This is a genomic window from Geothrix oryzisoli, from assembly GCF_022808865.1.
Lineage (GTDB): Bacteria > Acidobacteriota > Holophagae > Holophagales > Holophagaceae > Geothrix > Geothrix oryzisoli.
Window position 1 is genome coordinate 27,328 of sequence record NZ_JAKZLB010000003.1, and the last position, 40,537, is coordinate 67,864.

Below are 40,537 nucleotides of genomic sequence, written 5' to 3' on the forward strand. Positions count from 1 at the left end.
CCCCCCCCCCACGTCCGCGGTGCTTACTCAAACCCCCCCCCACCAACCACGGGGGGGCGGGGGGGGCCCCCCGCTTTCCGGAGGCTAGGACCGGGTCCTACTTCTTCACCACCTTGGCGTCCTCGACGAGAACCGCGTAGGAATAGCCGGAACCGAAGTCCTTGTCCGTGCGCACCACGCCCGTGACGGTGACAGTGTCGCCCTTGGCGGCCGCGTCATTGCTGGTGACGGTGATGTCGTTGCTGCCGGCCTTCGCATCGCCGCTGCCGTCCTGCAGGTGCAGCCAGTTCTTGCCCATGATGCCGGCGTTGTACTTCACCACCTTGCCCCGCACGGTGACGGTCTTGCCCTTGAGGGTGCCCTTCTGGGCCCAGACTTCCGCGACGGTGCGGGCATCGGCCCCGGTGGCCTTCTCGACCTTGCCCACTTCCACGGCCGCCGCCGGCTGGCCGGCGGAGGCATGGGGATCGCCCGTGGGAGCCGCGGCCGGGCCGCTGCCCGCCAGGGTGCCGAAATAGATCTGGGCGAAGGTCCGCTTCAGGGTCTTGGATTCGAAGTCCCGCATGATCATGGCGCCGGTCACCGTGACCTCGGCGCCCTTCTCGACCTTGGTCTCCGGCACGGCGGCCCAGACTTCGCCCTGGGCGGTCTGGATCCGCAGGTAGGAATAGGGGGAGGCGGCAATGCGCTCCAGGAGCTTCCCGGTGACGGACAGACCCGCGGAAGGTGCGGCGGCCGGTGCCGCGGCCTGGCCCTGGACGGGGGCGGCGACCACGGGAGCCTGGGACTTGTTGGAATTGCAGCCGATGATGGCCGCGGCAATGAGCAGGACGGGGAGGGCGCTGCGCATGGATGGGACTCCTTGTAGGGACCGTGAACAGGCCACGGAAGTCTGAAGCTTAAAGCCAAAGGGCTATGACCGTCGACAAAGGCCCCAAGGAGGTGGTTTTCCCTAGATCTGGCCGGCCCCGGGTCTCGCCGGGTCGTCCCAGAAGGGGTAGAAGCAGTACCACTGGCTGGGGTGGCGGCGGATCAGGGCCTCCAGGTCGGCCACGTAGGACCGCATCCCGGCCTCGATGGCCGCCATCCGTTCCCCGCGTTCCCCGTGGACCTGGAGGGGGGCCCCGAAGTGGGCATGGAAGCGGCGGTCCTCGTCCATGTAGAAGAAGCTGGTGACGATGGGGGCCCCGGTCATGGCGGCCAGTTCCCAGGGCCCCCGGGGGAAGGGCACCTTCCGGCCGAAGAAGGGCATGGACACGCCGTTCCGGCTGAAGTCCCGGTCCCCCTGCATGCCCACCAGCCGACCCTCGCGGAGCAGCTTCACCAGGGGGAGGGTGGAGAAGCCCACGCCATCCACGGGCAGGCCCACCACGCCGCCCTGGGCGCGCATGCGCTCCCGCAGGCGCTCCACGGCCTCGAAGCGGTCCGGCTTGTAGACCGCATGGACCTTCAGGTCCCGGGCCTTCAGCAGAAGCCCGCCCAGCTCGTAGTTGCCGGCATGGGCCGTGAGGAGGATGACGCCCCGGCCCCCGGCCAGGGCCCCATCCAGGTGCTCGATCCCCTCCAGGCTGGCGAACTGCGCCAGGGCCTCTTCTGCCGGCCGCTGCCCGTACCAGAAGAAGTCCACCCAGGCCCGGGCATGCTGCCGCACCATGTCGCGGGCGGTGCGCTCCACCTCGGGATGGGAGGGCCGCAGCCCCAGGACCTGCGCGGTGTTGCCGAGGATGGCCTCCAGGTACTTGGGCCGGAGCGCCAGGAAGGCGTTGGCGATCTGGTCCGCGATCTCGTGGCCGCGCTCACGCCGGGCAAAGGTGCGGGCCGCGAAGTGGAACAGGGGGAACAACGAGCCGAAGACCGCCCCATAGACGAGGCCCAGGAGGCGGGAGTCGGACTGCATGCGATCCTGCATCGTCGCCGCCTAGCGCCACACGTTCTGGTTCGGGTTGCGGTCTTCCATCTCCAGCCAGAGGCGCTGCAGGCTCTGGAGGCGCTCGGGGTAGGCCAGGTCGAGGCGGTCCAGGGTCGCCTCGTCCTCGGCGTCGAAGGCGGTGGGATCCTCCAGGACCTCGGCCGCGAACTCCGGGAAGACCGTGGCCAGCAGGGCGCGGTCGAAGCCGCGGACGCTGAGGGTGCGGATGCCCGGGGTATCCACCAGCGTCCCGCCGGAGCCGAGGGCCAGCCAGCGGGCGGCGGTGGTGGTCTGCTTGCCGGTGCCGAACCGGGTGAGCCCCCCGGTCTTCAGCGCCATCTCGGGCTGGAGGGCGTTCACCAGGGTGCTCTTGCCCACACCGCTGTGACCCAGCAGCACCACGACCTTGCCCTGCAGGAGGTCGCGCAGAGGTTCCAGCCCCTCGCCCTTCAGGGCCGAGGTCTCGTGGATGGGGACGCCCTGCTCGCGCAGGGGGTCCAGCTCAGGCAGGGTGTCCTTCTTCGAGGCGCGGTCCCGCTTGGTGATGAGGACGCGGAAGGTGAGGCCGGCATCGAGGGCGAGCACCTGGGCGCGCTCCAGCAGGCCGGGGCGCAGGGGGGGATCCACCACCGCTGCGCAGATCCAGAGCTCGTCGGCGTTGGCGCAGATGAACTGCCAGGGCTCGCGGTCGTCGATGCCGCCGCGCTTGAGCAGGCTCTTCCGCGGCATCACGGCGACCACCTGGGCCTCGGGGGAGCCGCCATCGCCCCGCACGGGCAGGTGGGCGGGGAACCTGGGATCATCCGGCTCGACGGGAACAGCCGAGTAGCGCACCCGGTCGCCGCAGACCAGGCGCACGCCCTTGAGCTTGCCGCCCAGGGTGGCCCGCATCACGGTCCGATCCGCCAGCTCCAGGTCCACCCACTGGCTGTGCCGCTGGATGAGGGTGGCTTCGGGCAGGTGCATCCAGGGCGCGGGGTCCGGCAGCCGCAGGAGCGAGTCGGCATCGTGGGATTCGATGCCGGTCTCCAGGCGCTCGGCGTGTCGCTGGCGCCGCTTGCTGTCCGCCGCCCGCTCCCGGGAATAGGCCTCCCGGTGGTCCAGATCCTGGGCCTCCCGGCTCTGGCCGAGGCGGAACTTGCGGCTCATGCCCTGCCTGCAAACTCGCCAGTCTCGGTGCTCACCTTCACCTTCTCGCCCTCCTTGATGAAGAGGGGCACCTTGATCTCGATGCCGGTCTCCAGCTTGGCGGGCTTGGTGACGTTGCCGCTGGCCGTGTCGCCCCGGGCGCCGGGCTCCGTGTAGGTGACCGCAAGCTCCACCTGGCTGGGCAGCTGCAGACCGATGGGGTTGCCGTTGTACTTCTGGATCTGCACGATGAGGCCCTCGGTCAGGTAGTCGAGGGCATCGCCCATGAGGCTCTCGCCCAGGGTGTGGGTCTCGTAGGTCTCCTGGTCCATGAAGTGGGAGCCGTCACCGTCGCTGTAGAGGTAGCTGGCGGGGGCCAGGGCGAGATCCGGTTCCTTGAACTTGTCCCCGGCCTTGAAGGTCTTGTCGAAGACGGCGCGGGTGAGGAGGTTCCGCATCTTGATGCGGACCAGGGTCTGGCCGCCCCGGGCCGTAGGCGTGGAGATCTCCACATCCAGGCAGTGAAAAGGCGTGTCTTCGTGCTCGAAGAACATCTTGCGCTTGATTTCGATGGCTTCGAGAAGGGCGGCCATGGGGACTCCAGAATGTCGAATCCTCCATTCTAGCCCGGCTTTGGAGGGGGGTCTCGTGGTTAGAATTTCAGTTCCATGGCTGAACCCAGAACCATCGGCAGGTACCAGATCTTGCGCCCCCTCGGCCAGGGCGGCATGGGCACGGTCTATCTGGCGGAAGATCCGCTGCTCAAGCGCCGGGTGGCCATCAAGGTCGTGCGGGTCACCGGGGCGGCGCGGCACCAGGCCACGCTGCGGTTCCGCCGCGAGGCCGAGATCAGCGCCCAGCTCAACCACCCGAACCTGGTGACGGTCTTCGACGTGGGCGTGGAGGAGGATCTGGGCCCCTTCCTGACCATGGAATACGTGGAAGGCAAGAGCCTCGGCCGGCACATCAAGGATCGCGACCTGGATACGGAGACCAGCGCCCGGGTGCTGATCCAGGCCATGCGGGCCCTGCGGGCCGCCCATCGCCGGGCCATCGTGCACCGCGACGTGAAGCCGGACAACATCCTGCTCAGCGAGGAGGGCCGGGCCAAGCTCATGGACTTCGGCATCGCCCGGACCCTGGGCCACCTGGGTGCGGGCTCCGAGCAGGCCCTCGATGCGCCCTTGATGGCCGAGGACGGGGTCGCCCTGGCGCAGACGCTGGCGCTCCGCCTGACCTCCTCCGGGGACTTCCTGGGCTCACCGGCCTATGCCCCGCCCGAGGTGCTCCGCGGCGGCGAGGGGACGCCGGCCTCGGACCGCTACAGCTTCGCGGCCACCGCCTTCGAACTGCTCACCGGGAAGCTCCCCCACCCCGGGGGCGGCCTCACGGAGATCATCCTCCACATCCTCCAGGAGCCCGTGGCCATTCCGGCGGACCTGCCGCCCGCCATGGGCACCGTGTTCAGGCGGGCCCTGGCAGCGGATCCCGACGACCGCTACACCACGCTCCCGGAGTTCATGGAGGAACTGGTCGACGCACTGCCCGGCCCCGTCAGCATGCGCGCCCGGCTCTTCACCTTCCTGGGCCAGGACGAGGATGGCACCGGCAGCGTCTCCACAGCCCGCTTCCGCCAGGTCGAACCGGCGCCGGCGATGGAGTCCGGATCCCACGAGGTCCGCGCCCGCGGCACTGCGCCCGTGAAGATCACCTTGGCCGAGGATCCCGTGGAGACCTACCTCACCACCCGGAAGCGCGTGCGGCATGAGCCCCGCCGTGGCGGTACGGACTGGCCCCAGGTCCTGAAGTGGATTGTCCTCGCCTTCCTGGTGCTCCAGCTGTTCTGGTGGCTGGCGCCCACCCTCTCGCACTTCCAGTTCTAGGCCGGACCGGTCAGGCGAAGGCCCGCATCAGCAGGAACAGGGAGCCGTTCCAGGTGGCATGCACCAGGATGGCGGGCCAGAGACTCCCCGTCTGCCGCACCGCGAGGGCGAGCACCAGGCCCAGGGTGCTGAGCACGGGCAGGCCATCGGGCTGCAGGTGGATGGCTCCGAAGAGCAGGGCGGAAGCGACCAGGGCGACCGGGACGCGGCCCTGGCGGGCCAGCACGGGGAACAGGAAGCCCCGGAACAGCAGCTCCTCGAAGCAGGGGGCCAGGCCAGCCACCACGGTGAACATGGCCAGGCTGGGACCCCAGCCCGACAACCCCCGCAGCAGGTCCTGCAGGTCGCGCTGGGGGCTCTGGTCGGGCTTCATCACCAGGCTCGTGGCCATGGCCACCGCGATCACCAGGAAGACCGCCAGGGAGAGGAAACCCGCACCCCAGGCCAGATTCCGCCGGACGGGCCCCGGCGCCACCCGCTGCCACAGCTGGGGAAAGGTGAGCCCCTCGGCCCAGCAGAGCAGCCGCACGCCGATGCCCGCGTGGAAGAGGGTGCCCAGGGGCACGATCGCCCAGCGCAGCGACGGCCAGGGGCCCAGCACCAGCCCCGCGAGGTGGCCCGCGGCGAAAAAGGCCATGAACCAGCCGAGGGAAACCAGGACCGCCGCCCGGCCCGACAGGCCCCAGGCCGGCAGGGGCCGGACCGGCGGCTGCCGCCGGGTGACCCAGAGGTAGATCCCGAAGGCGAGCCCCGCCGCGGCGAAGGCCATCACGAGCAGGCCCAGGCCGCCCAGGGTTGCCAGGCGGGTCATCAGGAGGGTGCGGGCCTGGGCGCGCAGGGCGTCGCCGGCGGTCGCGCCCGCCTCGCGGTCCCGGAGTCGGGCTTCGAGCAGCGCGGCCGTGTAGCCGTGGCCGAGCCGTCGCCGCACCTCCTCACGGGCGGCCCGGTCCGGGACGGGGTCGCTCCCGTAGGCCGCGGCAAAGGCCCGCCGGAAAAGCTCGCCGCCGGCTCCCGCCGGAGTGCCCTCGGCCACGAACCCGCGGGCCTCGGCCGGATCGCCCAGTTCCGCCATGAGCACGGCCAGCATGGCCCGGTCCCAGGGAGCCGTCAGCTGGGTCCGGACCCGGGCCCATTCCTTTGCAGCCACCCTGGGGCCGCCGAGGAGGCGGGGGCCTGCGAGGTACACCTCCAGCATCTGACCCTGGAGGCTGGTCTGTCCGGAAGGCCTCAGACTGCCTTCCTGGCGGACCCGGAGGGTGGCGCTGACGGCCAGCAGGGCGATCAGCGCCAGGAGGGTGATGAGCGGGTCCGCCCAGCGGCGGTCGGGGTGCCAGGGGCTCGGAGGCGTGGAATCCATGGACCCAGGCTACGCGAAGGGGGGGCGTCCGGTGCGCCGGAAGCGGCGGACCGCCACCCACAGGTAGATGCGGTTCAGCAGGCCGGGCAGCCCGGGGAGGGCCAGCACCGGAACCGCCCACCGCCAGGCCGGCAGGCGCCGGGCGATGGGCCGCAGGAGGTCGGCTCCGGCCCAGATCTCCCGGGTGGCCAGGTCGATGCCGTGGATCTCCTTTTCCAGGGGCTTCCCGGCCAATTCCGGGGCCAGGGCCAGCAGGTCGGGATCGCGGAGGGGGACCAGGTGCAGCAGCCCCTGCCGATCCTGCCGCGCCAGCCAGAGGGTGCTGCGGCAGCAGAGGGAACAGGCCGAATCGTAGGCGAGGAGGAGGGGCGCGGGCATCGGAGGCATGATCCCATGGGATGGCGGTAAGGTTGAGGGTCCGGAGGCCCCATGCCCTTTTCCCATCCCATCGAGGTGCGGTTCAGCGATCTGGACGCCATGGGCCACGTGAACAACGCGGTGGTGGTGAGTTTCATGGAGCAGGGGCGATTCCAGTGGTGGCGCAGCTTCCTGGGCGGCCGGAAATTCCAGGAGGAGGGCTTCCTCATCGCCCGCATCGAGGTGGACTACCGGATGCCGATCCTCCTGGGCGACGATGTGCGCGTGGAGTTGCATTGCACGAAGGTGGGCACCAGCTCCTTCGAGCTGACCTACCGCCTCACCAAGGGCCTCGGCGGCGAGCTCTTCGCCGAAGGGAAGAGCGTCCAGGTGATGCTCGATTTTGCCACCAACCGCCCCAAGCCGCTGGCTCCCGCCACCCGCGAGTGGCTTGAAGCGCAGGACTGAGCCTGTGCTGCTCGGCACCGCCGCCTGGACCGAGGGGCCCCTGGAACGCCGGACCCTGGTGGGCCGCCTGGCCTCGGGCCGGCTGGCGGATCTGAACCGCATCGAGGCCATCCGGCTGCGCAAGCTGGGGGAGGGCGATCCGGAGCGCTTGGCCGAGGCGCTCGTCCCCGCCAGCCTCCGCCTGCTGCTGGAAGGCGGCGCCCGGGCCCTGGGGCGGGCGAAGCAGACCCTCGCCTACGCCGAGAAGTGGGACCGCCGCGGCACCCTGCCGGAAGCCCTGGCGCCCCGCCCGGAGACCGTCGCCCTGCTGCCCTGCCTGACGCGGCCATCGGGCCTGCACCGGGCGGATGGGAGCGCCCTCGACCGCTTCAGGGTGAGGGGCCCGGGGGCCGAGTTGATGGAACCGCCTCGCCCCGGTCTGGCGGCCCTGGGCCTGGCCGGTGGCGGCGTCGCGGGATACTGCCTGGCCCTGGAGGAAGGGGGCAGCGCCCTGCTGGGCACCTGGATGGTGGATGCCTGGCCGGGAGGCAGCCTGGAGCTGCGGGCCGGAACCGCCCGCCGCAGCACGCCGCTCGGGGTCCTGGAGGGGCTGGAACTGCCGCACCTCCGCCCGGGGGAGGTCCTGCTGCTCCCGACGCCGAAACTCAAACCCCTCCAGGAGCTGCTCCCGGGCGCGGAAGTCCTCGTGGGAGCGGCCTTCGAGACCCTGGTGCTGCGGGCCGGTCCGGAGGGGATCCACCCCACGGTACACTGACCGATGGATGTCACGACAGCTCCGTCGGTGCTATCGTGCAGGCTCGCGGAATCCCCTCACTCCGAAAGGGGCCTGACCATGCCGACGAACACCATCCGCCTCCACCGCGTGCTGCGCGCAACGCCCGATCGGGTCTATCGGGCCTTCCTCGATCCCGACGCCCTGGCCAAGTGGCTGCCACCGCACGGCTTCACGGGCCGGGTCCACCACCTGGAGGCCCGGGTGGGCGGCACCTACCGGATGTCGTTCACGAACTTCAGCACGGGCCACAGCCAATCCTTCGGCGGCGAGTACCTCGAGCTGGTGCCGGGTTCCCGCATCCGGCACACGGACCGCTTTGACGATGCGAACCTGCCCGGGGAGATGCAGACGACCATCTCCCTCCAGCCGGTGTCCTGCGGCACCGAAGTGGACATCGTCCAGGAGGGGATCCCGGAGGTCATCCCGACCGAAGCCTGCTACCTCGGCTGGCAGGAATCGCTCACGCTGCTGGGGCAGCTCGTCGAGGCGGAGATTCCCGACTAGCGGAACTCAGCCCCGCATCATCTCGGCGATGAGGAAGGCCATCTCCAGGCTCTGGGTGCCGTTCAGGCGGGGGTCGCAGCCGGTCTCATAGGATTTGGCGAGGTCGGCCTCGGACAGGCCCTCGCTGCCCCCCGTGCATTCGGTGACAGCCTCGCCCGTGAGCTCGATGTGGACGCCCCCCAGGTGCGAACCATGAAGCCGGTGGAGCTCGAAGGCCTGGCGCAGCTCCGAGAGGATCGCCCCGAAGTCGCGGGTCTTGAGGCCCTGGGCGCTTTCCACACCGTTCCCGTGCATGGGGTCGCAGCTCCACAGCACCGGGCGCCCCGTGGCCTGGACCGCCTTCAGGAGCGGGGGGAGGGCGCTCCCGATCTTCGCGGCGCCGAAGCGCGAGATGAGCGTGATGCGGCCCGGCTCGCGGGTGGGATCGAGGCGGTCCAGCAGGGCCGTCAGGTGCTCGGGCGTGGCGCTGGGGCCCACCTTCACGCCCAGGGGATTGCGGAGGCCGCGGAGGTACTCGAGGTGGGCGCCGTCCAGCTGGCGGGTGCGCTCGCCGACCCAGAGGGTGTGGGCGCCCAGGTTGTAGTAGGCGGAGGCATCGCCCACCCAGCGGGTGAGGGCCTCTTCATAAGGGAGCAGCAGGGCCTCGTGGCTGGTGTAGAAGTCGATGCGCTCCAGCACGTCCCGCTGCACGCCGCCCAGGGCCTCGAGGAAATCCAGGGACTCCCGCACCTGGTCCAGGGTGCGCCGGTACTCGGGTACCTCGCCGGTCGCACCCGGCAACTCCCAGCGCTCGGGGTGATGCAGATCGGCAAAGCCACCGGCCGTCAGGGCCCGCAGGTGGTTCAGGGTGGCCGCAGCGTGGAAGTAGGCCTCCAGCATGCGGGCGGGGTCGGGCCGCCGGCCGGCGGCATCGGCGGTCAGGCTGTTGATGAGGTCGCCCCGGTAGCTGGGCAGCTCCTGGCCGCGCACCCGTTCCGTGGGCTTGCTGCGGGGCTTGGCGAACTGCCCGGCGATGCGGCCCACGCGCACGACGGGCTTCCGGCCGCCGTGGGTGAGGGCCACGGACATCTGGAGCAGCACGCGGAGCTTGCCCGCGATGGATTCCGGCGTGCAGTCCTTGAACTGCTCCGCGCAGTCGCCGCCCTGGAGGAGGAAGCGCCGTCCGGCGGCAGCCTCGGCCAGGAGGCCCCGGAGGCGGTCCACTTCCTCGGGCACGACCAGCGGAGGCATGCGCCGCAGGCGGGCCAGCACCGCCTCCAGTTCCGAAGGATCGGCGTAGTCGGGTTGCTGCATCGCAGGAAAGCGCTGCCAGCTGTGGGGATTCCAGGGCGACATCGGACCTCGGGGCGAGAGGTCAGTCTATCCGGTCGGCCGGCCCGCCAGGCCGCAGGCCGGGGTCCGGCTCCACCGCCGTGATCCAGCGGTAGCCCTCGCCGCCCACGGTGGTGATCCAGGAGGCCCCCGACTCCTCGCCCAGCTTGCGGCGCAGGTTGGCGATGTGGACGTCCACGGTGCGGGCGCTGGGCCGGGCGTCCGGCTCCCAGGCCAGCTGCAGCAGTTCCTTGCGGCTGTGGGTCCGGCCCGCGTGGGAGATGAGGATCTCCAGGAGCCGGAACTCGCGGGGGGTGAGCTCCAGGGGCCTCCCGTCCCGCCGGGCCTCCAGGCGGGGGAGGTTGAACTGGAAGGGACCAGAGCGCAGCAGGGTCGGCCGGTCCACGGGCCGGGTCCGGCGCAGGATGGCCTTCACCCGGGCCATGAGCTCGAGCACGGAGAACGGTTTCACCAGGTAGTCGTCCGCGCCCAGACTCAGGCCCTTCACCCGGTCGGTCTCCTCGCCCCGGGCGGTGAGGAGGAGCACGGGCACCTCGTCCTTCCGGTCCCGCAGGGTGCGGAGGACCTCGAAGCCGTCCAGGTGGGGCAGCATCAGGTCGAGCACGATGAGATCCGCCCGCCGGGCGGCATGGGCCGCCAGGGCGGGCACACCATCCCCTGCCGCCTCGACGGAATAGCCTTCATAGCCCAGGTTGTTGACGAGAAGCTGGCAGAGGGAGGACTCGTCCTCTACCACGAGGATGTGGATCACGGCATCTCACTCAAGGAACGGATGTTCCAAAGATGCACGGGTTGACTTGGAAGGGCAAGGGAGATCGGCTGCAATTTCCTAGCAGCGGGGGTTTCAGTACCGGCTGTCGGCCGGTTTCCCGCCCCGGGGCCAGTCCTTCGCCTTGTCCGGGAAGTCCGGGCGGGGCTGCCGGGTGAAGTAGACGGACACGTCGCAGGCGTCCTGGACCGACAGGGGGTCCGACCCGCCGAGGCCGCTCATGTTCGCCTTCACGAAGGCGGTGGCCTTGCTGGTCCGGGCCATGCCGGCACCGAGGTTGAAGGAGCGGGGACCCCAGAGCGGCGGCACCTCGGCGGAGCCCTGGCCGTCGGCCCCGTGGCAGGCCTCGCAGGCCCGGGCGTAGACAGCCTGGCCCCGGACCGGGTCGGGTGCGGCCGGAACTGTGACGGGCGGGTTGCCCCGGCCCTGGACTTCGGCGCCCACCGGCACGCCCCTGGACAGCCACCAGATGTAGGCCAGCATGCCCCGCATCTCCTCGCTGCCAGGGGGCAGGGGCTTGCCGTTCATGGAGCGCAAGAAGCAGCCGTTGATACGGTCCTCCAGGGTGCCCACCCGGCCAGCCCGGGGCAGGTAGGTGGGGAACGCGGCCCAGAGGCCCACCATGGGCGAGGCGTTCGGCGCCCGCCCGGCCTCCAGGTGGCAGCTGCTGCAGCTGAGGGCGTTGCCGGAATACTTGGGCGCATGCAGGGGGGTGTTGGTGAAGACCTTCCGGCCCAGGCGGATGGCATCCCCCACGGGGCCCTCGGGAATCTCGGCCTCTGCAGGCGGCTTCAGCGGCACGACCTTCGGTGGCTGGTCCGCCGCCAGGCCCAAACCCGCCACCACCGCGATCCATCCCAGACCCTTGTATCCGCTGACCATGGCCACTCCCCGCGACGGAACGCCGCAGGGGTGATGCTAGGGCCCCCCGGGAGGGACCCCCATGACGGGCATCACAGTTCAGGCTGTCAGGCCGCTGGAATCTCCAGGGTGGCGGCGAATCCTTCCTCCGGTCCCGAGGCGAAAGTGAGGCCCCAGCCCTCCTGCTGGGCCACCTGGACCAGGAGGCTCAGCCCCAGCCCCTGGCCCTCGCGCAGGAACCCCTCCTTGCCCTGGGTGCGGAGGCGCTGGAAGGGCTTGCCCAGGGCCTTGAGCTGGTGGGGTTCCAGCCCCCGCCCCTCGTTGGTCACCTGGAGGCACAGGCGCCGGCGGACGCGCCAGGTCTCGACGGTGACTTTGCCTTCGCCGTGGGTCAGGGCGTTCTCCACGAGGGTGAGCAGGGCGGAGCGGAGGGAGGGCAGGGGTGCGCGCCCCGAGGCCTCCCCCAGGCGCAGGTCCAGGGTCCGGCCTTCCAGTTCGAAGGCGGGCCGCAGGTCCTCCACCACTTCCGCGATCCAGGCCGGGGTCGCCAGGCCGCGGGGACCGGAGGCTCCGCCGCCCCGGATGACCCGGAGGCCCGTCTCGATGATGGTGGTGAGGTGATCCACCTCCTCGCCGATCTTGAGGAGCTCCTCGTCGGCCCGCTCCGGGCTGAGGCGGCCGAGCCGGATGGAGTCACAGCGGAACTTGAGGATGGCCAGCGGGGTCTTGAGGCTGTGCGTCATGGAGGCCATGCGGTCCGCGTCCAGCATGGCCTTGCGGCGGGCACGATGCCGGAGCCAGAGTCCCAGCGCGAGGGCGAGGCCCACGAACCCCGCCACGCCGGTGACGCCCCAGCGCTGGCGCCTGACATGGCTGCGGTAGGCGGCCTGTTCGTCGTCGAAGGCCACCCCGCAGATGCACCAGCCCTCTCCGAAGGCGTTGGTCTTGATGGCGGCGGAGAGGGCGTTGGCGGCCAGGCGCTGGGGATCGGCCTGGAGGTTGGGTTCGGCGCCCCAGGGCTGGGGGACCAGGTCCCTGCGTTCCAGGTCGGCTTCCCGGATCAGGCCCAGGCGCAAGGGCCGGCGTCCGCCGAAGGCGATGGCCAGGGCCCGCTCCACCTCCGGGGAACCGGGATGCCAGCGCTTGATGACGAGCCAGTGGTCGGAGAGGAGCACCACCGTGCCGACCTTCCCGAAATCGGGGTCCTGCTGCCGGGGCGGGTTCCATTCGAACCGCTGAGCCATCTCCGCATGGGCCATCCAGCCCAGGTACTGCTGGGTCAGGGCCGGGTCCGGGGACGGGACGAGGCGGTCGCCGTCCCGCACCCAGAGGTGCCGGCCCTCGAACCGGTCCAGCAGCGCCACCACCAGGGGCTGGCTGGCGAGGAACTGCCGCACATCCGGTTCGTCGCCCCGCCGGACGGTCTGGAGGATGGGCAGGCTCTTCCAGTGCCGCTCGACGGCCTCGAAGTCCGCCCAGTGGGCGTCCGAGTAGGCCTGCTGGGCCTTGCTGTACTGGTCGGACAGGTAATAGCGCGGAGCGAGGTAGAGCAGGGCCGCGGTGATCAGGCCCGCCATGACGAGCAGCACGATGCCGCTCCGCTGCTGGAGGCGCTGCCACCGGGAGGGGCCGAGGCCGGGGTGGAGGGCGCGGAAGCGGGAGGTGCGGTGGCGATGCATGGGGACTCGGCAGAAGGGGTCTGTCAGCCAGCTTACCGGCCGGCCGCCCCGCCGGCGATCATCCCAGGGCGAGCATCCGCTCCAGCGGCTTGAGGGCCTTCACCCGCACCGCCTCGTCCAGGCGGATCTCGGGCTGCAGGTCCCGCAGGCAGAGGTAGAGCTTCTCGAGGCTGTTGAGCTTCATGTAGGGGCAGAGGCTGCAGTTGCAGCCGCTGTCGGCGGGGGCCGGGATCAGCTCCGCCTCGGGCCGCCGATGGCGCATCTGGTGGAGGATGCCCGCCTCGGTGGCGACGATGAAGGTCTTCGCGCTGTCCTTGGCCACATAGTTCAGCAGGGCCGCCGTGGAGCCCACGAAGTCGGCCAGCTGGCTCACGGTGGCGTCGCACTCGGGGTGGGCGATGAGCTTGGCCTCGGGGTGCTGGGCCTTGAGGGCCGCCAGGCGCTTGGCGGTGAACTGCTCATGCACGATGCAGAAGCCCGGGAACAGCACCATGTCCCGGCCCGTCTGCTTCATGACCCACTTGCCCAGGTGCCGGTCCGGGGCGAAGACGATCTTGCGGTCCCTGGGCAGGCTCTCGACCACCCGCACGGCGTTGCTGCTGGTGCAGATGACCGTGCTGAGGGCCTTCACGCCGGCGGAGCAGTTGATGTAGCTCACCACGTCGTGATCGGGGTACTGCTTCAGCCACTCGGCGAAGAAGTCCGCGGGGCACCGGTCCGCCAGGCTGCAGCCGGCGTCCATGTCGGGGATGACCACCGTCTTGCCGGGGTTGAGGATCTTGGCGGTCTCGGCCATGAAGTGGACGCCGCAGAAGGCGATGACGTCGGCGTCGGTCTTGGCGGCCTGCTGGCTGAGCTGGAGGCTGTCGCCCACGAAGTCGGCCAGGTCCTGGATCTCGGGCTCCTGGTAGTAGTGGGCCAGGAGCACGGCGCGCCGCTCGGCCTTGAGACGCCGGATCTCGGCGGTGAGATCGATCCCCGCGGGGATGCTCTCGAGGTCGGGGGCGTAGGGGGCGGTCAGGTCCATGGACCCATTCTAAGTCTTCTCCAGGAACTGGCGGATGCGCTCGCCCGGCCCATCATGGTCGAACACCTCGGCAAAAGCCGCCCGTTCCCAGGCCAGGGCGGCGGGGCGAGGCACCCGCTCCTGATGCCGTTGAAGCTTTTCGAGGAGGGAAAGAGCGCGTTCGGATGCTGAAAACCCTGTTGCCACAAACGAGGTTCCTGTATCCTGTGGGTGGATCGCAGGATCCAAGTGGATGTGGGAATCCGATGGCTGCCCCCGAGGGGCGGACATCGGTTTATTTTTATTTACATTCATCGTTCAACGTCCAAGGGGGGACACATGACCAAGGCGCCGGCGCCAGACACTTCCAGCATCTCACGGCTGGATCAGATCAAGATCAGCCAGTACTTCGGCTGCAACACCTTCAGCGAGCGCACCATGCGCGACCGGCTGCAGAAGGACGTCTACAAGGCCTACCGGCAGGCCCTGAAGCGTGGCGAGGCCCTGTCGCCCGACGTGGCCAAGAGCGTCGCCCAGGCCATGAAGGACTGGGCCCTGGAGCAGGGCTGCACCCACTTCACCCACTGGTTCCTCCCCATGACCGGCGCCACGGCCGAGAAGCACGATGCCTTCATCGCCTGGGACGAGCCGGGCCAGGTCATCGAGCGCTTCAGCGGCGGCCAGCTCATCCAGGGCGAGCCGGATGCCAGCTCCTTCCCCAGCGGCGGCCTGCGCGCCACCTTCGAGGCCCGCGGCTACACCGCCTGGGACCCCGCCAGCCCGGCCTTCATCATGGAGGGCCCCCTGGGCAAGACGCTCTGCATCCCCACGGCCTTCGTGGGGTACCACGGCGAGGCCCTGGACCACAAGGTGCCCTTGCTGCGCTCCATGGACGTGGTGTCCCGGCGGGCCGTGGAGGGCCTGGCCCACTTCGGCGTGAAGGCCGATTCCGTCATCGCCCAGTGCGGTCCCGAGCAGGAGTACTTCGCCGTGGACCTGGAGCTGGCCCAGCAGCGGCCGGACCTCATGTTCGCCAATCGCACCCTCCAGGGCGCCAAGCCCCCGAAGGGCCAGGAGCTGGAAGACCACTACTTCGGCAGCATCAAGGAGCGGGTCCTCGGCTTCATGCAGGACGTGGAACTGGAGTGCTTCAAGCTCGGCATCCCCGCCAAGACCCGCCACAACGAGGTGGCCCCCAACCAGTTCGAGATCGCGCCCATCTACGAGGCCGCCAACATCGCCAGCGACCACAACCAGCTGCTCATGGAGATCCTCAAGTCCGTGGGCGAGCGGCATGGCCTGGCCATCCTCCTCCATGAGAAGCCCTTCGCCGGCGTCAACGGCAGTGGCAAGCATGTGAACTGGAGCCTGGCCACCGACGAGGGTCAGAACCTGCTGGAGCCCGGGCAGACCCCCGAGGAGAACCTGCAGTTCCTCTACTTCCTCAGTGCGACGCTGAAGGCCATCCACACCCACGGAGGCCTGCTCCGCGCGGCCATCGCCAGCGCCGGCAACGACCACCGCCTGGGGGCCAACGAGGCGCCTCCGGCCATCATGTCCGCCTTCCTCGGCGCCCAGCTGAACCACATCCTCGACGCCATCGAGAAGGGCGACGCGGCGGATGCCTCCACCCAGCGCATCCTCGACCTCGGCATCGGCAACCTGCCGCGCATCGAGAAGGACGCCACGGACCGCAACCGCACCAGCCCCTTCGCCTTCACGGGCAACAAGTTCGAGTTCCGCGCCGTGGGTTCCAGCCAGCCCATCGCCCTCCCGCTGACGGTGATCAACGCCGCCGTGGCCGAGGCTCTGGAGGGACTCAACGCCAAGCTCGACGCGGAGATCAAGGCCGGCAAGGAACACCGCGCCGCCGTTCTGGCCGTGGTACGCCAGGCCATCATCGAGACCAAGGTCATCCGGTTCGAGGGCAACGGCTACTCCGAGGAATGGAAGGTCGAGGCCGAGCGCCGTGGCCTCCCCCACGCCAAGGACACCGTGGCTGCCCTCCATATCTGGGAGAACCCCGCGGCCAAGGCCGTGTTCTCCAAGGCCGGCATCCTGTCCGAGGGCGAGCTGGAGTCCCGCATCCACATCCGCCACGAGCAGTACCAGAAGGCCATTGCCATCGAAACCCAGGTCCTGCGTGAGATGGCGGAAACCCAGATCCTTCCATCCATCACCGCCGACCTTGGCGCCCGGGCCAAGAGCCTCGGCCGGCTGGCTGCCGCCGGCATCGAGGTCCCCGAAACCCTCAAGGCCGCCCTTCAGGCCCAGGCCACCCTGGCCGGCGAGGCGCAGGCACGCCTCTCCACCATGAAGGCGGCCCTGGCCAAGGCCGACGCGATCGAGGATCTGCACGCCCGCACCGAGGCCTTCGGCAACCAGGTCAACGAGACCAAGCATGCCCTGCGGGAAGTGCTGGACCACCTGGAAGAGGCCTGCGACGCGGACCTCTGGCCCCTGCCCAAGTACTGGCAGCTGCTGTCGCCCCTGGTCTAGCCTTTTCCGGTTCTCACGAAAAACGGGCCGCGTCGCGGCCCGTTTTTCGTGAGGGTGAAGCGTGCCTACCGACCGAAGCGGAACACGGCGCTCACCTGGAGCCAGGTGGCGGTGTCGAAGCCGAGGCCGTCGCTGCCGTTCTTGTCCACGAAGACCTGGTTCAGCGTGCCCTCGAGGGAGAACATCTTGCTGAAGGTGTAGCCGCCGCCGCCGCGGAGGCCGAGCTTCCCGCTCTGGCTGGCGCTGCCGCTGAAGCCATTCCCGCTGTAATCATCCTTGACGCTGTTCAGGGAGGCCCCGGCGATGGTGTACCAGCCCTGGTTGGGACTCTGGAAGTTGTAGACCCAGTCGGCCCCGACCTGCAGGATCTTGAAGTCGTTGGTGAAGTCATTCGGGCCGCCCCAGCCGGAGCCCGGGAGGCTGTGGTAGGTCAGCTGGGCGCGGACCTGATGATGGGACGTGATGTTGAAGTCGAGGTGGCCACCGATGTGGGCGCCGAAGAACTGGTTGGTGCCGAAATCGGTCTTGTCCTTCAGGTCCCCGACCGGCAGGGAAAGCCCCGTCTGCAGGCCACCAGTGATGTCCTGGGCGGCGAGGGGCAAGCCCAGAAGAGCGAGGGCAAGGGCAACGCGATGACGCATGAGACCTCCGACGATGACGGGCTCCAAAGCGGAGCCGCCCTCAGCCTAGCGGGATGCGGTCCCCGCCGAATCATCCGAACGGTCTATTCGTGCGGCTCGAGCGTGACCCCGCGCCCGCTCCGGATCCGCTGCTCGATCCGCGAGGTGCTGTGGCCGGGCAGGAAGGAGAGGAGGACGAGCCGTCCGCCCCGCCTCTCGACGATCTCCCGCCCCACCACCGCGTCGGGGGTGTAGTCGCCGCCCTTCACCAGCACGTCGGGCTGGAGGGCGCGGATGAGCTCCAGGGGGGTGTCCTCGTCGAAGCGGATGACCGCGTCCACGCTCCGGAGGCCCAGCAGGATGGCGGCACGGGCGGCCTCGTCCTGGAGGGGGCGGCCCGGGCCCTTGAGGCGGGCCACCGAGGCGTCGCTGTTGAGACCCACCACGAGGAAGTCCCCCAGAGCGCGGGCCTCGGCCAGGTACTGCACGTGGCCGGGATGGATCAGGTCGAAGCAGCCGTTGGTGAAACAGAGGGTCTTGGGCCGGGGGACGGCCGCGAGAAAAGCTTCAGGGCTCTGGAAGAAACGGGTCAGTGACGGCATCGAAGAGACCGGAGTAAAATGATCGGTTCAGGGAGAAGTCCCGGGAGAAGTCTGCCATGCCCCTCTACGAATACCGATGTGAAGCTTGCGGCCGGGCCGAGGAGAAGCTCGAGAGCATGTCCGCGCCCGAAACCCATGCCTGTCCGGCCTGCGGTCGGGCGAATGGGATGCAGCGCCAGGTGTCCGTGGCGGGCTTCACCTTGGCCGGGGGAGGTTGGTACAAGAGTGCGGCCGCCGAACCCGCGATGTCGGCCCCGGAAGCCCCCAAGAGTGGCCATGGCTGCGCCGCCGGAGGCTGCGGCTGCCCCCTGGCCGGGTGACTCCCGTCTCTTGTTTTCGCTTGGCGCGTTGACTTTCCTGGCCATTCCGTTAGCCTAGATGGTTCCGGCCCTGTGGGCCGGCGCAGGATTTCATCCGTCCGACGTTCCCATCGCGGAACCTCTCGGGCCCAGGCCCGGAAAACCCGGCGCCTTCCTTGGAGGATGGTGTGCCTACCATCAATCAGTTGATCCGCATTGGGCGGAAGACGTTCCAGAACAAGACGAAGAGCCCCGCGCTCGACGCCTGCCCGCAGAAGCGTGGCGTGTGCACCCGCGTGTTCACCACCACCCCCAAGAAGCCGAACTCCGCGCTTCGCAAGGTGGCCCGTGTGCGCCTCACCAACGGCATCGAGTGCACGACCTACATCCCGGGCGTGGGCCACAACCTGCAGGAGCACAGCATCGTGCTCATCCGCGGTGGCCGCGTGAAGGATCTGCCGGGCGTGCGCTACCACGTCGTCCGCGGCACCCTGGACGCCACCGGCGTCGCGGGCCGCAACCAGTCCCGTTCCAAGTACGGCGCCAAGCGCCCCAAGGCTGGCGCCGCGCCGGCCAAGAAGAAGTAGGGGAGGTAGACCATGGCCCGTCGTTCCGCACCCGCCAAGCGTGAGATCCTCCCGGATCCCGTCTACAACAGCCTCACCGTCTCCAAGTTCGTGAACATCCTCATGGAGCGCGGCAAGAAGGCCACCGCCGAGCGCATCCTCTACGGTGCGCTGGAGATCGTCGCCAAGAAGTCCGGCGAGGAGGCCCTGGAGGCCTTCCAGAAGGCGCTCAACAACATCAAGCCCTCGGTGGAGGTCAAGTCCCGCCGCGTGGGCGGCGCCACCTACCAGGTGCCCGTGGAGGTTCCCCAGAACCGCCGCCAGTCCCTGGCCATGCGCTGGCTGAAGACCTACTCGGCCTCCCGCGGCGAGCGCACCATGCGCGACAAGCTGGCCGGCGAGATCCTGGACGCCATGAACTTCCGCGGCGCCGCCATCAAGAAGAAGGACGACGTCCACAAGATGGCCGAGGCCAACAAGGCCTTCGCGCACTTCCGCTGGTAGCAGCCCATCCGACCGGAAGGAGCCGCCGACCCGGCGGCTCCTTCTGCGAAGGTCTTTGAAGTACCCCCGATTCCGATTCTGTCTTTACCCTTTCAGGAGGCCGCCGTGGCCCGCCACACCCCCCTCGAGCGCTACCGGAACATCGGCATCATGGCGCACATCGATGCCGGCAAGACCACCACGACGGAGCGCATCCTCTACTACACCGGCAAGATCCACAAGATCGGCGAGGTGCATGAGGGTGCGGCGACCACCGACTGGATGGTGCAGGAGCAGGAGCGGGGCATCACCATCACCTCCGCCGCCATCACCGCCGCCTGGACCCCCCAGACGGGCCAGCTGAAGGACGTGGAGCACCGCATCAACATCATCGACACCCCCGGTCACGTGGACTTCACGGCCGAGGTGGAGCGCTCCCTGCGCGTGCTGGACGGCGCCTGCGCCGTGTTCTGCGCGGTGGGCGGCGTCGAGCCCCAGTCCGAGACCGTGTGGCGCCAGGCCGACAAGTACGGCGTGCCCCGCATGGCCTTCGTGAACAAGATGGACCGCCCCGGCGCGGACTTCTTCCGTGTGGTCGAGATGATGAAGACCCGCCTCAAGGCGCGTCCCATGCCCATCCAGATCCCCATCGGCGCCGAGGAGAACTTCAAGGGCGTGGTGGACCTCGTCCTCATGAAGGGCCTCACCTTCGACGAGGGCGACAAGGGCTTCAAGGTCATCTACGGCGAGATCCCCGCGGACCTGGTCGACACCGCCAAGGAGTGGCGCGAGAAGATGATCGAGATGGTCGCCGAGACCGACGATGCGCTCATGGACAAGTATCTCGGCGGCGAGGAGCTGACCGAGGACGAGATCCGCACGGGCATCCGCAAGGGCTGCATCGGCCTCCTCTTCACGCCGATGATGTGCGGCTCCGCCTTCAAGAACAAGGGCGTGCAGCCCATGCTCGACGCGGTGGTGAGCTACATGCCTTCGCCCCTGGACATCGCCGCCATCACCGGCGTCGACACCGACGGCAACGAGGTGGAGCGCCGGGCTGACGACAACGAGCCCTTCAGCGCCCTCATCTTCAAGATCATGGCCGACCCCTTCGTGGGCAGCCTCGCCTTCCTGCGCGTCTACTCGGGCGTGCTGGCCGCCGGCTCCGGCGTGTTCAACCCCGCGAAGGGCCGTCGCGAGCGCATCGGCCGCCTCCTCCAGATGCACGCCAACAAGCGTGAGGACATCGAGGAGGTCCGCACGGGCGACATCGGCGCCGCCGTGGGCCTGAAGGACGTGCTGACCGGCCAGACCATCTGCGACGAGAACCACCCCGTGATCCTCGAGTCCATGGACTTCCCGGATCCCGTGATCCAGGTGGCCATCGAGCCCAAGACCAAGGCCGACCAGGAGAAGATGGGCGTCGCCCTGAGCCGTCTGGCCCAGGAAGATCCCACCTTCAAGGTGAAGACCGATCCCGAGACCAACCAGACCATCATCGCCGGCATGGGCGAGCTGCACCTCGAGATCATCGTCGACCGCATGATGCGCGAGTTCAAGGTCGAGGCCAACGTGGGCAAGCCCATGGTGGCCTACCGCGAGACCATCCGGAAGCGGGTGGAGGCGGAAGGCAAGTTCGTGCGCCAGTCCGGCGGCCGCGGCCAGTACGGCCACGTCAAGCTCATCATCGAGCCCAACGAGTCCGGCAAGGGCTACGAGTTCATCAACGACATCAAGGGCGGCGTGGTGCCCAAGGAATACATCAAGCCCACGGACCAGGGCATCCAGGAGGCCATGCAGTCCGGCGTCCTCGCGGGCTACCCCTGCGTCGACATCAAGGTCACCATCTTCGACGGCAGCTACCACGACGTGGACTCCAACGAAATGGCGTTCAAGATCGCGGGCTCCATGGGCTTCAAGGCCGGCTGCGAGAAGGCCTCCCCCGTGATCCTCGAGCCCATCATGGCCGTCGAGGTCGTGGTCCCCGAGGACTACATGGGCGACGTCATCGGCAACCTGAACAGCCGCCGCGGCCGCATCGAGAACATGGAAGACCGGGCCGGCTCCAAGGTCGTCACCGCCAAGGTGCCCCTGGCCGAGATGTTCGCCTACTCCACCACCCTGCGCGGCATGACCCAGGGCCGCGGCAACTACACCATGCAGTTCTCGCACTACGAGGAGGCTCCCCGGAACGTGGCCGAAGAAATCGTCGCCAAAGTGAAGGGTGCCAAGTAGTTCCTCCAGTTCCGAAACGGGCCCCGCCCGTTTCGGAACCACGTAAAAGCTTCAACCTGTAGTCTTAGCCCCCTCCGGGGGTGAGGCCGTCCTTCGAACCTTCGGGTTGCCGGGCCTCCTGATCCACCCGCTTCCTCCTCCGGGAGGTCGTGCGTTCTCTCAAAAAGCCGTTGAATTTACAGCGGCTTTTGTTATGCTGATCAGCCCTGTCCCTGTCGTTGGGACGGATTTACATGGGCGGTCAGCGCCCCACGTCTATGGACGGTTCCCGTCCCAATGGAGTGAGCATGAAAGACAACATCCGCATCCGTTTGCGTGCCTTCGACCACCGTCTGCTCGATCAGAGCACCCGCGAGATCGTGGACACCGCCAAGCGCACCGGCGCCCAGGTGGCGGGACCGATTCCCCTCCCCACCCGGACGAACAAGTACACCGTCAACCGTTCCCCCCACGTGGACAAGAAGAGCCGGGACCAGTTCGAGATCCGCACGCACAAGCGGCTGCTCGACATCCTGAACCCGACCCAGAACACCGTGGATACCCTCATGCGCCTGGATCTGCCCGCTGGCGTCGACGTGGAGATCAAGGTCTTCAGCCGTCAGGGCAACCGGTAGAGGGGGGAGAAAACATGTCCAAAGGAATCATCGGCAAGAAGCTGGGGATGACCCAGATCTTCAATGAGCAGGGCCAGATCGTCCCCGTGACGGTCATCCAGGCCGGCCCCTGCGTGATCGTGCAGCGCAAGACCTCCGCCAAGGACGGCTACGAAGCGGTCCAGATCGGTTTCGTCGACCCCAACGGCGGCAAGCGCGCCTCCAAGGCCGAGAAGGGCCACTGCGAGAAGCTGGGCGTCGCCCCGGTCCGCGTGCTCCGCGAAATCAAGGTGGATGCCTCCGACGCCGCCAAGCCCGGCGACAGCGTCCTGGCCAGCGCCTTCGAGGCGAAGACCAAGGTGAACGTCACCGGCATCAGCAAGGGCAAGGGCTTCGCCGGCGTCATCAAGCGGCACCACTTCGCCGGCGGTCGCGCGACCCACGGCTCCATGTTCCACCGCGCTCCCGGCTCCATCGGCCAGTCGAGCTACCCCAGCCGCGTCTTCCCCGGCATGCGCATGGCCGGCCACATGGGCGACGCCCAGGTGACCGTGCGCAACCTGGAAATCGCCAAGGTGGACGCCGAGAACAACCTGCTGCTCATCAAGGGCGCCGTCCCCGGCCCCAAGGGTGGGTACATCGTCATCAAGCAGGAGGCCTAGGATGGCAGCGTTCCAGCACCCCGTCGTCAACCTCGACAACAAGCAGGTCGGCACCGTCGATCTGCTGCCCGAGGTGTTCAAGCTCGAGGACCTGAACGAGCACCTGATCTGGGAAGCGGTCCGCCACTTCCTGGCCAAGCGCCGCGCCGGTACCGCCAAGACCAAGGACAAGTGGGAAGTCAGCGGCTCCGGCAAGAAGCTCTGGAAGCAGAAGGGCACCGGCCGCGCCCGCGTGGGTTCCATCCGCAGCCCGCTGTGGAAGGGCGGTGGCACGACCCACGGTCCGCACCCCCGCTCCTACGACTACGCCTTCCCCAAGAAGGCCCGGCGCGCCGCCCTGCGTAACGCGCTGTCCGCCAAGCTGGCCAGCGGCCAGATCCTGGTGGTCGAGAACTGGGAAGTCGAGTCCCACAAGACCAAGGCCCTGGTCCAGACGCTGGGCAAGCTCGGCGTCACCGGCTCCGCCCTCCTGGTGGGTGCCGAGGCCAGCGAGAAGCTCTCCCAGGCCGCCGGCAACAACCCGAAGCTGCAGACCGTCGAGAGCCTGGGCGTCAACGTCTATGAGCTCCTCAAGTACGACCAGGTGATCTTCTCCAAGGAAGCCGTCCTGGCCCTCCAGGAGGTGGTGAAGCCATGACCAAGATCTTCGACGTGATCCGCAAGCCCCTCCTCACGGAGAAGGGCCAGATCCTGCGGGAGAAGAACATCCAGGTGTTCGAGGTGGCCACTTGGGCCACCAAGCACCAGATCAAGGAAGCTGTGGAGCTCCTGCTCCAGTCCAAGGTGAAGGGCATCCGCACCGTGCGGATCCCCAGCCGGACCAAGCGCCTGGGCCGCTTCGTGGGGACCTCCAGCCCCCGCAAGAAGGCCTATGTCGAACTCGTCGAGGGCGCGCCCGCGTCCGAGTAAGGCGACTTCATGGCGGACGGAAAAGCTTTGCCCACTATCGCCCGCCCCTTTCAACCCTGAGGCAAGAGGACAACCATGAGCATCAAGCAGCTCAAGCCCACGACCCCCGGTCAGCGCGGCATGTCCAAGTTCGGCTTCGAGGAAATCACCACGGACGTCCCTGAGCGTTCGTTGATTGCCAAGAAGAACCGCACTGGCGGCCGTTCCAACACCGGCCGGATCACCACCCGCCACATCGGCGGTGGCCACAAGCGCCAGTACCGCATCATCGACTTCAAGCGCAACAAGCTGGAAGTGCCGGCCAAGGTCGCGACCATCGAGTACGATCCCAACCGCACCGCCCGCATCGCCCTGCTGGTCTACGCGGACGGCGAGAAGCGCTACATCCTGGCCCCCGACGGCCTGGAAGTGGGCCGCACCGTGGTGGCCGGCAAGACCGCCGACATCCTGGTGGGCAACGCGCTCCCCCTGCGGAACATCCCGGTCGGCAACACCGTCCACAACATCGAGATGAAGCCCGGCAAGGGCGGCCAGATCGCCCGCGCCGCCGGCACCTTCGCCCAGCTCGTGGCCAAGGAAGACGACTACGCCCAGCTCCGCATGCCCTCCGGCGAGATCCGCAAGATCCACCTGGACTGCTTCGCGACCATCGGCACCGTCGGCAACCTGCAGCACGAGAACATCCAGGTCGGCAAGGCCGGTCGCACCCGCTGGAAGGGCATCCGCCCGACCGTCCGCGGCGTGGTCATGAACCCCGTCGACCACCCGCACGGTGGTGGCGAAGGTCGCACCTCCGGTGGCCGTCACCCCGTGACGCCCTGGGGCCAGCCGACCCGCGGCTACAAGACCCGTGGCAACCGTCGCACGGACAAGTTCATCGTCAAGCGGATCAACTAGGAGACACGACAATGGCACGATCCCTGAAAAAAGGCCCGTTCATTGACGCCCACCTCCAGAAGAAGGTGGAAGTCGCCCAGGCGGCCAACGACAAGCGCGTGATCAAGACCTGGTCCCGCCGGTCGACGGTCGTCCCGCAGATGATCGGACTGACCCTCGCCGTGCACAACGGCAACAAGTTCATTCCTGTGTATGTCACCGAGAACATGATCGGCCACAAGCTGGGCGAATTCGCCCTGACCCGCACCTTCAAGGGTCACGCTGGCAAGGCCGACACCAAGGCGAAGGGGAAGTAACGATGGCTGCTATCGTTTCCACCGCCACCGTTCGCCACCTGCGCGGTTCGGCCCAGAAGGCCCGCCTCGTGGTGGACATGATCCGCGGCAAGCACGTCGGCGAGGCCCAGTGGGTGCTCGCCCAGGCGAAGAAGTACGCCGCCGCCCCGATCCGCAAGCTCTTGGATTCCGCCGTGGCCAACGCCATCGACAAGAATCCCTCCGTCAATCCGGATGAGTTGCTGGTGAAGACCGCTTTCGTGGACGAAGGCTTCCGCATGAAGCGCGTCCGCCCTGCACCCATGGGCCGTGCCTACCGGGTTCAGAAGCGCACTTGCCACATCACCATCCAGCTCGCGTCCGCGGCCGGGGAGGAGTAGTCATGGGTCAGAAGGTTCACCCGTACGGGTTCCGCCTCGTCTACCAGAAGAACTGGCGCAGCAAGTGGTTCTCCAAGCGCGAGTATTCCTCGCTGCTGCACGAGGACATCAAGCTCCGCCGCGAACTCAAGAAGCAGCTGCACAGCCTCAACGCGATGATCTCGAAGATCGACATCGAGCGCGCCGCGGACAAGGTCACCGTGCGCATCTTCACCGCCCGCCCCGGCATCGTGATCGGCCGCAAGGGCGCTGAGATCGACAAGCTCCGCGAAGACCTCCAGAAGCGCCTGAACCGCCCCGTGTCCGTCGACATCCAGGAGATCAAGAAGCCTGAAGTCGATGCCCAGCTCGTGGCCGAGGGCGTGGCCCAGCAGCTCGAGCGCCGCATCGCCTTCCGCCGCGCCATGCGCAAGGCTGAGGAGGCTGCGATCCGCTTCGGCGCCAAGGGTTTCAAGATCAAGGTCTCCGGCCGCCTGAACGGCGCCGAGATCGCCCGGACCGAGGACTACCTCTCCGGCCAGATGCCCCTGCAGACCATCCGCGCGGGCGTTGACTACGGTTTCGCCGAGGCCCGCACGACCTACGGGATCATCGGCATCAAGGTTTGGGTGAACCTGGGCGACCAGGTTGCCGAGACCGTGAAGCGCTGAGGTGAATCCATGTTGATGCCCAAGAAGGTCAAGAACCGCAAAACCCAGAAGGGCCGCACCCGCGGCGTCGCCACCCGTGGCAACGATCTCGCCTTCGGTGACTACGGCCTCAAGGCGATCGAGCACTGCTGGCTCACGAACCGTGAGATCGAGGCCGCCCGTATCGCCATGACCCGCCACATCAAGCGCGGCGGCAAGATCTGGATCCGCATCTTCCCCGATCGGCCCACCACCTCGAAGCCCGCGGAAACCCGCATGGGCTCCGGCAAGGGGGCTCCGGACGGCTGGGTGGCGGTGATCCGCCCCGGCCGCATCCTCTTCGAGATGGAGGGGGTGACCGAGGAGACCGCGCGTGAAGCCCTGCGCCTGGCCCAGATGAAGCTGTCCGTCGCGTCCGAGTTCGTCAGCCGCACGCCGCCGGAGGAGTGAGAGCCATGACCAAGAAGAACCCCTTTTCCGATTTGACCGGCAAGAGCGTCGAGGAGTTGGCGCAGCTGGAGGCCGAACTGGCCGCCAAGCGCTTCACCCTCCGCTTCCAGCACGCCGTGGGCCAGGTCGAGAACACCGCCGAGATCCGCAAGACTCGTCGTGAGCTCGCCCGTGTCAAAACCGCCCTGGCGACGAAGCTGGCCTAGGAGATCCCATGAGCCTCGAAAACAAGATGATTCGTAACGGCGTCGTGGTCTCCAACAAGGCCGACAAGACCGTGGTGGTGAAGGTGGAGCGCAAGTTCCAGCACCCGCTCTACCACCGCACGGTCAAGCAGACCGCCAAGTTCATGGCTCACGATGAGACCAACGCCTGTGGTATCGGCGACGTGGTCAAGATCGTGGAGACCCGCCCCCTTTCCAAGCGCAAGCGCTGGACGGTCCTCGAGATCGTCCAGAAGGCCGGCGAGTAAGGAGCTCACATGATCCAGATGGGAACCATGCTCACCGTCGCCGATAACTCCGGCGCCAAGAAGATCTGCTGCATCCTGCCCCTGGGCGGTGGTGTGGGCAAGATCGCCCAGCTCGGCGACGTGATCACCGCCTCCGTCAAGGAAGCGATCCCCGGCGGCACCGTCAAGAAGAAGGCCGTCGTCCAGGCCGTGATCGTGCGCCAGCGCAAGGCCTACCGCCGCAAGGACGGCTCCTACATCCGCTTCGACGAGAACGCGGCCGTCATCATCAAGAAGGATGGCGAGCCCGTCGGCACCCGCGTGTTCGGCCCCGTGGCCCGCGAGCTGCGTGAGCGGAAGTACATGAAGATCGTCTCCCTCGCCCCTGAGGTGCTGTAATGGAAGCCACCACCACCAAGATGAAGCTCAAGAAGGGCGACCAGGTCGTCGTCATCGCCGGCAAGGAGAAGGGCAAGACCGGGACCATCTCCAAGGTCAGCCCCGCCACCAACCGGGTGGTCATCGCCGGCATCAACATGATCAAGAAGGCCACCAAGCCCAATCCCCAGACCGGCGAGGGCGGCGGGATCATCGAGAAGGAGGCGTCCATCCACGCTTCCAACGTCATGATCCTCGACCCCAAGACGGGCAAGGGCACCCGCAAGCGTCCCGAGTAAACCGCTTTCCATCCTCCCGCATTCGTGGGAGGATGGTCATTCTGCCCCGTGCGCGGGGTGGAGCACCACGGCGCATCCTGCGCCATGACAACTGAGGTTGGGGGGAAACGGGCCGGACCGCCGTTCCCAAGCCCCCCCGCTCTCCCGAACCCCTGGGGCATAGCCGCCTCACGGAAATGGAGGAATCCATGACTGCCAAGCAGGACCACGCGGAGCCCCGCGTCAAGGCTCGCTACCACCAGGAGGTGGTGTCGAAGCTCAAGGAGGAGTTCGCTTTCTCCTCCGCCATGCAGGTGCCCCGCCTGCAGAAGATCGTCATCAACATGGGCGTCGGCGACGCCATCCAGAACATCAAGGTTCTGGACGTGGCCGTGGACGAACTGACCGCCATCGCCGGCCAGAAGGCCGTCGTGCGCAAGGCCAAGAAGAGCGTGGCGCAGTTCAAGCTCCGCGCTGGCATGCCCATCGCCTGCATGGTGACCCTGCGCGGTCCCCGCATGTGGGAATTCTTCGACCGCCTGGTGACTCTGTCCCTTCCCCGCGTCCGTGATTTCCGCGGCGTGCCCACCAAGTCCTTCGATGGCCGCGGCAACTACACCCTGGGCCTCAAGGACCAGTTGATCTTCCAGGAGATCGACTACTCCAAGGTGGACAAGATGAAGGGCATGAACATCACGTTCGTGACCACCGCCGCCAATGACGCCGAAGCGCGGGCCCTGCTGGCCCACCTCGGTATGCCCTTCCGCAAATAGGCTAAGGAGATCATACCGATGGCCAAGATTTCGAAAATCGTCAAGGATTCGCGCAAGCCGAAGTTCTCGACCCAGCACCGCAATCGCTGCAAGTGCTGCGGCCGTCCCCGGGGCTTCATGCGCAAGTTTGAACTCTGCCGTCTGTGCTTCCGCAAGTTCGCCCTCAACGGCGAGCTCCCGGGCGTCCAGAAGTCCAGCTGGTAAGGAGAGGGGACCATGCATACCGATCCCATCGCTGATTACCTCACCCGCATCCGCAACGGCATCATGGCCGGTCACGATGCCGTGGTGGTGCCCGCCTCCAAGATCAAGGCCGGTCTCTGCGGCATCTTGAAGCAGGAGGGCTACATCCACTCCTTCAAGCAGGTGGAGCATGAGAACCGCGTGTATCTCATTGTCAACCTGAAGTATGTGAAGGATAAGGAGAACGTGATCCACGGCCTGCGCCGCGTGTCCCGTCCCGGCCTGCGCATCTACACCGGCGCGCAGGAGATCCCCGAGGTCCACGGCGGCCTCGGCATCGCCATCCTGTCCACTCCGCAGGGTCTCCTGACGGGCAAGGACGCCAAGAAGCAGAACGTCGGCGGCGAGATCCTCGCCCACGTCTGGTAACCATCCTGAAATGGGCGGTCAACCCGCCCTCATCTAAGGAATCAACCATGTCTCGAATCGGAAAGAAGCCCGTGACACTGCCCAAGGGCGTGAAGGTCACCGTCACCGGGTCCGAGGCCGTCGTCGAGGGCGCCAAGGGCAAGCTCACCTGCCCGATCCCCGCGGGGATCACGCTCGATGTCCAGGCCGACTCCGTGAACCTCACCCGTGCCAACGATGAAGCCCAGACCCGTGCCTACCACGGCCTGACCCGCGCCCTGCTCGGTAACGCCGTCACTGGCGTGACCGAGGGCTGGAAGAAGGAACTGGACATCGTCGGCGTGGGCTACAAGGCCGCCATGGACGGCGCCAAGCTCAACCTCGAGCTGGGTTACAGCCACCCCATCAAGTACGAGGCCCCTGCGGGCATCCAGATGGCCGTCGAGAAGACCACCCACATCGTCGTGACCGGCATCGACCGGCAGCTGGTGGGCCAGGTCGCCGCCGACATCCGGAAATTCCGCAAGCCCGAGCCTTACAAGGGCAAGGGTGTCATGTACACCGGCGAAGTCATCCGCCGCAAGGCCGGCAAGACCGGGAAGTAAGGGGAACCCATGGCGAACGATATCAACATTCGACGCGACAAGACCAAGGCCCGCATCCGCGGCCGCGTGAGCGGCACGCCCGAGCGGCCCCGTCTCACCATCTACAAGAGCCTGAAGCGCATCTACGTGCAGGCGGTGGACGATACCCAGGGTGTCACCCTGGCGTCCGCCAGCAGCCTCGAGAAGGACCTGCGCGCTTCGCTGAAGAACGGCGCCAACATCGAAGCCGCCAAGGCTGTCGGCGCCAGCATCGCCGCCCGCCTGAAGGAGAAGGGCATCACGTCTGTGGTGTTCGACCGGAACGGCTACGTCTACCACGGCCGCGTCAAGGCGCTGGCTGACAGCGCCCGCGAAGCCGGGCTCCAGTTCTAGGGGATCACCATGGCGACTGCAGAGCTCAAAGACAACAAAGAATCCCGCAACCCCGAAGCCGGGGAATTCAAGGACCAGGTCATCTACGTGGGCCGCGTCACCAAGGTGGTGAAGGGGGGCAAGAACTTCTCCTTCTCCGCGCTGGTGGTCGTGGGCGACGGTAATGGCAAGGTCGGCTTCGGTCTCGGCAAGGCCCTCGAAGTGCCCTCCGCCATCAAGAAGGGCATCGAGAGCGCCAAGCGCAACATGATCAAGGTCCCCGTCACCTCGAACGGCAGCCTGCCGCACCCGGTGACCGGCATCTTCGGTTCCGGCAGCGTGCTGCTGAAGCCGGCCCCCGAGGGCACCGGCATCATCGCCGGCGCCGCGGTGCGCGCCATCATGGAGGCCGCCGGCATCCACAACGTGATGACGAAGAGCCTGGGCTCCTCCAACCCCCACAACGTGGTTCGCGCCACGTTTGAGGGTCTGAAGGACCTCATGGATCCCTACACGGTCCTGACCAATCGGGGCCTGGATCAGGCGGAGGTTTAACATGTCGCAGTTCATCGGCAAGCAGGTGGTGCTGACCCTCAAGCGCTCCATCATCTGCACCACTCCCAAGCACCGGGCCTTCATGCAGACCCTCGGTCTCAAGCGTCCCGGCGACACCCGCGAATGCGAATACACCCCCAACGTCCATGGGATGGTCAAGCTCGTGCCCCATCTCATCAGCGTTCAGGTGAAGGGGTAGACCATGAAGCTCAACGAACTCCGGCCCGCTGAGGGCGCCACCAAGTCCCGCAAGCGTCTGGGTCGCGGCAAGGGCTCCGGCCTGGGCAAGACCTCCGGCCGCGGCGAAAAGGGCCAGAAGTCCCGGTCCGGCTACCGCAGCAAGCGCGGCTTCGAGGGCGGTCAGATGCCCCTGGTCCGCCGCCTGCCCAAGCGCGGTTTCACCAACATCTTCGCTCCCGAGACCAAGGAAATCACCCTGAGCCTCATCTCCATCCACTTCAAGGATGGCGAGACGGTCACGCTCGAGGCGCTCCGCGACAAGAAGCTGGTCAACTCCCGCGTCGAGAAGATCGTGGTGCTGGCCAGCGGTGAGCTCACCACCAAGGTGAATGTCGTCGCCGACCGCATCACCAAGGGTGCCCGGGAAGCCATCCTGGCCAAGGGCGGCACCATTCAGGAGCCCGCCGCGAAGTCTGCCGAGTAACGGCCGATGAACCGCCTCAGGAATCTCTTCGCCATCCCGGAGCTGCGGAAGCGGCTCATCTTCACCCTGATCCTTCTGGCCATCTACCGCCTGGGGGTGCACGTCAGCGTGCCCGGGGTGAACGCCGAGAACCTGGCCACCGCGCTCCGTCGCGGCGGCGGCGGGCTCTTCGATGTCATCGACCTGTTCTCCGGTGGTGCGTTCAAGAAATTCTCCGTCTTCGCCCTCGGCATCGCCCCCTACATCACGGCCAGCATCGTGCTGCAGCTGATGGGGGCCGTGGTGCCCTACCTGGAGAACCTCCAGAAGAAGGAAGGCGAGGCCGGCCGGCAGAAGATCACCCAGTGGACCCGCTACCTGACCGTGTTCCTCGCCTTCATCCAGGGCATGGGCATCGCGTCCCTGGCCCAGAGCCAGAACTCGCCCGGCATTGAAGTCGTGACCACCGCCATCTCCCCGACGGCGTTCCGGTTCCTCGCGGCCTTCACGCTGTCCGTGGGCACACTCTTCGTCATGTGGATCGGCGAGCAGATCACCGAGCGCGGCATCGGCAACGGCATCAGCCTGCTGATCTTCGCGGGCATCGTGGCGGGCCTTCCGCAGGCCCTCACCACCATGACGGTGATGATCACCCAGTCCCTGAGGAACGCCCCGAACGTCCCGCCCCCGGGCATCTTCATCCTGCTCATCGGGGCCATGACCGTGGTGCTGCTGGCCGTGGTGCTGGTGGAAAACGCCTACCGGCGCATCCCCATCCACTACGCCCGCCGGGCCGACTCGGCCGGCATGTCCAGCCAGCGCAGCTCCTACATGCCCCTGAAGCTGAACACCGCCGGCGTGATGCCCGTCATCTTCGCCAGCTCGGTGATCTTCTTCCCGGCCACCATCGCCCAGTTCACCCGCTGGGAGTGGCTCGCCAAGGCCGCGGCCTACCTCAATCCCCAGACGCACTTCTGGATCTACACCCCCGTCTTCGTGGGCGTGGTGATCTTCTTCGCCTTCTTCTACACCAGCATCGTCTTCAATCCCGATGAGACCGCCGAGAACATGAAGCGGTCCGGGGGCTACATCCCGGGCATCCGGCCCGGCAAGGAAACCAGCATCTTCATGGACAGCATCCTGTCCAAGCTGACCTTCGTGGGCGCCATCTACCTCGCCCTGGTCTCCCTGGTGCCCCTGCTCATCACCAACAACATCCAGGGCCTCAACTTCTACTTCGGCGGCACCAGCCTGCTGATCGTGGTGGGCGTGGCCATGGACAGCGCCGCCCAGCTGGAAAGCCTGCTGGTCATGCGCCGCTATGACGGCTTCCTCGAGAAGGGCCGCATCCGCGGCCGTTCCACCCGCGGGGGTGCCGCATGAGCCTGGTCGCGAACGTCCTCCTCGGGGCCCCGGGCTCCGGGAAGGGCACCCAGGCCAAGCGCCTGGTGGAAACATTCTCTTTGACTCACCTCTCAACCGGTGACATTCTGAGAGATGCCGTCTCGAAAGGGACGGAGATCGGCCTGAGGGCGAAAGCCATCATGGCCGAGGGAAAACTGGTGGACGACGACACCGTCAACGGCCTTGTCTTTGCGCGGCTGCTGGACGAGACCTCTGACGTGCTGTTCGACGGCTACCCACGCACCCTTCAGCAAGCTCAGGCCCTGGAAGACTTCCTCTCCTCCAAGGGCATGAAAGTAGGGCACGTGGTGCTGGTCGATGTCCCCCAGGAAGTGCTGGAAGCCCGCGTGGTGGGCCGGCGCGTCTGCAGCAACAATGCCTGCGGCGCCATCTACCACCTGGAATCCAAGCCGCCCAAACAGGCCGGTATCTGCGATCAGTGCGGAAGTCCCCTGAAGCACCGTTCCGACGATACCGCTGAAGCCTTCCGGAGCCGGATGGGCGAGTTCCACTCGACCTTCCAGCCGCTCCTGGGCTTCTACAAGCATCGGCCGACCTTCCGGAGCGTGGATGGCAATCGCGCGCCGGAGCTGGTGTTTGAATCGCTGCGTCACGTCTTCGGAGAACGCGCTTGAGCAAAGAAGAAGCCATTGAGCTCGAAGCCACAGTGGTCGAGGCCTTGCCCAACGCGGTATTCCGGGTCGAACTGGAGAACAAGCACCAGGTGCTGGCGCACATCAGCGGGAAGATGCGCAAGAACTTCATCCGAATCCTTCCCGGTGACCGGGTGCTCGTCGAGGTAACGCCCTACGACCTCACCCGCGGCCGCATCATCTACCGATTCAAGTAAACGAGAGGACACCATGAAAGTACGGCCCTCCATCAAGAAGCTGTGCGAGCACTGCAAAGTGGTCCGGCGCGAAGGCATCAACCGGATCATCTGCAAGAAGAACCCCAAGCACAAGCAGCGTCAGGGTTAAGGAGAAACGATGGCACGCATCTCAGGCATTGATCTGCCCATCGGAAAGCGCATCGAGATCGCGCTCACCTACATCTACGGTATCGGGCGCGCCAAGGCGCACAGCATCCTGACCCGTGCCAAGGTTGATTTCGGCACGAAGGTCCGGGATCTGACCGAGGACGAGGTCGGCCGCATCCGCCGCGTCATCACCGCCGAAGAGACCGTGGAAGGAGATCTCCGCAAGGACATCGCCCTCGATATCAAGCGGCTCATGGATATCGGCTGCTACCGCGGCCTGCGCCACCGGAAGGGTCTCCCCGTCCGTGGTCAGCGCACGCATACCAACGCCCGCACCCGCAAGGGCAAGCGGCGCACCGTGGCCGGCAAGAAGAAGTAAGGCGAGGAACCCATGGCAAAGACCCAGACCCGGACCGCCGGCAAGAAGGTGGTCAAGAAGAAGGAAAAGAAGAACGTCCCCCATGGCGTGGCTCACGTCCAGGCGTCCTTCAACAACACCATCATCTCCATCTCTGATCCGATGGGGAACATGCTCTGCTGGGCTTCCAGCGGCAACCAGAACTTCCGCGGGACCCGCAAGGGCACGCCCTTTGCCGCCCAGGTGGCCGCCGGCATCGCTGCCGAGGCCGCCAAGGAGCAGGGTGTCCGCTCTGTCGACGTCCGCGTCAAGGGCCCCGGTGCCGGTCGTGAGAGCGCCATCCGCGCCCTCAACGCCGCCGGCATCCAGGTGACCAGCATCCGCGACGTCACCCCCATCCCCCACAACGGCTGCCGGCCGCCCAAGCGGCGCCGGGTTTAAGAGAGGAGGAGAGACATGGCACGTTACACAGACGCCGTTTGCCGCCTCTGCCGCCGCGAGGGCATGAAGCTTTATCTCAAGGGCGAGCGCTGCTTCAAGGAGAAGTGCTCCTTCGAGACGCGCAAGGGCAAGATCCCCGGCCAGCATGGCGCGGGGAAGATCAAGAAGCCCACCGGCTACGCCCTGCAGCTTCGCGAGAAGCAGAAGGTGAAGCGCATCTACGGTGTGCTCGAGAAGCAGTTCCGTCACTACTTCGAAAAGGCTGACGCCAAGAAGGGCGTCACCGGCCACAACCTGCTCGGTTTCCTCGAGAGCCGGCTGGACAACGTGATCTACCGCCTGGGCTTCGCACCCAGCCGCTCGTCCGCGCGTCAGATGGTCATGCACGGTCACGTGCTGGTCAACGGCAAGCGGGTGGACATCCCCTCCTTCCAGGTGAAGCCTGGCCAGGCGGTGGAACTGGGCAGCCGCGCCCGCGAGAACGACGGGGTCAAGTCCTCCGTCGAAACCTCCGCTGGCCGTGGCATTCCCAAGTGGCTTTCCCTGGACGCCGCCGCCTTCAAAGGCCAGGTGCTTGCCGCGCCGACCCGCGAGGACATCACCCTGGACATCAACGAGCAGCTGATCGTTGAACTGTATTCCAAGTAAGGGGGCAGGATGCTGAACCTCAGCGATTTCCAGAGGCCGCGATTTGCGGAGGTGACCCCCGGGTCCCTCACGGACTCCTACGGAGAGTTCGTGGCCTACCCCTTCGAGCGTGGCTTCGCCACGACCGTCGGGCACAGCCTGCGCCGGGTGCTGCTCAGCAGCATCCAGGGCGCGGCTGTCACCAACGTCCGCATCAAGGGCGTCATGCACGAGTTCACCACCCTTCCCGGGGTCTGGGAGGACATCACCCATGTCCTGCTGAACCTCAAGGAAGTGCCGTTCAAGCTGCACAGTTCCGAGCCCCAGACGGTGACCATCTCCGCCAAGGGTGAGGGCACGGTGACCTCGGCCGCCATCCGCTGCAACCAGAACGTGGAGGTCGTGGATCCCAACATCCACATCGCCACCCTGGGCGAGGAGGGCGAGCTGGAGATCGAGATGGTGGTGCGTCTGGGCCGCGGGTTCGTGACCGCGGACCACAACCATGACGAGAGCCTGGGCCTGGGTTTCATCCCCATGGATGCCAACCACAGCCCCATCCTCCGTGTGAACTACATCGTCGAACCCGCCCGCGTGGGCCAGAGCACCGACTACGAGAAGCTCACGCTCCAGGTGTGGACCAACGGCGCCGTCAATCCCAAGGAAGCCGTCTCTGACGCGGCTCTCATCCTGCGCGACCACTTCCTCGTGTTCGCCCGTCAGGACGAGGACTTCACCGAGATGGAGATGGGTACCGCCACCCTCGGCAGCGAAGCGGCCAACACCTGGCTCGGCAAGTCCGTCGAGGAACTCGAGCTCTCCGTGCGGGCCAACAACTGCCTCCGCAACGCCAACATCACCACCATCGGCGAGCTGGTCCAGCGGACCGAGGCTGAACTGATGAAAACCAAGAACTTCGGCAAGAAGTCGCTCCAGGAGATCAAGGACGAGCTCGCTCGTATCGGCCTCTCCCTCGGCATGCGGCTCGAGCAGGAAGTGTAAGGAGCCCCCATGCGTCACAACGTTGCCGGCAAGCGCCTGGGCCGCACCACCAACCAGCGCAAGGCCCTCATGAAGAACCTCGCGACCGCCCTGATCCAGAGCGAGCGCATCGAGACCACCCTCGTGAAGGCCAAGGAACTCCGCACCTATGTGGAGCCCTTCATCACCCTCGCGAAGACCGATTCCGTGGCCAACCGCCGTCTGGCGATGGCCCGCCTTGGAAGCAAGGATGCCGTGCAGAAGCTGTTCGGCGCCGACTTCCGCAAGCGCTTCGAGAGCCGCCCCGGCGGTTACACCCGCATCCTCAAGATGGCCCATCGCCTCGGCGACGCGGCCGACATGGCCCTCATCGAGTTCGTGGACTACACCCTCCCCGAGCCCAAGGCCGAGGACGCCGAGTAGAACCCCGCCACGCACAGGGAAGCGCCCCGGTTCGTCCGGGGCGCTTCCCTGTACCGAATCAGCCGACGGTCCAGGTGCTCTCGGTCTTGTCCTCGGGTTCGTCCTTGAAGTCGGAGTGCCGCAGCCGGCGGGCCCGCACGACCGTCACCGTGCAGGGCGCCTGGGCGGCCACCTGGCTGGAGACGCTGCCCAGTAGAGAGCGGCGCAGGGAACTGGCGCGGGCGCCGATGACCACGTGATCCACGTGGTTGGCGTTCACATACTGCAGGATGGCCGAGGACGGATCCGGCGACTGCAGCACGTGGAAGCTGATCCGCCCTTCCTCCAGGCCCAGGGGCTCCGCCCAGTGGCGCAGCTCCACCAGGCGCTGGAGGTGGATGTTCCGGCCCTCGCCGTCCACCGTCTGGTCCAGCGTGATGCGTCCCAGCTTGAACACGTTCAGACAGGCCACCCGCGCCCCGGGCAGGGCGGGCAGCATGTGGGCCACCATGCTGCGCAGCGTCCCGGCGATGGGGGCGGCCTCGGGGGAGAGGTCGATGGCCACGGCCAGGATCGGGGCGTCGCCATCGTGTCGTGCCGGGGCCTTGCCCTTGGGAACCACCAGCTGGTGATCCGCGAAGCGGCGCCGGAGGACCGTGGTGAAGGGGTCCTGGCGCAGCTTCTCCGAGCGGGCGGTCAGCATCACCTGGTCGGGATGGCGCAACGCCAGGGCCAGGTGGGCCGCCGTGGGGTAGCGCCAGGCCGGATGCACCTCCAGGCAGCGCAGGATGATCTCCTGAAGCCAGGGGGGGCAGTCCGGCCGGAGCTTGCGGGGGGGCACTGGATCGCGCCAGATGCGACGCTTGAGTCCGGACAGGCGCTGGGGATCCCCGAAGGGACGCACGCCCGTGACGAAGAAATACATCAGGACGCCCAGGGCGAACTGGTCGCTGCGGGGATCCCGGCGGAGGCCGAGCACCTGCTCCGGGGCCATGTAGGGCGCCGTGCCGTAGGGCAGCCGGAATTCCTCGCCCATCAGGTCCGGCAGCTCGTCGTGGTGGGACAGGCCGTAATCGACGAGCACGACCTCACCGGTGGGGCGCACGAGGAGGTTGGAGGGCTTCACGTCCAGGTGGACCACGTGCTGGCGGTGCAGGTCGTCCAGGGCCGTGGCGATCCTGGCGCCCAGCGCGGCCACTTCCGCCCAGGGGAGGGGCAGCTCGGTGAGCCTCGGCAGAAGCGATGGACCTGGAATGCGCTCCATGATCAGGTAGGGCTGGAGGCCGGTGGTGCCCTGGGCGATGAACTTCGGCACATGGCGGCCGGTGAGGCGGGGCAGGATCATCTGCTCCATCTCGAAGCCGACGATGGCGGCGGGATCGGTGCCTTCCGAGAGCGTGGGCGCCTTCACCAGCAGGGGGAACGGGAGGTCCGGATGGCTGGCGGCCCAGAGCGAGGCCATGCCGCCACGGTGGACGCGCTCGCCGACGAGGTAGCCGTCGAGGAGCGTTCCGGGCGAGATCATCAGCTGCTGCATGGTCAGAGCCCCTTCCGCAGGCGGGCCGCGAGAGCCGGAGGCAGGCCGGCGTCCAGGATGGCCGCCGCCGTGGCCTGGACATCGTAGGGCACCCGGAAGTGGGTGATGGTCGAGGTGGTGGTGTCGAGCAGGGCATAGGCCGCCGCCGGGTTCCCGTCGCGGGACTGGCCGACGGCGCCCACCACGGTCAGCCAGCGCCGTTGCGGGGGCAGTGGCACCGGGACGGAGGAGACCGGGGTGAACGACACCAGCTGTCCAGTGGCTGTGATGCCGTGCAGGGCGGGCAGATGCGTGTGCCCGCAGAAGACCATCTGGGCGCGGCTGGCCTCCAGCGCCCGCCGGGCGTCCCGGCTCTCGCGGATGTAGATCCACGGGGGGTAGGTCTGGGGGCTGGCATGCACGTACAAGCGGGTCCCGTCCTCAAAGCGCAGGGGCAGGCTGGCCAGGAACTCCCGGGCCTCGGGACCGAGCTGGCCGCGGGTCCAGGCCATGGCCGTCTCCGCGTCGGGCGTCATGGCCTCCCGATCGTTGGCCACGGCCTGGTCGTGGTTCCCGGCCACGGCGATCGCGCCGCGGGCCGTCTCGGCCATGATCCGCTCAATCACCTCGCGCGGCTGGGGGCCGTAGCCCACGTAGTCGCCGAGGAACACGAGGCGGTCCGCCCCCTGGGATCGGGCGTGCTCCTGGCAGGCCTCCAGCGCGAGCCGGTTGGCATGGATATCTGCCAGGAGGGCGATGCGCATGGGGGCGTCCGAGTGGGAGGAGGGTCAAGGTCCATCATAGGGGCTTGGGTCCGCCCCGGGGGCCGGCCCCGTCACGGGACGGGGGGGACGGCACGCCTGGGAACGGAATCTGCCCATTCTGGCTGGCGTGGCCGCAGGTCTTACTTCCTGTCATGAGAACCATGATTGAAAGAGGATCGTATGGTCATTTTAGATGGGGACTTACGGCAATTTTTCCCCGCCAAAAAAAAACAGCTTTCCGGGCATCGACTTGCTTGACCCGGAGGAAAGGAGTGCGTTAGCTAGTGATCAGCCAACCCATCCCAAGCTGTTCCACGGGGCACGACCACCGTGGACTCCATAACGATCCATCGCGTTCCGGCCTGGAGCCATCCAGGTGCGACTCCTACAACCAGCCCGGCCCCGGCCGGCCTCACGAAAGGGGATTTCGAAAGGTTCCGCACCTGGGCCGCCCGTCGGCCCGACCATCTGCAGGCCCATAGACCGCCCCGCTTCAACCCAGGGATCATTCAAGGAGGCAACACAACATGGCAATCGTAACCGAGCAAATCGCCACCAAGACTCCGCTCACCAAGGAAGAACGAATGGTGATCGTCGCCTCCTCCGTGGGGACGGTGTTCGAGTGGTACGACTTCTACCTCTACGCCACGCTGGCGCCGTTCTTCGCCCACCTGTTCTTCCCGAAGGGGAATGACACGGCGGCCCTGCTTTCGGCCTTCGCAGCCTACGCGGCGGGCTTCCTGGTGCGCCCCTTCGGCGCCCTGGTCTTCGGGCGCATCGGCGACCTGATCGGGCGCAAGTACACCTTCCTGGTCACGATCATGGTGATGGGCCTCTCCACCTTCGGCGTGGGCCTGCTGCCCACCTTCGAGGCCGTGGGTTGGCTGGCGCCCATCATCATGGTGACGCTGCGCCTCCTGCAGGGCCTGGCCCTGGGTGGCGAGTACGGCGGGGCTGCGACCTATGTGGCGGAGCACTCCGCGCATGATCGCCGCGGCTACAACACCAGCTGGATCCAGACCACGGCCACCGTGGGCTTCTTCCTCTGCCTCGGCATCATCATGGCCTGCCGCGGCACCATGACCAAGGAGGCCTTCGCCAGCTGGGGCTGGCGCATCCCGTTCCTCGTGTCCATCATCCTGCTCGGCGTGTCCGTCTGGATCCGCCTGAAGCTGCACGAGTCCCCCATCTTCACCAAGATGAAGGCCGAGGGTAAGACCTCCAAGGCGCCCCTCAGCGACAGCTTCCTGCGGTACCCCAACAACAAGTACGCGCTGCTCGCCCTCCTCGGCGCCACCGCGGGCCAGGGCGTGGTGTGGTACACCGGCCAGTTCTACGCGCTCTTCTTCATGCAGATCACGCTGAAGCTGGACTACCAGACCACCTACATGCTCATCGGCGCCTCCCTGCTGCTGGGCACGCCCTTCTTCATCTTCTTCGGCTGGCTGTCGGACAAGATCGGCCGCCTCAAGATCATCCTCGCGGGCTGCCTCATCGCCGCCGTCACTTTCTTCCCCCTGTTCAAGCAGCTGACGCACTACGTGAACCCGGCCCTGGAGACCTTCCAGAACACCACCGTGATCACCGTGGCCGGCAACCCGAAGGATGAGACCTTCAACCTCTTCGTCGGTCCCTGGAGCAAGTTCACGGAGCTGGACCGGGTGAACGACTTCTTCGGCAAGCAGGGCCTCAACTTCACCAAGGTGGCGCCGGAGGCCGGCAAGATGGTGGTCGCCACGATCCAGGGCAAGAACACCGCCACGGGCCAAGTCACCACGACCCGCGTGGAGGGCTGGAATGCGGCGTCGGAAGGCGCCCTCAAGAAGGCCCTGAACGACCTCGGCTACCCCAAGGAGGCCGACAAGTCCAAGGTCAACTACCCCATGACCCTGCTGATCCTGTTCATCTTCCTCATCTACGTGACCATGGTCTACGGGCCCATCGCCGCCTTCCTGGTGGAGCTCTTCCCCACGAACATCCGCTACACCTCCATGTCGCTGCCCTACCACATCGGCAACGGCTGGTTCGGTGGCATGCTGCCCCTCATCGCGACGGCCATCGTGGCCCTGAAGGGCAACATCTACTACGGCCTCTGGTATCCCGTGGTCGTGGCCCTCATGACCGTGGTGATCGGCGCCCTCTTCCTGAAGGAAACCAAGGATCGGGACATCACCACCTATCAGCATTGATCTGACTTCCCGGTGGCCTTGCCACCGGAAGGCTGCAGGGGTGGGGGGGGGGGGGGGCCGCCCCCCCCCCCCCCCCCCCCCCCGGCCCAGGCACAGGCGACGCGACACCCGCGGACCAGAGAAA

54 protein-coding genes and 1 pseudogene are annotated in these 40,537 nt (G+C 67.3%); 40 read left to right on the forward strand and 15 right to left on the reverse strand.

Annotated features, from left to right (window positions below; translation table 11 throughout):
• Positions 1-97: 97 nt before the first annotated feature.
• The 4 genes from MLE43_RS08145 to efp all read right to left on the reverse strand — a co-directional run bounded on the left by MLE43_RS08145 (position 98) and on the right by efp (position 3,630).
• The gene (locus tag MLE43_RS08145; protein ID WP_243303149.1) at positions 98-850 is read right to left on the reverse strand and encodes a hypothetical protein; all 753 of its coding nucleotides are present in this window, start codon (positions 848-850) and stop codon (positions 98-100) included.
• A 102-nt stretch (positions 851-952) separates the two neighbouring features.
• Entirely contained in the window at positions 953-1,897 is a 945-nt protein-coding gene (locus MLE43_RS08150; RefSeq protein ID WP_243303150.1) for a lysophospholipid acyltransferase family protein, read from the reverse strand.
• 21 nt (positions 1,898-1,918) lie between these two features.
• Positions 1,919-3,058 carry a ribosome small subunit-dependent GTPase A gene (rsgA, locus tag MLE43_RS08155; protein WP_243303151.1) on the reverse strand — a complete coding sequence of 380 codons (1,140 nt, stop codon included), beginning with the start codon at positions 3,056-3,058 and terminating at the stop codon, positions 1,919-1,921.
• Complete coding sequence (gene efp, locus MLE43_RS08160) at positions 3,055-3,630, reverse strand: elongation factor P (protein ID WP_243303153.1); 576 nt, start codon at positions 3,628-3,630, stop codon at positions 3,055-3,057. Before efp ends, rsgA begins: the two co-directional genes overlap by 4 nt.
• Before the next feature lie 75 nt (positions 3,631-3,705).
• Here efp and MLE43_RS08165 point away from each other — a divergent pair, with 75 nt between their 5' ends.
• A complete protein-coding gene (locus tag MLE43_RS08165; RefSeq protein ID WP_243303154.1) occupies positions 3,706-4,920 on the forward strand; it encodes a serine/threonine-protein kinase in 1,215 nt (404 codons plus the stop codon).
• A 10-nt stretch (positions 4,921-4,930) separates the two neighbouring features.
• Here MLE43_RS08165 and MLE43_RS08170 read toward each other — a convergent pair whose 3' ends face one another.
• Together MLE43_RS08170 and MLE43_RS08175 are read right to left on the reverse strand one after the other, a co-directional pair.
• Positions 4,931-6,277, reverse strand: coding sequence for a CPBP family intramembrane glutamic endopeptidase (locus MLE43_RS08170; RefSeq protein ID WP_243303155.1), 1,347 nt, complete (start codon positions 6,275-6,277; stop codon positions 4,931-4,933).
• Positions 6,278-6,286: 9 nt separating this feature from the next.
• Positions 6,287-6,655 carry a thiol-disulfide oxidoreductase DCC family protein gene (locus tag MLE43_RS08175; RefSeq protein WP_243303156.1) on the reverse strand — a complete coding sequence of 123 codons (369 nt, stop codon included), beginning with the start codon at positions 6,653-6,655 and terminating at the stop codon, positions 6,287-6,289.
• Positions 6,656-6,706: 51 nt separating this feature from the next.
• Here MLE43_RS08175 and MLE43_RS08180 point away from each other — a divergent pair, with 51 nt between their 5' ends.
• The 3 genes from MLE43_RS08180 (at position 6,707) to MLE43_RS08190 (ending at position 8,381) form a co-directional block, all read left to right on the forward strand.
• Positions 6,707-7,102: an acyl-CoA thioesterase gene (locus MLE43_RS08180; RefSeq protein ID WP_243303157.1), complete on the forward strand. Its 396-nt coding sequence runs from the start codon at positions 6,707-6,709 to the stop codon at positions 7,100-7,102.
• Positions 7,086-7,856 (forward strand): hypothetical protein, encoded by a 771-nt coding sequence (locus MLE43_RS08185; protein ID WP_243303158.1) that lies wholly within the window; start codon positions 7,086-7,088, stop codon positions 7,854-7,856. The genes MLE43_RS08180 and MLE43_RS08185 overlap by 17 nt, the downstream gene beginning before the upstream one ends.
• A gap of 78 nt (positions 7,857-7,934) precedes the next feature.
• A complete protein-coding gene (locus tag MLE43_RS08190) occupies positions 7,935-8,381 on the forward strand; it encodes an SRPBCC family protein (protein WP_243303159.1) in 447 nt (148 codons plus the stop codon).
• Positions 8,382-8,387: 6 nt separating this feature from the next.
• Here MLE43_RS08190 and MLE43_RS08195 read toward each other — a convergent pair whose 3' ends face one another.
• From MLE43_RS08195 to nadA, 5 genes are all read right to left on the reverse strand, one after another.
• A complete protein-coding gene (locus tag MLE43_RS08195; protein ID WP_243303160.1) occupies positions 8,388-9,716 on the reverse strand; it encodes a class II 3-deoxy-7-phosphoheptulonate synthase in 1,329 nt (442 codons plus the stop codon).
• A gap of 19 nt (positions 9,717-9,735) precedes the next feature.
• Positions 9,736-10,464 (reverse strand): response regulator transcription factor, encoded by a 729-nt coding sequence (locus MLE43_RS14990; RefSeq protein WP_243303161.1) that lies wholly within the window; start codon positions 10,462-10,464, stop codon positions 9,736-9,738.
• A 93-nt stretch (positions 10,465-10,557) separates the two neighbouring features.
• A complete protein-coding gene (locus tag MLE43_RS08205) occupies positions 10,558-11,364 on the reverse strand; it encodes a c-type cytochrome (protein ID WP_243303162.1) in 807 nt (268 codons plus the stop codon).
• 86 nt (positions 11,365-11,450) lie between these two features.
• The gene (locus MLE43_RS08210; protein WP_243303163.1) at positions 11,451-13,022 is read right to left on the reverse strand and encodes a sensor histidine kinase; all 1,572 of its coding nucleotides are present in this window, start codon (positions 13,020-13,022) and stop codon (positions 11,451-11,453) included.
• Positions 13,023-13,080: 58 nt separating this feature from the next.
• Positions 13,081-14,049 carry a quinolinate synthase NadA gene (gene nadA / locus MLE43_RS08215; protein ID WP_243303164.1) on the reverse strand — a complete coding sequence of 323 codons (969 nt, stop codon included), beginning with the start codon at positions 14,047-14,049 and terminating at the stop codon, positions 13,081-13,083.
• Between the two features lie 318 nt (positions 14,050-14,367).
• Between nadA and MLE43_RS08220 the strand changes: the two genes are divergently transcribed.
• Positions 14,368-16,527: a glutamine synthetase III family protein gene (locus tag MLE43_RS08220; protein WP_243303165.1), complete on the forward strand. Its 2,160-nt coding sequence runs from the start codon at positions 14,368-14,370 to the stop codon at positions 16,525-16,527.
• A gap of 65 nt (positions 16,528-16,592) precedes the next feature.
• Here the strand turns inward: MLE43_RS08220 and MLE43_RS08225 are convergent, their stop codons facing one another.
• Positions 16,593-17,168, reverse strand: a complete 576-nt coding sequence (locus MLE43_RS08225) for an outer membrane beta-barrel protein (protein WP_243303166.1) — start codon at positions 17,166-17,168, stop codon at positions 16,593-16,595.
• A gap of 83 nt (positions 17,169-17,251) precedes the next feature.
• Positions 17,252-17,692: pseudogene (gene rfaE2 / locus MLE43_RS08230) on the reverse strand (D-glycero-beta-D-manno-heptose 1-phosphate adenylyltransferase); the annotation flags it as partial.
• Between the two features lie 113 nt (positions 17,693-17,805).
• Between rfaE2 and MLE43_RS08235 the strand changes: the two are divergent.
• From MLE43_RS08235 to rplQ, 34 genes are all read left to right on the forward strand, one after another.
• On the forward strand, positions 17,806-18,069 hold the full coding sequence (locus MLE43_RS08235; protein ID WP_243303168.1) for an FmdB family zinc ribbon protein: 264 nt from the start codon (positions 17,806-17,808) through the stop codon (positions 18,067-18,069).
• Positions 18,070-18,236: 167 nt separating this feature from the next.
• Positions 18,237-18,635 carry a 30S ribosomal protein S12 gene (gene rpsL, locus MLE43_RS08240; RefSeq protein ID WP_243303169.1) on the forward strand — a complete coding sequence of 133 codons (399 nt, stop codon included), beginning with the start codon at positions 18,237-18,239 and terminating at the stop codon, positions 18,633-18,635.
• A 12-nt stretch (positions 18,636-18,647) separates the two neighbouring features.
• Positions 18,648-19,118 carry a 30S ribosomal protein S7 gene (rpsG, locus tag MLE43_RS08245; protein WP_243303170.1) on the forward strand — a complete coding sequence of 157 codons (471 nt, stop codon included), beginning with the start codon at positions 18,648-18,650 and terminating at the stop codon, positions 19,116-19,118.
• A gap of 105 nt (positions 19,119-19,223) precedes the next feature.
• The gene (gene fusA / locus MLE43_RS08250; RefSeq protein ID WP_243303171.1) at positions 19,224-21,332 is read left to right on the forward strand and encodes an elongation factor G; all 2,109 of its coding nucleotides are present in this window, start codon (positions 19,224-19,226) and stop codon (positions 21,330-21,332) included.
• Positions 21,333-21,619: 287 nt separating this feature from the next.
• Entirely contained in the window at positions 21,620-21,946 is a 327-nt protein-coding gene (gene rpsJ, locus MLE43_RS08255; protein WP_043483643.1) for a 30S ribosomal protein S10, read from the forward strand.
• Between the two features lie 14 nt (positions 21,947-21,960).
• Positions 21,961-22,587: a 50S ribosomal protein L3 gene (gene rplC, locus MLE43_RS08260; protein ID WP_243303172.1), complete on the forward strand. Its 627-nt coding sequence runs from the start codon at positions 21,961-21,963 to the stop codon at positions 22,585-22,587.
• Between the two features lies 1 nt (position 22,588).
• Entirely contained in the window at positions 22,589-23,224 is a 636-nt protein-coding gene (gene rplD / locus MLE43_RS08265) for a 50S ribosomal protein L4 (RefSeq protein WP_243303173.1), read from the forward strand.
• The gene (locus MLE43_RS08270) at positions 23,221-23,496 is read left to right on the forward strand and encodes a 50S ribosomal protein L23 (RefSeq protein ID WP_243303174.1); all 276 of its coding nucleotides are present in this window, start codon (positions 23,221-23,223) and stop codon (positions 23,494-23,496) included. The genes rplD and MLE43_RS08270 overlap by 4 nt, the downstream gene beginning before the upstream one ends.
• A gap of 75 nt (positions 23,497-23,571) precedes the next feature.
• Positions 23,572-24,393 carry a 50S ribosomal protein L2 gene (rplB, locus tag MLE43_RS08275; protein WP_243303175.1) on the forward strand — a complete coding sequence of 274 codons (822 nt, stop codon included), beginning with the start codon at positions 23,572-23,574 and terminating at the stop codon, positions 24,391-24,393.
• A gap of 11 nt (positions 24,394-24,404) precedes the next feature.
• Positions 24,405-24,689 (forward strand): 30S ribosomal protein S19, encoded by a 285-nt coding sequence (gene rpsS / locus MLE43_RS08280; RefSeq protein WP_026852752.1) that lies wholly within the window; start codon positions 24,405-24,407, stop codon positions 24,687-24,689.
• 2 nt (positions 24,690-24,691) lie between these two features.
• Positions 24,692-25,048 carry a 50S ribosomal protein L22 gene (gene rplV, locus MLE43_RS08285; protein ID WP_243303176.1) on the forward strand — a complete coding sequence of 119 codons (357 nt, stop codon included), beginning with the start codon at positions 24,692-24,694 and terminating at the stop codon, positions 25,046-25,048.
• 2 nt (positions 25,049-25,050) lie between these two features.
• Complete coding sequence (gene rpsC / locus MLE43_RS08290) at positions 25,051-25,698, forward strand: 30S ribosomal protein S3 (RefSeq protein ID WP_243303177.1); 648 nt, start codon at positions 25,051-25,053, stop codon at positions 25,696-25,698.
• A 9-nt stretch (positions 25,699-25,707) separates the two neighbouring features.
• Positions 25,708-26,127: a 50S ribosomal protein L16 gene (rplP, locus tag MLE43_RS08295; protein ID WP_243303178.1), complete on the forward strand. Its 420-nt coding sequence runs from the start codon at positions 25,708-25,710 to the stop codon at positions 26,125-26,127.
• A gap of 5 nt (positions 26,128-26,132) precedes the next feature.
• Positions 26,133-26,333 (forward strand): 50S ribosomal protein L29, encoded by a 201-nt coding sequence (rpmC, locus tag MLE43_RS08300; protein WP_026852748.1) that lies wholly within the window; start codon positions 26,133-26,135, stop codon positions 26,331-26,333.
• An 8-nt stretch (positions 26,334-26,341) separates the two neighbouring features.
• A complete protein-coding gene (rpsQ, locus tag MLE43_RS08305; protein ID WP_026852747.1) occupies positions 26,342-26,599 on the forward strand; it encodes a 30S ribosomal protein S17 in 258 nt (85 codons plus the stop codon).
• Positions 26,600-26,608: 9 nt separating this feature from the next.
• A complete protein-coding gene (rplN, locus tag MLE43_RS08310) occupies positions 26,609-26,977 on the forward strand; it encodes a 50S ribosomal protein L14 (protein ID WP_026852746.1) in 369 nt (122 codons plus the stop codon).
• A 20-nt stretch (positions 26,978-26,997) separates the two neighbouring features.
• A complete protein-coding gene (gene rplX, locus MLE43_RS08315) occupies positions 26,998-27,255 on the forward strand; it encodes a 50S ribosomal protein L24 (protein ID WP_420843192.1) in 258 nt (85 codons plus the stop codon).
• A 188-nt stretch (positions 27,256-27,443) separates the two neighbouring features.
• Positions 27,444-28,007, forward strand: a complete 564-nt coding sequence (rplE, locus tag MLE43_RS08320; protein ID WP_243303180.1) for a 50S ribosomal protein L5 — start codon at positions 27,444-27,446, stop codon at positions 28,005-28,007.
• Positions 28,008-28,025: 18 nt separating this feature from the next.
• Positions 28,026-28,211, forward strand: coding sequence for a type Z 30S ribosomal protein S14 (locus MLE43_RS08325; RefSeq protein ID WP_026852743.1), 186 nt, complete (start codon positions 28,026-28,028; stop codon positions 28,209-28,211).
• A gap of 12 nt (positions 28,212-28,223) precedes the next feature.
• Positions 28,224-28,619 (forward strand): 30S ribosomal protein S8, encoded by a 396-nt coding sequence (gene rpsH, locus MLE43_RS08330; RefSeq protein WP_243303181.1) that lies wholly within the window; start codon positions 28,224-28,226, stop codon positions 28,617-28,619.
• A gap of 47 nt (positions 28,620-28,666) precedes the next feature.
• Positions 28,667-29,203: a 50S ribosomal protein L6 gene (gene rplF, locus MLE43_RS08335; protein ID WP_243303182.1), complete on the forward strand. Its 537-nt coding sequence runs from the start codon at positions 28,667-28,669 to the stop codon at positions 29,201-29,203.
• Between the two features lie 9 nt (positions 29,204-29,212).
• On the forward strand, positions 29,213-29,575 hold the full coding sequence (gene rplR / locus MLE43_RS08340; RefSeq protein WP_243303183.1) for a 50S ribosomal protein L18: 363 nt from the start codon (positions 29,213-29,215) through the stop codon (positions 29,573-29,575).
• 9 nt (positions 29,576-29,584) lie between these two features.
• The gene (rpsE, locus tag MLE43_RS08345) at positions 29,585-30,109 is read left to right on the forward strand and encodes a 30S ribosomal protein S5 (protein ID WP_243303184.1); all 525 of its coding nucleotides are present in this window, start codon (positions 29,585-29,587) and stop codon (positions 30,107-30,109) included.
• Between the two features lies 1 nt (position 30,110).
• A complete protein-coding gene (gene rpmD / locus MLE43_RS08350) occupies positions 30,111-30,308 on the forward strand; it encodes a 50S ribosomal protein L30 (RefSeq protein ID WP_243288428.1) in 198 nt (65 codons plus the stop codon).
• A 3-nt stretch (positions 30,309-30,311) separates the two neighbouring features.
• Entirely contained in the window at positions 30,312-30,773 is a 462-nt protein-coding gene (gene rplO / locus MLE43_RS08355; RefSeq protein ID WP_243303185.1) for a 50S ribosomal protein L15, read from the forward strand.
• 6 nt (positions 30,774-30,779) lie between these two features.
• Positions 30,780-32,135 (forward strand): preprotein translocase subunit SecY, encoded by a 1,356-nt coding sequence (gene secY / locus MLE43_RS08360; protein WP_243303187.1) that lies wholly within the window; start codon positions 30,780-30,782, stop codon positions 32,133-32,135.
• The gene (locus MLE43_RS08365) at positions 32,132-32,791 is read left to right on the forward strand and encodes an adenylate kinase (RefSeq protein WP_243303188.1); all 660 of its coding nucleotides are present in this window, start codon (positions 32,132-32,134) and stop codon (positions 32,789-32,791) included. The genes secY and MLE43_RS08365 overlap by 4 nt, the downstream gene beginning before the upstream one ends.
• Positions 32,788-33,006 carry a translation initiation factor IF-1 gene (infA, locus tag MLE43_RS08370; RefSeq protein ID WP_026852734.1) on the forward strand — a complete coding sequence of 73 codons (219 nt, stop codon included), beginning with the start codon at positions 32,788-32,790 and terminating at the stop codon, positions 33,004-33,006. The genes MLE43_RS08365 and infA overlap by 4 nt, the downstream gene beginning before the upstream one ends.
• Positions 33,007-33,019: 13 nt before the next feature.
• Positions 33,020-33,136 carry a 50S ribosomal protein L36 gene (gene rpmJ, locus MLE43_RS08375; RefSeq protein ID WP_243288424.1) on the forward strand — a complete coding sequence of 39 codons (117 nt, stop codon included), beginning with the start codon at positions 33,020-33,022 and terminating at the stop codon, positions 33,134-33,136.
• A 9-nt stretch (positions 33,137-33,145) separates the two neighbouring features.
• Positions 33,146-33,514: a 30S ribosomal protein S13 gene (rpsM, locus tag MLE43_RS08380; protein ID WP_243303190.1), complete on the forward strand. Its 369-nt coding sequence runs from the start codon at positions 33,146-33,148 to the stop codon at positions 33,512-33,514.
• Between the two features lie 12 nt (positions 33,515-33,526).
• Positions 33,527-33,934, forward strand: a complete 408-nt coding sequence (rpsK, locus tag MLE43_RS08385; RefSeq protein WP_243303191.1) for a 30S ribosomal protein S11 — start codon at positions 33,527-33,529, stop codon at positions 33,932-33,934.
• 15 nt (positions 33,935-33,949) lie between these two features.
• Positions 33,950-34,582, forward strand: coding sequence for a 30S ribosomal protein S4 (gene rpsD / locus MLE43_RS08390; RefSeq protein WP_243303193.1), 633 nt, complete (start codon positions 33,950-33,952; stop codon positions 34,580-34,582).
• 9 nt (positions 34,583-34,591) lie between these two features.
• Positions 34,592-35,563: a DNA-directed RNA polymerase subunit alpha gene (locus tag MLE43_RS08395; protein WP_243303194.1), complete on the forward strand. Its 972-nt coding sequence runs from the start codon at positions 34,592-34,594 to the stop codon at positions 35,561-35,563.
• Between the two features lie 9 nt (positions 35,564-35,572).
• Positions 35,573-35,965, forward strand: coding sequence for a 50S ribosomal protein L17 (rplQ, locus tag MLE43_RS08400; RefSeq protein ID WP_243303195.1), 393 nt, complete (start codon positions 35,573-35,575; stop codon positions 35,963-35,965).
• Between the two features lie 58 nt (positions 35,966-36,023).
• Here the strand turns inward: rplQ and MLE43_RS08405 are convergent, their stop codons facing one another.
• Together MLE43_RS08405 and MLE43_RS08410 are read right to left on the reverse strand one after the other, a co-directional pair.
• Positions 36,024-37,481 (reverse strand): serine/threonine protein kinase, encoded by a 1,458-nt coding sequence (locus tag MLE43_RS08405; protein WP_243303196.1) that lies wholly within the window; start codon positions 37,479-37,481, stop codon positions 36,024-36,026.
• A gap of 2 nt (positions 37,482-37,483) precedes the next feature.
• A complete protein-coding gene (locus MLE43_RS08410; RefSeq protein WP_243303197.1) occupies positions 37,484-38,224 on the reverse strand; it encodes a metallophosphoesterase family protein in 741 nt (246 codons plus the stop codon).
• Positions 38,225-38,751: 527 nt separating this feature from the next.
• On the opposite strand from MLE43_RS08410, the gene MLE43_RS08415 reads away from it, so the two are divergent.
• Positions 38,752-40,413 carry an MFS transporter gene (locus MLE43_RS08415; RefSeq protein WP_243303198.1) on the forward strand — a complete coding sequence of 554 codons (1,662 nt, stop codon included), beginning with the start codon at positions 38,752-38,754 and terminating at the stop codon, positions 40,411-40,413.
• The last annotated feature ends 124 nt before the right edge of the window (positions 40,414-40,537 follow it).

Excerpts from the sequence above, each read along its gene's own strand:
- rpsM (WP_243303190.1), top strand. The coding sequence starts at position 33,146 with ATGGCACGCATCTCAGGCATTGATCTGCCCATCGGAAAGCGCATCGAG.
- rplR (WP_243303183.1), top strand. The coding sequence starts at position 29,213 with ATGGCGAACGATATCAACATTCGACGCGACAAGACCAAGGCCCGCATC.
- rpmJ (WP_243288424.1), top strand. The coding sequence starts at position 33,020 with ATGAAAGTACGGCCCTCCATCAAGAAGCTGTGCGAGCACTGCAAAGTG.
- rplO (WP_243303185.1), top strand. The coding sequence starts at position 30,312 with ATGAAGCTCAACGAACTCCGGCCCGCTGAGGGCGCCACCAAGTCCCGC.
- rplE (WP_243303180.1), top strand. The coding sequence starts at position 27,444 with ATGACTGCCAAGCAGGACCACGCGGAGCCCCGCGTCAAGGCTCGCTAC.
- rpmC (WP_026852748.1), top strand. The coding sequence starts at position 26,133 with ATGACCAAGAAGAACCCCTTTTCCGATTTGACCGGCAAGAGCGTCGAG.
- MLE43_RS08175 (WP_243303156.1), bottom strand. The coding sequence starts at position 6,655 with ATGCCCGCGCCCCTCCTCCTCGCCTACGATTCGGCCTGTTCCCTCTGC.
- MLE43_RS08195 (WP_243303160.1), bottom strand. The coding sequence starts at position 9,716 with ATGTCGCCCTGGAATCCCCACAGCTGGCAGCGCTTTCCTGCGATGCAG.
- MLE43_RS08170 (WP_243303155.1), bottom strand. The coding sequence starts at position 6,277 with ATGGATTCCACGCCTCCGAGCCCCTGGCACCCCGACCGCCGCTGGGCG.
- MLE43_RS08220 (WP_243303165.1), top strand. The coding sequence starts at position 14,368 with ATGACCAAGGCGCCGGCGCCAGACACTTCCAGCATCTCACGGCTGGAT.
- MLE43_RS08270 (WP_243303174.1), top strand. The coding sequence starts at position 23,221 with ATGACCAAGATCTTCGACGTGATCCGCAAGCCCCTCCTCACGGAGAAG.
- rpsS (WP_026852752.1), top strand. The coding sequence starts at position 24,405 with ATGGCACGATCCCTGAAAAAAGGCCCGTTCATTGACGCCCACCTCCAG.
- MLE43_RS08405 (WP_243303196.1), bottom strand. The coding sequence starts at position 37,481 with ATGCAGCAGCTGATGATCTCGCCCGGAACGCTCCTCGACGGCTACCTC.
- rplN (WP_026852746.1), top strand. The coding sequence starts at position 26,609 with ATGATCCAGATGGGAACCATGCTCACCGTCGCCGATAACTCCGGCGCC.
- MLE43_RS08145 (WP_243303149.1), bottom strand. The coding sequence starts at position 850 with ATGCGCAGCGCCCTCCCCGTCCTGCTCATTGCCGCGGCCATCATCGGC.
- rpsQ (WP_026852747.1), top strand. The coding sequence starts at position 26,342 with ATGAGCCTCGAAAACAAGATGATTCGTAACGGCGTCGTGGTCTCCAAC.
- efp (WP_243303153.1), bottom strand. The coding sequence starts at position 3,630 with ATGGCCGCCCTTCTCGAAGCCATCGAAATCAAGCGCAAGATGTTCTTC.
- rsgA (WP_243303151.1), bottom strand. The coding sequence starts at position 3,058 with ATGAGCCGCAAGTTCCGCCTCGGCCAGAGCCGGGAGGCCCAGGATCTG.
- rplF (WP_243303182.1), top strand. The coding sequence starts at position 28,667 with ATGTCTCGAATCGGAAAGAAGCCCGTGACACTGCCCAAGGGCGTGAAG.
- rplC (WP_243303172.1), top strand. The coding sequence starts at position 21,961 with ATGTCCAAAGGAATCATCGGCAAGAAGCTGGGGATGACCCAGATCTTC.
- rplV (WP_243303176.1), top strand. The coding sequence starts at position 24,692 with ATGGCTGCTATCGTTTCCACCGCCACCGTTCGCCACCTGCGCGGTTCG.
- MLE43_RS08365 (WP_243303188.1), top strand. The coding sequence starts at position 32,132 with ATGAGCCTGGTCGCGAACGTCCTCCTCGGGGCCCCGGGCTCCGGGAAG.
- MLE43_RS08165 (WP_243303154.1), top strand. The coding sequence starts at position 3,706 with ATGGCTGAACCCAGAACCATCGGCAGGTACCAGATCTTGCGCCCCCTC.
- MLE43_RS08235 (WP_243303168.1), top strand. The coding sequence starts at position 17,806 with ATGCCCCTCTACGAATACCGATGTGAAGCTTGCGGCCGGGCCGAGGAG.
- rpmD (WP_243288428.1), top strand. The coding sequence starts at position 30,111 with ATGTCGCAGTTCATCGGCAAGCAGGTGGTGCTGACCCTCAAGCGCTCC.
- rplB (WP_243303175.1), top strand. The coding sequence starts at position 23,572 with ATGAGCATCAAGCAGCTCAAGCCCACGACCCCCGGTCAGCGCGGCATG.
- MLE43_RS08205 (WP_243303162.1), bottom strand. The coding sequence starts at position 11,364 with ATGGTCAGCGGATACAAGGGTCTGGGATGGATCGCGGTGGTGGCGGGT.
- secY (WP_243303187.1), top strand. The coding sequence starts at position 30,780 with ATGAACCGCCTCAGGAATCTCTTCGCCATCCCGGAGCTGCGGAAGCGG.
- MLE43_RS08415 (WP_243303198.1), top strand. The coding sequence starts at position 38,752 with ATGGCAATCGTAACCGAGCAAATCGCCACCAAGACTCCGCTCACCAAG.
- rplP (WP_243303178.1), top strand. The coding sequence starts at position 25,708 with ATGTTGATGCCCAAGAAGGTCAAGAACCGCAAAACCCAGAAGGGCCGC.
- MLE43_RS08225 (WP_243303166.1), bottom strand. The coding sequence starts at position 17,168 with ATGCGTCATCGCGTTGCCCTTGCCCTCGCTCTTCTGGGCTTGCCCCTC.
- MLE43_RS08190 (WP_243303159.1), top strand. The coding sequence starts at position 7,935 with ATGCCGACGAACACCATCCGCCTCCACCGCGTGCTGCGCGCAACGCCC.
- MLE43_RS08395 (WP_243303194.1), top strand. The coding sequence starts at position 34,592 with ATGCTGAACCTCAGCGATTTCCAGAGGCCGCGATTTGCGGAGGTGACC.
- rpsC (WP_243303177.1), top strand. The coding sequence starts at position 25,051 with ATGGGTCAGAAGGTTCACCCGTACGGGTTCCGCCTCGTCTACCAGAAG.
- MLE43_RS08410 (WP_243303197.1), bottom strand. The coding sequence starts at position 38,224 with ATGCGCATCGCCCTCCTGGCAGATATCCATGCCAACCGGCTCGCGCTG.
- rplQ (WP_243303195.1), top strand. The coding sequence starts at position 35,573 with ATGCGTCACAACGTTGCCGGCAAGCGCCTGGGCCGCACCACCAACCAG.
- MLE43_RS08150 (WP_243303150.1), bottom strand. The coding sequence starts at position 1,897 with ATGCAGTCCGACTCCCGCCTCCTGGGCCTCGTCTATGGGGCGGTCTTC.
- rpsE (WP_243303184.1), top strand. The coding sequence starts at position 29,585 with ATGGCGACTGCAGAGCTCAAAGACAACAAAGAATCCCGCAACCCCGAA.
- MLE43_RS08325 (WP_026852743.1), top strand. The coding sequence starts at position 28,026 with ATGGCCAAGATTTCGAAAATCGTCAAGGATTCGCGCAAGCCGAAGTTC.
- rpsD (WP_243303193.1), top strand. The coding sequence starts at position 33,950 with ATGGCACGTTACACAGACGCCGTTTGCCGCCTCTGCCGCCGCGAGGGC.
- rpsG (WP_243303170.1), top strand. The coding sequence starts at position 18,648 with ATGGCCCGTCGTTCCGCACCCGCCAAGCGTGAGATCCTCCCGGATCCC.
- nadA (WP_243303164.1), bottom strand. The coding sequence starts at position 14,049 with ATGGACCTGACCGCCCCCTACGCCCCCGACCTCGAGAGCATCCCCGCG.
- rpsJ (WP_043483643.1), top strand. The coding sequence starts at position 21,620 with ATGAAAGACAACATCCGCATCCGTTTGCGTGCCTTCGACCACCGTCTG.
- rplX (WP_420843192.1), top strand. The coding sequence starts at position 26,998 with ATGAAGCTCAAGAAGGGCGACCAGGTCGTCGTCATCGCCGGCAAGGAG.
- MLE43_RS08180 (WP_243303157.1), top strand. The coding sequence starts at position 6,707 with ATGCCCTTTTCCCATCCCATCGAGGTGCGGTTCAGCGATCTGGACGCC.
- rpsK (WP_243303191.1), top strand. The coding sequence starts at position 33,527 with ATGGCAAAGACCCAGACCCGGACCGCCGGCAAGAAGGTGGTCAAGAAG.
- MLE43_RS08210 (WP_243303163.1), bottom strand. The coding sequence starts at position 13,022 with ATGCATCGCCACCGCACCTCCCGCTTCCGCGCCCTCCACCCCGGCCTC.
- rpsH (WP_243303181.1), top strand. The coding sequence starts at position 28,224 with ATGCATACCGATCCCATCGCTGATTACCTCACCCGCATCCGCAACGGC.
- rplD (WP_243303173.1), top strand. The coding sequence starts at position 22,589 with ATGGCAGCGTTCCAGCACCCCGTCGTCAACCTCGACAACAAGCAGGTC.